The organism is Litchfieldella anticariensis FP35 = DSM 16096, from assembly GCF_000409775.1.
Classification (GTDB): domain Bacteria; phylum Pseudomonadota; class Gammaproteobacteria; order Pseudomonadales; family Halomonadaceae; genus Litchfieldella; species Litchfieldella anticariensis.
In genome coordinates, this window is sequence record NZ_KE332377.1 from 964073 (window position 1) to 1021470 (window position 57398).

A 57398-nucleotide genomic window follows, 5' to 3' on the forward strand; every position below is an offset into this window, starting at 1 on the left:
GGCATGCACGCCGACGAGCAGGTCGGGCAGCCCGGCGCGGGCCAGGCGCACCACCGGGGGAAAGAGCGTCAGCGCCGTGGTCTGGTCCACGACCCCGTTCAGCATCAGCGTCGCCTGTTGGCCCAGCTTGCCCAGTACCGTATCGACGGCTCCGGCCCAGCGCTTGAGATCGGGGACGACGGGCAGGCCCTCGGGGCCCACCAGCATGGCAAGCTGAGGCGTGTCGATGAGTTGCAGGTCGTCGGCGTCGGTGGGCAGCTCCAACTCGGCCTGCCGGGCCATGGCCTTGAGGCGCAGGCGCCCGTCACCGGGGTTGCTCTCTTCCTCCTCGGGCAGTGTCAACGGTGCGGCGAGCGGCGTGGCCTCGTCGCTGGGAAACAACATGGCGTGCAGCGGATGGCCGCTGCCATCGCTCAAACAACGCACCAACAGGCGCTGGGCTGGCGTAGGGCGATCCTGACGCTCGGTGGCGAGCTGGTCGAGCTGTGTGCCAGACTTGCCAAGGGCGGCGAGCAGGTCCGCCGCCAGGGAGAACGCTCCCAGGTAGTCATGGCCTTCGAGGCTGAACAGGTCGGCCAGAACAGCCTGGACCTCGCGATCACTAAGCAAGTCGGACAAGCGCTGCTGGTAGGCGGCATGCTGGTCGTGCGCCACCTCACGCTGGGCCTGGCACAACACGAAGGCCAGGTCGCCCGAGTCATTGAGGTCCAGGTTGTCGTCGTCGACGAAGCGGTGCAGAGGGTTGGCCTCCCCCGCCGTGTCGTGGCTGGCCAATAGCGTGCGGTTGACCAGCGCCGCACTCTCGAAGCGCGAGTCGCGCGCGGCCCGGCGTGGGATGCCAAGCAGGTAGCGCTCACTGGCCTGACAGCCGCTCAAGGCATGACGCAGGTCGAACAGGGGATCATCGAGCAGCAGCGCGGGAATCTCGCGCGCTCGGGCATCGGCCAGGCAGTCCTGGGCGGCGTCGAGCCCTTGCCAGAGGTCGTGGGGCTGTCCGGCCTGCTCCTCGCTCGCCAGACGCTCGTCCAGTATCTGGGCGCGCACCATGGCCTGCCGATAAAACGACGACTCGTCCCCCTCGTCGGTGAGCGCTTGTAAGGCCGTGTTGGCAGCAGCACGCGCACTGCCACCATCCGCCTCGAAGCGCTCGAGTTCCTGGGTGGCTTGACTATAGAGCTGGGTGAGGTGCTGGCCGGCCAGGTCGCGTGTGATGGCGGCGGGATTGGCCACCTCCAGCTCAGCAAACCATTCGCGCAGACGCTGCGGTTCGTCAGCCAGGGGGTATAACTGCCCCGAGGTGGCAATGTGGTTGGCACCGAGCAAATGGAGACGCTGGCAGCGTGTCTGACGGGCCCATGCATCGGCTTGCAGATAGTTCAGGCGCGCCGCCGACCACTGCACCTCGGAATAGGCCATGCAGGGGTTGTGGCCAACCCGGGAATTGACGCCCCGGTCGCTACCGGGACGCGGAATCCACACCTCTTGCAACGCTACACTGACGGCGGGGCGTCGATCGTCGCGGTAGCACCCGTCGCCGTCGCGGTGAGCGGCCAGGTCGATATCACGGAACTCGAGCTGGCCAGTATCGGCATTGGCGCGCACCTCGATCTCGCGCCACAGCCTGTCGCGGTAGAACAGGTACAGATAGCCTGGGCGCAGGGGCAGTGTGTGGGCCCGGCCGTCGGTGTCCCAGGTCGACTGCGGCGCCAGCGACCGCCATAGTGCCATGGGCATGACAGGCTGGATGACATAGTGCTGGTAGCGCTGCTGACGCGGGGTTTCCCAGAGGTTCTCGAACAACGGCAGGCGGATCGGTTCGCCCTGTTCGGTGGCGATCTCGAGCTGGATGTCGGCAGGCCGCGTGCCTTTCCAGCGCCATTTGTGCAGCACGCTCGTGGGATTCGAGAAGTCTTCCAACGCTTCCTTGGCCGGTTCGTCGAGCTCGGTGCCGCGATAGCCATCGAGCAGGACGAACTCATGCCCCGCCGGGTGCTGCTTGCCCAGCACCTGCACGAACAGCATCTTGGGTTCGCAGGCCGGCCCCATCTCGCTCAGCGGTCCGTGGCGTATTTCGTGACTCATGCATTGTCCCTTGCGTCATCGTTTTGTTTTTTTGCTGTGGGGATGGTTGCGCTGCCATACCATGCACTAGCCCGCTGACATTGGGTAATGCGGATGCAGGTAGCTTGACGCGACTGGCCAACACCCAACGGTGAGCACCATCCCTGGAGACGACATGACGACTTCCCTGTCGTCATGCTCGGAGCGCTAAGCTACGAGAATAGGCACGGGAAGGGAACTGCAAAACAGCAATTGTCTAATATGTCTTACAGAGTTTGTCGGCAATTTCTTACAAAATCCTTTGTTCAATGGCCTTCAATAATCTGCTTTGGGTGACTCATATCCCTATGCATTACGGAATATGCTTCCATATACCTCAGGGCTTGATCCGATAGCCGGTCTTGAAAATCCAACTAACCACCGCCAGGCTCAACGCCAGAAACAGCAGAATCATGGTCAAGCTGGCCCCCAGGCTCACGTCACTGATGCCGTAGAAGCTCCAGCGGAAACCGCTGACCAGATATACCACCGGATTGAACAGCGTCACGCCTTGCCAGAATGGCGGCAGCATGTCGATGGCATAGAAGCTGCCACCCAGAAAGGTCAGAGGCGTAATGATCAGTAACGGCACCAGTTGCAGCTTCTCGAAACCATCCGCCCAGATGCCGATGATGAAACCCAACAGGCTGAAGGTCACTGCGGTAAGCACCAGGAACAGCAACATCCAGAACGGATGGGCGATCTGAAGTGGCACGAAGAAGCCGGCCGTCGCCAAGATGATCAGGCCCAACAGGATCGACTTGGTTGCCGCAGCACCGACATACCCCAAGACGATCTCGAATGACGACACAGGTGCCGACAACAGCTCGTAGATCGTGCCTGAGAACTTGGGGAAAAAGATGCCGAAGGAAGCATTGGACACGCTCTGAGTGAGCAGCATCAACATGATCAGCCCCGGCACGATGAAAGCCCCATAGCTGACGCCTTCGATCTCGGTGATGCGCGACCCGATTGCCGCGCCAAAGACCACGAAATACAGCGAGGTCGAAATCACCGGTGAGACGATGCTTTGCAGCAGTGTGCGCGCCGTTCGCGCCATTTCGAAGGTATAGATCGCACGGACCGAATAGAAATTCATTGGCGCCCTCTCACCAGACTGACGAAGATTTCCTCCAGCGAACTTTGCTTGGTGTGGAGGTCCTTGAAATGAATACCCGCTGCATCGAGATCCCCCAACAAGGCGGTGATCCCCGACGCATCATCGCCACTCTCACAGTCGAGGGCGAGACTGGCATCATAGTGATATATCAACTCCTTGCCATCGGCCGCCAACTCCAGATGGTAGGCTATCAGCGCTTCGGGAATCTCTCCGAGCGGATGCAGAAGGTGCAGCGTCAACTGCTTGCTGCCCAGCTTGCGCATCAGTTCCCGCTTTTCCTCCACCAGAACGATCTCGCCATTGTTGATCACCCCAATGCGGTCAGCCATCTCCTCGGCCTCTTCTATGTAGTGAGTGGTGAGTATGATGGTCACACCGCTGTCGCGTAGTCCGCGCACCACTTCCCACATCTCGCGTCGTAGCTCTACATCCACGCCAGCGGTGGGCTCGTCGAGAAACAGGATCCGAGGCTCGTGAGACAGCGCCTTGGCGATCAACACGCGCCGTTTCATACCGCCCGAGAGAGTGATCAGCTTATTGTTGCGTTTGTCCCACAGCGCCAACGACTTGAGCACACGTTCGATATGCTCGGGATTGGGCGGCTTGCCGAACAGGCCACGGCTGAAACTGACCGTGGCCCACACCGTTTCGAAGGCTTCATTGGTCAATTCCTGAGGCACCAGGCCGATACGCGAGCGCGCTTCCCGGTAGTCACGCTCGATATCGAAGCCATCCGCCAACACCCTACCCTCGCTGGCATTGACCAACCCACAGATGATGCTGATCAAGGTCGTCTTGCCCGCCCCATTGGGGCCGAGCAGTGCAAAGATCTCGCCACGCCGGATCTCCAGATCGATGTGCTTCAGTGCCTGGAAACCGGAAGCGTAGGTCTTGGAAAGGTTCTCCACCGACACGATTGGTGGTGCCACCACCCGCTCGGCATCGCGCTCGGCGCGTCGCAGGGGAGCTTCGAGATTGCTGGTCATTGCTTCTTGATCCATGAAGGTTGTTTAAGGAAGATCCTTAGCGTAAAACCTAAGGTTAACTTGAGGTCAAGAGGAGGTACGATACCATGACGAAAGTCACACCAAGTTGTCTCCATAAGGAACTCAGTGTAGGCGAAGTGGCAAAGCGTAGTGGACTCGCCGTGTCCGCCATCCACTTCTACGAGACCAAAGGGTTGATCAAGAGCCGTCGCAACGCCGGCAATCAACGCCGCTATACCCGTGACGTACTGCGTCGCGTGGCCATCATCAAGGTTGCCCAGCGCACTGGCATTCCCCTGGCGTCGATCCGCGAGGCGCTACATACGCTCCCCGATGGACGCACCCCAAACTCCGAGGATTGGCGCCACCTATCAGCTCAATGGAAAGCAGAGCTGGATGATCGGATCGAGCGATTGACCAAGCTACGCAACCAGCTCAGTGGATGCATCGGCTGTGGCTGCTTGTCGCTTGACGACTGCCCGCTACGCAACCCTTGGGATGAGCTGTCCGAAGAGGGGCCGGGGCCACGACTGCTGGATCCGGAGTGATCCCCCTTCGGCGCCCTGTGTCGAGGGGGCCAGCCGCAATCACTATTCGAGCCGGATTTCTCCTTCGAATTCGACGGTCAGATCAAGTCCACCGATTGTCAGGGTCATGGTGGCAGGGAAGGACTCCGTCCCATCGATGGCCCCTTCCTCAATGGCTCTGTCCACGGCTTGCTCGATTTCGCGCTGGGAACTGACGCCAACCTGTTTCAAGAACTTCCGAATACTGAGATTGAAGGTTTCTTCGTTCATCGTTAGCCCTCCCACGACTCACCGCAAGCATGGTCAACTCACCCTAAGCGTAGCCAAGAGCGGCGGTTGAGTGACTCTTCAGAACGTCGATAGGCCCGAGGCTTCCATGAGCCGATACTGCCAATAGCGCCAGCGGGAGTCGTCAGCGAACACTGAGTAATCGACACTAGCCTGACTCTCACCCACGTTATTCCAGCGGCGCTCGAAAAACGCCATAGCATCCTGAATGGCCGGGGTTTGCCGCTCGGCAAGCAAGCGTACCGACGTCTCCAGATTGAGATCGTCCAGATTACGCCGAGTGAAATTGGCTGAGCCGAGGATCAGCTCGGATTCTCCATCGGCGGGCATTCTCAATAGCAGCTTGCTATGGCACTGCTCGCCCTGGGTCACGCACCAGCGCACGGGGATGCCAACCTGGTGGAGTTCATGGGCAACCTGGCGATTGGGGATGCCGTTCTTTTCTAACCCAAAAGCATCCTTGTTAGGGTCAAGCAAAACCCGAATCGCCACACCACGATGGTGAGCCTCGATCAAGGCCTCGACCAGCGAGCGATGAGAAAAGTAAAAGATGGCGATATCCAGACGGTCTCCTGCTTTACTGCCATTCACCGCCGCCAGCAATGCATCGCGGATTCTGGCCTCGGTCAACACCTGCAAGCGGGCTGGTTTTCCATTGGCGACAGCTACCATTCCCGGCATGGCATCCGGCTGAGGAAACGCGATATCGGCACTGGACATGGCCGCCACGGCACGCTCGGTTCCCAGCAAGTCCAGAGCCACTGGCCCTGCGAAGCGCAGCGCCACATTACCGTGGCGACTACTGGCATCGTGAGGATTGGCTGAGGTCACCAACCCTACCCAACTGTTGCCGCTGTCCGCCACCAAGGTCTTGCGGTGGTTGGCATTGAAGTTAAGCAGGCTCAAGTAGCTGCGTAGGGTGACCTTGCCTGGTCCCAAGGCATTGGGCAGCCACCCACCGGTGTTCGAATTGCCTAGCCAACGGCAGCATAAATGCCAAAAGCCCGACCACATGGGGTTGGAGGCACGTAACTGGGTCAGGTCAGTCGATATCACGTTCACCCCTGCCTCGCGCAGGGCCTGGAAATGCGCAAGCTCAATACCACCATAAAGAGTGTTGAGAGGATCACTGATGACCACCGCGGTCAGTGACGGCCGGGCCTGCTTGCGACGAATCAGAGCCTGGGTCAACTCTGCGGAAAGCAGGCGAAAACCATCGCCATCCGCCGCTCCGGCAAAATCATTGAACAGGAACATGTCGAGCACTACCAGACGTTCGGCTTGACCGACAATCCTTAACACCTCGTCAAATATCTGCTGGTCGACCTGGGATGTCCCTGAGGACTTCCGATAGGTCATGTCGGCGAGAAAGACGATGTCATCAGCTTTGCGTAGCGGCGTAGCCGTACTCAGCCCCGGCGGCAATGGTTTGAAGGACTGATAGATCGCCATGGCCAGATAAGCGACGAAGAAAAACAGGACCAACCATGCTCCCAGCCCCATTTTCCACCTCCCGATGGTGGACGGCCTTCCGCGAAATCCTTTCACATTCCTCTCCTTGGAACTCCTGCTCTGTACGGTCAAACGCCGCTCATCAGTGAATGTACCACTCCAACACACCGGATGCGGCAACCGCTGCTCCGACGCCCGCCAGCGCCGCTTCCCAGATCCTTCACATATACCCCCAGCTCGCCGGGAAAATCGGCCTCGATAGCTTCCAGGCGCTTCTGCAATTCAGCACGCCATCCATGTGGTGTCTGAGTCGCCACGGAGGCAGTAGACAAAGCAAGACACAACATCAACGCAGAGGCCAACCGAGCGCGTCGCCAGAACATCATCATGACCTGCTCTTGACCCAAGTGGTCAGGCGTATCCTGCCCAGAGTCAATCAGGACGAGATTATGCCTAGAGGGTGTTATGGGTGCCATCGCATAACGGCGGCGTCGAGGTCTGCTTGCAGCCGCAAAAATACACAGTGGTATCCTTTTCCGCCTGGTAGACCACTGGCCTGAGGTCGGTGGTCTTATGGGTGCCATCGCAGTATGGCTGGCCCTCACTACGCCCACAGGCACACCAGGTATAGCGTTTTCCGGTTTCGACCTTGACGGCGTAGGGCCCCTTTTGGGCCACGAGCGCTTCACTCATGTGGGGCCTCCTCTTATCATCTTGGGAATTCTCATATCAGCGTAGCTGAATGCCCTTTGCCAACAGGCGCCTCCGAGGATTTCAACGCCGCAACGGGGCAAGCCCCATTTACTGGTTCTGCCTTATCATGAGGTCAATCCACGTAACGAAGGTGATGCAATGACCTCTCACGATCTGATTCAAGCCTATTACGCGGCTTTCAACGCTGGCGACATGGATACCTTTCTCGCTCTGCTGGATGACGAGGTAGTACATGACATCAACCAAGGCGAACGCCAGGTTGGCAAGGCAGCCTTCGCTGACTTCATGGCCCATATGAACCGCTGCTACCGCGAACGGCTGAGCGACATGGTGATCATGGTCAACGACGACGGCAGCCGTGGCGCCGCCGAATTCGTGGTCCACGGCGAATACCTGGTCACTGACGAGGGCCTGCCCGAAGCCGAGGGACAGACCTACGAACTGCCCGCGGGTGCTTTTTTCGAGATCCATGACGGCAAGGTGACTCGCGTCACCAACTACTACAATCTCAACGACTGGATCGCCCAAGTGACTGGCGTCAATAAACACTCAATCGTGTAAAGAAATTTTTCTGGCCCACTCTCTCTTTTGGTACTACCCGGCTACTATGAATTAAGGAAGCACTGAATAAACCGACGAGCGGCCTTAGTGGGAACACTGAAGCAAGCCTCACCGGTTTCCACTCAGTGCCTCCTTGGCAGTCATATAGCAAGACCGCGCTGGAGGGTGGGAGAAATGGGCTCATTTGAGTATCCAACGCACCAGAGTGCCGAGCTTTCAGCGCAGCAAGCAGATCGCCCTCAACCGCCTGTTCCGGCTCGTGCCAAACCCCACCGGCGGTTGAAAGCCGTTGTACCCTGGGTGCTGTTGTCACTAGCCGCTATCGTATCTTCCCTGCTAGTGGCCGAGGCACGCACGTCCCGTCTGCAAGCCAAGGAACTTTCACGCTACGCCAGCACCTTGACGTTCTCGCTCGAACCGGGCCTCAGCAACCGTATCGTATTCCCACAACACGGCCCCTTCGACACGCGCCTTGGCTATACACAACTCCCTGAGTTGCAGAGTCGGCTCACACACCGCGGCTACCTCGTTGAACATCAAGCACACTTTTCCCCGTCGCTGCTCGATTATGCTCAACGCGGCTTCTTCGTTCCCTATTCGGAAAAGACGTGGGCCGGGTTGACCATTGACGAGTGTCGCGGTGAACCGCTCTACCAATTCCGCCATCCGCAGCGTCATTATCCGCACTTCGATGCGATTCCACCCTTGGTACTGCAAACTCTGCTGTTCATCGAAAATCGCGAACTGCTCGACGATACCTACCCGTTTGCCAATCCTGCGGTGGATTGGCCACGTTTCGCCAAAGCCGCCATGTCCCAAGTCGGCAAGGCATTGGACGTACAAGAACAATCCGCCGGCGGCAGCACCCTGGCGACTCAGATGGAAAAATATCGCCACTCTCCCGATGGCTTGACGTATTCGGCGATGGAAAAACTTCGCCAAATGGTGTCGGCAAGCGTACGTAGCTACCAGCAGGGCCCGGAAACGCTGACGGCACGCCGCGACGTGGCCCTGGACTACCTCAATACCGTTCCACTTTCGGCAGCACCAGGCTATGGAGAAGTCCATGGCATCGGGGACGGACTATGGGTCTGGTACGGTGCCGACTTTGACAGCGTCAATCGCTTGCTGGTCCCCGCCTTCAACGATGGCAACGCAACAGCAGCACAAGGCTTGGCGCTAAGGCAGGTGGTATCGCTGATGATTGCCCAGCGGCGTCCATCCTATTACCTGTCGCAAGGCCGCCAGTCGCTGGAACGCCTCACCGACAGCTATCTCCGCTTGCTGAACGAGGCAGGCGTCATCAATACCCACCTACGCAACGCTGCCCTTTCACAGGCTCTCGTTTTTCGCTACTTCCCCCAGGACCCTGCACGCATTCACATCGAAAGCGACAAAGGCATCCAAGTCGCACGCAGCCGCCTCGCCAGCCTGCTAGGACTTTCTTATTACGATCTCGACCGGCTCGACCTTGCGGCCAGCACCACCCTGCATGGCGATCTGCAGCGACAAGTGACTGCCTACCTGGAGCGCCTGGCCGATCCCGAATTCGCCAGTGAAATCGGGCTGTTCGGCGAGCGTCTGCTGTCCCCCGAAAAGACCGGTGAAGTACGCTACAGCTTTACGCTATTCGAACGTGGTGACGAAGGCTTCCAGGTTCGAATACAGACCGACAATACCAACCAGCCGTTCGATATCAACGAAGGCAGTAAGCTGGAGCTAGGCTCAACCGCCAAACTACGGGTACTTTCCACTTATCTGGAAGTGATCGCCGAGTTGCACCAGCGTTATGCCGCAGAATCAACCGAGGCATTGCGCCAGATCGACATCGACAGTCATGACATCCTCAGCCGCTGGGCAGTGGATTACCTGATCAACAACCCGAGTCACGATCTGTCCACCATGCTGCAGGCCGCTATGGAGCGCCGTTACTCGGCAAGCCCCCATGAAGCCTTCTTCACTGGAGGCGGACGCCATACCTTCAGCAATTTCCGTCGTGAAGACAACGGCCGTAACCCAACACTCAACGAGGCGCTGCGCGAATCGATCAACCTGCCGTTCGTGCGCGTGCTGCGCGATCTGGTGCGCTACACGATCTACCAGAACGGCAATCGCACCCAACTGCTCGAGGATGACAAGGATCCTCGCCGTGTGGAGTACCTGCGCCGTTTCGCCGACCGTGAAGGGCGGGTCTTCTTGCTGCGCTTCTGGCGCAAGTATCAAGGCAAGGAAAACCCGGAGCGCCTCGACCTTTTCCTCGATGGTCTGAAAACCACATCGGCCCGCCTTGCTGCGGTGCACCGCTACCTGATGCCGGAAGTCGATCGCGAGACTTTCGCGGCATTCCTCCGTGAGCGCCTGCCCGGGGAGGGGCTCAGCGATAAACGCATCGACGAGCTTTACCACGGCTACGGGCCCGGCGCTTACGATCTCTCCGACCAAGGCTACATCGCCCGAGTCCACCCCCTGGAACTATGGCTGCTCGGTTACCTGCTCCAACACCCCGATGCCAACTTCCACGAAGCCGCCAGCGCCAGCCGGGAAGAGCGCCAAGAGGTTTACGGCTGGCTGTTCAGGACACGCCACCGCAGTGCACGAGACATTCGTATCCGCACCATGCTCGAAGTCGAAGCCTTTCTGGAAATCCACCAACGCTGGCAACGCCTGGGCTATCCCTTCGAGCATCTGGTGCCCTCCCTGGCCACGGCCATTGGCAGCTCCGGTGACCGCCCGGCAGCCCTCGCCGAGCTGATGGGCATCATACTCAACGATGGCGTACGCCTCCCCACACAACGCATAGATGCCTTGCACTTCGCCGCCAATACGCCTTACGAAACTCGCTTCGTCTCCGCTCCCTCACAAGGCGAACGCGTGATGGCTCCGGAGGTAGCCGCCGTACTCCGTGAAGCGCTGTCGCAGGTCGTGGATGGCGGCACCGCTCGACGACTGCAAGGTAGTTTCACCCTGGAGGACGGCACCCCCCTGACGCTGGGAGGCAAGACCGGCACCGGTGACAACCGCATCGAAACCGTCACGCGTTCCGGACATGTCATCGATTCCCGCGCGCGCAATCGCACGGCTACCTTCGTGTTCTACCTGGGTGAAAGGCATTTCGGCACGCTTACTGCCTATGTAGCTGGCAGTCAGTCGGATGACTTCCGCTTCACTTCGGCCCTGCCGGTCCAGGTGCTGAAAGGTATGGAGCCCATTCTCCGACCGTATTTGCAGCCCGAGCGTCACACTCTCTGCCGACCGCCTTCGCCCGTATTGCAGGTCGCCAATACATGAGCCACCCTCAGGCCACAATCAGGCAGCATCGACTACGCAGTCCAACTATCATTATGGATAAGCGATGGGCGCTGCCCAAGCGATGGAAAGAGCAGCAAGGACGCCTGATGCAAACCAGATCGGCCCTTATGGCCGCAGGAGGTCGAGTCATGGCCATGGCAATGACGACGCGGGAGTACCTCAGGTCGCAAGATATCGACTACGAAGAGGTCAAGCACCCCCGCGAAGTGACCGCTAATCGTATTGCCCAGCAAGCGCATATCACTGGCAACCAACTGGCCAAGGCAGTACTGCTGCATGGTGACTCCGGTTACCGGATCGCTGTACTACCCGGTAGTTGCGAAGCGGATTTGGGCATGCTGTCGAACATGCTCCACGAGCGCGTTGAACTGGCTTCGGAAGATGATATCCGGCGCAGTTTCGACGACTGTGACCCTGGCGCCTTGACGCCCGTAGGCCAGGCCTATGGTCTGCAGGTGTTCGTTGATGATGAACTACGTGATCAGTCGGATATCTACTTCGAAGCCGGCGACCACGAGACATTGGTTCACATGAGCGGACGGGAATTCGACCGTCTGATGCGCGAAGCCGGACACGGCCGCTTCAGCCGTCACATGTAAGCCGACCAGGTAGGCACACTCTTCCGTCGCCGGCCGTGCGCATTCCTTGATGGCAGGCACCGCCTGCTGGAGAGCCATTCGTGTGCCCCGCTGACAGCCCCCTCGATTGCTCATGTCGACGGGGGCTGTTATGATATTAAATCACTGTTTTCTAATGATTTTCACTTCATGAAGTATCTACTCAAACTGTTCCCTGAAATCACCATCAAGTCGCGTTCAGTACGCAAGGAGATGGTGCGCTGCCTGCGTGCCAATGTTCGCAATACCTTATCTCGATACGATGCAGGGGTACGGGTAACCGGAAACTGGGATGCCCTGGAAGTTCAGCCCAGTGCCGACGTGACTGAACAAGACCTGGCCGTGATCGAAGCGGTGATGACCCGCATCCCCGGAATTCATGAAGTGCTGACCATCGAGGACCGCGAGTTTCATTCTTTCGCGGAAACGGCCGAACAACTTCTGCCGCTGTGGGGACCGTACATCACCCACAAGCGCTTCTGCGTGCGCGTGAAACGCCGTGGCGAGCATGAGTTCCGCTCCGACGACCTGGAGCGGCATCTGGGAGCCGCCCTGCTAGCGGCAGCCCCGGGTGCCCGCGTCGATCTGGAGCGCCCTGATATCGTGGTATCGCTCGAACTCAAGGATAAACGGCTACTATTGATCACCCAACGTCGGCCAGGCCTGGGGGGCTACCCGCTAGGCACACAAGGTGCTGCCTTGGCACTGATCTCGGGTGGATTCGACTCCCCAGTAGCCGCCTATCGCATGATTCGGCGTGGCATCAAGACCCATTTCCTGTTCTTCAACCTCGGCGGTCCTGCCCATGAGGCCGGCGTGCGCGAAGTCACACATCATCTATGGCAACGCTATAGCACCTCACATCATGTGAACTTCATTTCGGTGCCTTTCGAAGGCGTGGTCAACGAAATCCTCACCAAGATCCCTGATGGTTTGATGGGAGTGGTACTCAAACGCATGATGATGCGTGCTGCGAGCAAGATAGCAGCCAAGAACCGAATTCCTGTCTTGGTCACCGGCGACGCCATCGCTCAGGTCTCGAGCCAGAGCCTGACCAACCTATGCCTGATCGATGCCTTGGTTGAACGTCCGATCCTGCGCCCCCTGGTGGCTAACGACAAGCAGGACATCATTACCGAAGCCCGCCACATCGGTACCGCGGAATTCGCTGAGCGCATGCCCGAATACTGCGGCGTGACCTCCCGCCGCCCCAATACTCGTGCCCGCCGCGACCGAGTAGAAGAGGCGGAAGCCGAATTCGACTTCGATGTGCTGGAACTCGCCATCGAGCAAGCGACCAAGACCCGGGTAGACAAGTTGATCGAGACCGCTCCTACGCTGGCCGACGTCAAGGTCGTCGACTCACAGGAAGCCTTGGCAGCGCAACGCGACTGCAGCGTCATCGACATCCGCCATCCCAGTGAACGCGATGAGGCGCCACTGCAACTCCCCAGCGAAATCCAGTTGTTGGAGATACCCTTCTACGAGCTACAGGATGAAGCCAAGGCATTGCCTACTGATCGCCATTATCTGCTCTATTGCCAACAAGGAATGATGAGCAAGATGCAAGCATTACGCCTCGCCGATCAAGGCTTGACCAATTTCGGGGTGTACCAGGGAGGATAAGCCTCCAGATCTGGAGCTACTCCCGCCCGTCCCTTCCGAGCCATAGCGGAAGTGTCACTGATGACTGTCTCGCGGGGCACCAAATGGTTGTGTTGCCCTCTCCGCTGCCCCGCGCCTCGGAATCCTCATCTTCAGACTGCCGAACCTGGTCACGAATGTCCCCACAGCGGTTCCACGGACCTCCCACAGTCCGCCATCTGGTTTCTGGATCATAAAGAATTAAAAGCGATTTTCGAGCTTACAACGGCATAAAAATAGTGAAAAACGACAAATCATCAAGCCTCTTTATCAACACTCATCATGGCAAAAAATATATATAACAACCCTTTGCATTGCCCTTATTACTCAGCTATTTTCAAGTTCGAAAAGATCCTAAGGGTAATATTTATTCCCATAACATACCCTAATTAATCACCATTTATTTTAAATATTCAAAAGGAGAACGAGCTTGCTAACAAATACAGAACTGGAAGTCGCCGAGGTCATTGTTGAGGGTCTCGACTTGGATGTAGATCCCCAAAAAATCGATAACAATGCTCCTTTATTTGGTAGCGGCTTAAACCTTGACTCCATTGATGCATTGGAGCTTGCGCTCCTTCTAACTAAATCATTTGGCGTCAAAATTACTCAGGGAGATGAAAAAAATGAAGAGACGTTCAGCTCCTTGAGTGCACTGAGCAGGTTTGTCCAGGAGAACCGACAAATCTGACTTGTCGCCTGGAAGGCTACATGAGTATCAATGGAAGATAGTGCTTAGTGAGGCCCTAATGCAACACGTAAGCTCTGGCATCATCTTGGCCGATCATCCGGCCTTGGTAGGGCATTTCCCAAAAAATCCCGTCGTCCCCGCTGTTATTATCTTGCACCATGTGGAAGAAGCACTTGGCAAATGGCGGGCAGATCTCACGATGAGTAAAATTCACCGAGCCAAGTTCGTTGCCGTGCTTAGGCCAGCAGAAGAATTCCAGATAATCTTTTCTAACACGAACGAGATCAACATCTCTTTCGAATGCTGGAAAGCAGGTGGTCTTCAATTCGCCACGGGCGAAATCGTCGCGAGATCCAACCATCATGCATAATAATTTATCAACGAAACGACCCATTCATGTCACTGCTCACACACTTTCGAGCGCGCTTGGAATTGGTAATGAAGCAACACTAAAGTCCCTTCGGGAAAAAGAAGGTGGCCTACGCCAGCATGAACTTCGTGGTGGAGGCACGACATGGCTCGGGCTCGTCCCCGACATTGGTGAAGAACCAACCCGAGGCACCTTGTCGCAGTATGACTGCCGGGCCAGTCGAGTCCTTGGCCACGCCCTAGTCCAGGATGACTTTCATATCCAAGTTGCCCGTGCACGTGCGCAATACGGCGCCGATCGCATTGGATGCTTCATCGGCACCATTGGTGCCGGACTTGGACATCTCGAAGAATGCTACCGCAACCATGACATCACTAACGGAGATCTCGGGCGGGACGTACGGATCGACCATACGGCACAGCTATTCTCGGTGACCGAGCAATGCCAACGTGTGCTCGATATCAGCGGGCCGGCCGCGACGATCTCCACTGCCTGCTCATCGAGCGCGAAGGTCTTCTGCACAGCTTATCGGTATCTGGCAGCTGGCTTGTGCGACGCTGTCGTCGTCGGCGGCATCGACTGCGCCAATGAAGGTTTCATTTACGGCTTTCGATCGTTGGGACTTCTGTCCTCATTGCCCTGCCGCCCATGGGATCGTGATCGAGATGGGCTGAGTATCGGTGAAGCTGCCGGTTTTGCACTACTGGAACGCCAACCCCGGGGGGCCAATAGCGTTGCCCTACTCGGCTATGGTGAAACCAGCGACTCCTATCACCCGACGGCACCTCATCCCGAGGGAGACGGGGCCGTAGAGGCTATGCGCCATGCCCTGGGTATCGCCGGGCTGCGACCCGAGGAGATTGATTACATCAATCTTCACGGCAGTAGCACCCCCTCCAACGATCAATCCGAAGACCACGCCATCCTTCGGGTATTCGGAGACACGGTGCCTTGCAGTTCCACCAAGAGTTGGACAGGGCACGCTCAAGGAGCTGCCGGAATTACGGAGGCGATTCTTTCCATACTCAGCCTCCAGAATGACGTCATCCCAGCGACGCTGAATACGGTCGCACTCGATCCGGCTTTGCGGACACGAATCGTGACACAGAATGTCGTGCACCGCTTGAAACACGTACTGAGCAACTCCTTTGGTTTTGGTGGCAACAACTGCACGCTCATTTTCGGAGCCGCCCAATGACGCCTTTTTTTGTCGAATCGATCGCCATGCTTGGGCCAGGCCTACCCGATTGGCAAACCAGTATCGACATGCTGCGCAACCCCGTACGTTTCGCTCCTGGAGCAGCACCGGGTATTACCACAGCACCTGCCAAAGCGAACGGCCGGCGACGCACGACTCCTGTCATACGCTTGGCACTCCAGGTGACCGACCAATTGGCTCGAGACTCATCATTGGATCTGTCGAAAGCGACGTCGATTTTTGCGAGTTCGTCCGGCGACCTCCAAGTGCTGGACAAGGTTTGCACCAGCCTCACGGAAGAGGATCCTCCCGTCTCACCGAAACAGTTCCAGAACATCGTACACAATGCTGCAGGTGGCTTCTGGTCCCTCGAAGCCGGTGCCAAAGGAACCACGACTAGCCTGAGCGCTCGAGAATCAAGCTTCACCGCTGGGCTGATCGAAGCTTATACCTGTCTCATCGATGTCGATGCACCGGTTGTCTTTGCCTGTTACGACCATCCGGCTCCCCCTCTGCTGGACCGCTATTTGCCGATACCGACCCCCTTTGCCTCGGCCATGGTGTTGACACGAGAACCGACGAGCAATAGTCGCTTCGCTCTGGCATGCGACATCCATCCGGAGCAACCCGAAACCGTCATGATCGACCATCCCGAATTGGAGAGACTGCGGACCACTCATACGGCGGCCCGTGGGCTACCACTGTTTCACACCATGGCAAACGGTGGAGGCCGCGTCTGTCTGTCCTATATCGGCCCCAGGAGTCTGGTAATCGATGTCGACCCAATTCATCAATGACAAGGCGGCGATCTACGCCCGATTACCGCATGCTGGGCCGATGCAACTGCTGGATGCCGTTCTATCCTGGAACGACGATTCGATACGTTGCCTCACCGCGTCTCATGTCGATGACGCTAATCCACTACACCAAGGCCATAGTTTCTCCAGGATGCACCTACTGGAATACGCCGCTCAAGCCATTGCCGTTCACGGCAGCTTGTTGGATCCGGACGGTCCCGGGAAGCTGGTCTATATTGCCGCCTTTCGCGATGTCGATTTGGCACCCGCCCCATTGCCTCAGATCACGGAGACTCTTCTCGATGTGCGCGCCACGCAACTCGCTGCAATGCCCGATGGCTCGCTCTACGCCTTTTCCGTGATCTCGAGTAGCACCGTAATCGCACAAGGCAAGGCGACCGTCGCTATTGCAGGAGAGCTGCCATGAGACGAGCACTAGTCACAGGTGGAAGTGGCAGTATCGGTGCTTCAATCTGTCGTGAACTGGCCAGGCAAGGTCTTCATCTGATCGTGCATAGCCACTGCAATCCGCAACAGGCCGAATCGGTCGTCCAAGAGATTCGTCGTGACGGCGGCTCTGCGGAGACCATCACATTCGACGTCACCAATCACGAAGAATGTGAAAGAAGTCTTGAAAAGCTGACGGAAGCCGGTCCAATCCAGATCCTGGTGAACAATGCCGGAGTCCACAGCGATGCGCCACTGGTGGGCATGTCGTTAGAACAATGGCGACATGTCATCGACGTCTCGCTACACGGCTTCTTCAATGTAACGCGCCCATTGCTCATGCCGATGATTCGCAGCCGCTGGGGACGCGTCATCAGTATCTCGTCGGTTAGTGGAGTGACCGGAAATCGCGGCCAAAGTAACTACGCCGCAGCAAAGGCCGGCTTGCACGGCGCTTCGAAGTCGCTTGCCACGGAACTTGCCTCGCGAGGCATCACCGTGAATGTCGTCGCTCCCGGTTTCATCGCCAGCGGCATGGCCAAGACCGTCGACGAGCACATCATTCATGCTGCCGTGCCAATGAAAAGGGCGGGAATGGCAGAAGAAGTTGCCTCCCTCGTCTCGTTTCTCGCATCGGACAGTGCCAGTTACCTCACGGGACAAGTCGTCGGGATCAATGGCGGCATGTCCTGAGCGCCAACCACACCTCATGGATTAATGGAGTAGATGATGACCGATGATGTAGTACATGACGTCAGTGGAGACCTCGGATACTACCAACTTCTCGAAAGATCCGAGAAAGCACGGTGGATCATGCACGATCTACCATGGTCGGAACTCGACCCGGACAAGGTCACACCGGAACTCGTGGAAGACGTCAAGATCGCCGCCTTCGCCGAATTGACGACATACTCGGCCACCGAAGCCTTCATGAAACTATTCACGGATGACATCGACTTCACGCAATGGCTATCCGTCTGGTTCTATGAAGAAACCAAGCACCCGCTCGTTCTGATCAAGTGGCTGGCGGCCATGGGAGTACCAACAGAGGAAGCGTTCGTCTACAGGGGGCGGGAAATCGAGCCCATGACGAACTCGAAAGTCGAGATGCTGACCTCGAATATCTGTTCGGAAATCGCCGCGAACACAGCTTACCGACTGTTTGGCAAGGCAGTCGAAGAGCCGGTACTGGTAAGTATCATGCGCTATTTGGCACGGGACGAAATGCGCCATTCCAATGGATTTCAATTCTATTGCCGCAAAACCATTGAAAGATCGGACGACCCCGAACGCGACCGCTTACGGGCGCTTCGTGTGGTGTGGTTTCTATTGCAGCCATCTAGTGACGGTGTGACGCAGCATCCAGTGTTCAAGACACTACTCAAGATGGAAGTTCTGGATGTCGAGGTCTTGCAACGAGAGTTTCGCGAGAAGATCGTGCAATGCATTTCGCGGGTACTGGATCTGGATATTCCCAGCCCGGAGGCATTCTACGACGTCTATGCAAAACTCAAGAAGGACTACCGAGCGAGAAGATCTTCTCGTGCGCTGCAATAGTGGTATTGGCATGCCTACTGCCTAGTCACTGAAAATTCTTCCCCTCTTTGGTCAGGAACCTCTTTGTCATGGAATCCTACCGCATCTGTTTTGCCGATACCGACGCCATGGGGGTCGTGTATCACGCCCGCTATTTCGAGATGGCCGAGCGCAGTCGTATCGAGACAATGCGCCGTGTCGGCGTCGATACGAACAACCTGTTTCGCGGCGGTGCGGGTATCGCGATGGTCCTACGTCGAGCCGTTGCCCGATTCGCGACACCAGCCCTCGTTGACGACCTGCTGACCACGCAGACAAGCATTCCGAGACATACCTCCATCCGTTACTGGTGGCAAACGGACATCACAAGGAGCGGAGAGTCTATTTGCACGATCGAAGCCGAATGCGTATGCATCGACCTCATCACTAAGCAACCAGCCTCTATGCCTCCCGAAATTGCCAGTGCCATCGACAATATCATCAATGAAGGTGCAGCCCTGGCAGGAGCGGAGTTGGAGGGACGGTGATGATCAAAGCAACATCGCAAAAGGGGGAGAATCCTGCCACCGGGATTCTCCGACCTGTCGCCACGGAACGCACGGACACCGAGCTACCAGTGGAAGGTGCGCTGCCTCCGGACCTTGAAGGGCTGTATGTTCGAACCAGCTTCAATCCTCACCCATCAGCCCTTGGTGGTCCGCACAGCCACCCCTTCCAGAGCGATGGCATGCTTCACGGTGTGAGAATCAGCCGCGGCCAGGTTCATTGGTATCGCAACCGCTGGGTCATGACCGATAGCCTGGCAGTAGCCACCGGACGTCAGCCACTTCCAGGACATGACCGTGCCTGGGCACCGAATACAGCCAACACACATGTCATATCGCATGCCGGGCATCTTCTTGCCCTCTGCGAAGTCGGCATGCCCTATGAGCTGTCACCCGAGTTGGAGACGATTGGGCGTTACGACTTCGATGGATCGCTTACCACCAACATGACAGCGCATCCCAAGAGCGATCCAGAAACAGGCGATCTGCATTTTTTTGCCTATCGCCCACGCTCCCCTTTCGTAACCTACTACCGCGCCAACTCGTCGGGGCGAATAACTTGTTGTGCAACTGTCGATGTCGCCGGCCCAACGATCATGCACGATTTCGCGATCACCAAGCATTTCGCCCTGTTTCTGGATCAGCCCCTGGTATTCCGCCGGTCGGGCACACCCAGCGGTGGTTTGCCGTTTCAATGGGATCCAACTTACCCGTCGCGCATCGGTCTCCTGAAAACCGACCAACCTGACAGCGGCATTCGCTGGTTCGAACTCGAGACGCCCTACATCTCCCATGTCATGAACGCTTTCGAGGATGGTGATGATGTCGTGCTACGTGCTGTTGCCAGTGACGCGTTCACGCTCACGGGAGAACTTCCTCCGCCTTCCTTGGCCATAACTCTCAGAGAATGGCGCCTCAATCTCATGACCGGACGGGTCCGACAAACTGACCTCGCCGACATTCCGGCAGAACTCCCTCGCATTGACGAGCGACGTATAGGCAGGCCGCACCGCTATGGCTATGCGATGGAAGTTCGACCTCAGGAAAGCTGGACAACCAGTGGCGGCTTGGTCAAATACGATTTCGCCGCTGGGACGGTAACCATCCATGATTTCGGCCCGCATATCAGGGCGGGTGAGCCGGTCTTCGTGCCAGCACATGAGTTGGCCGATGAAGACGAAGGCTGGGTGCTGTCCTATCTCTACGATGAGCGCGATGACTGCAGTCGGTTGGCCGTTCTCGATGCACAATCTTTCGACACAGCGCCCCTTGCGATGGTCACATTGCCACAGCGCGTGGCTTTTGGCGCCCATGGCAGTTGGATACCGGGATAAGGAGAGTCCAAGAATGCCCGTACTATCTGTAACACGGCTGCATGTGCGCAGTTGGCGGCATGTTCCTGTGGTCCTGCTGGCCACCCTTCGCTCTGCCCATCAGGCACGTCGTGCGGAAGGCAATCTGGCTGTCGCCGTACTCGGAGATGTGAAAAACACCTTTTGGGCCCGATCGGCGTGGCAAAATGAAGATGCCATGAGAGCTTATATCTGGTCCGGCGTACATCGTCGGATCATGAGCAACCTGTCAACCTGGTGCGATGAGGCCGCCGTCGCTCACTGGGAAGCGGAAAAGCCCGAGATCCAGTCATGGGAGGAGGCTCATCACTACCTCCAACGCTATGGCCGCGAACCTGTCATCGATCCGTCAAAACACGGCACTCTCGCCCATGCACCACCCCCTAGGGTCCGAGGTTGGGCACACTTACGACTGAAATAAGAAAACGGGCGCCATCAAGACGCCCGTTCTATCAACCGATCACTGGAACCTGTCATGGGCAAATACCATGTCGTCTCCCGGTGCGGTGGCGTGACAGGCAATGCAGCCCTGCTCCATTCCCTTGGCCACTCTACCGGCCAATGGCCTGCCTTCCGGGTTGGTATCAAGGCTGCCATCCGGCAGGTACTTGGCCCAGAACCAGTCATGGTTATCAGGATCATACCCCTCACGCTTGAACATCACGGTCACGGCTCCCAGGTACTGGTCGGGATCATTCCATACGGCCTCTTTGCTCAGATCTTCACCACCGTAATTGCGCTTGACGATCACCGGACCGGTCGCATCTTCCACACTGAACTCTTGCCTATCCATGGTATCGAGAAAAGCTCCATGAGGATGTCGGCCTGCGTAAGGGGCGGACATGGTGCGGTTCTCCCCCACCAGGCCGTGCTCCTGCAATGTGCCCCATAGCGCCTTGGCAAAGGCGACATCGGCTTCGTCACCAAACGGTGGTTCGGCCAATGCCGTGAAGCTAGTCGTCATGAGCCCTATCGCCAGGGATCCCAGGATGGTCTTGGTCTTCATGCGGCGCCTCCTGTTTCGCTATTATCGTGGAGGGTTTCTCACCCACTCGATTCAGTCGCGGCACCTTTCCCGAACCTTACACCCGCATGACATGGACACACGGCGACCAACCCTTATATGGGTCTGACATTGCGATTAATGCGGAACAGGTTCTGCGGGTCCCAGCGAGACTTGATTTCGCCGAGCCGTTGCAGAGCCGAGCCAAGCGCCGCCTCGACGCGCTCCGCGCCTTCGTCCTCGGTCAGGAAGTTGATGTAGGTCCCACCGGTGGAGAACGACTTCATGTCGTTCCACGCGTTGCGTGCCCATTCGATGTTCGCCTGGTCGTCGTCCGGCTGTTCCCATGAGCCCGCCACGTTGAGTACGTAGCGCGCATCGCGGTTGCCCACGGGCGAATGATCGTCATCGAGTCGGTTCAAGACATCACCGAGCTGGAACAGGATCACCGACGAATGGGGCGAGCGGACGTTTGACGCATGCTCTATCGCTTTCTCGCACAAGGAAGGTTCGATGCGCGGCAGGTACTCGCTTTTCCAGTAGTAACGCCGGCCCTTGGGTTGCGTCGCATCGAGCAGCGTCTGCATCTGTGCATAAGGGCGACGTACCAGCACATCGCCAATGGGATTGCCGAACGACTTGATCGGCGCCACCACCTCTTCACCTTCCTCCGGCTTTCCACTGTAGCAGGCCAGCAGTGCCACGATCGGCGTACCATGCCGTTCCGCCGGCAGCCAGGGAGCGGGAGGCGCCCGGCGCATGAGCGCCACCAGGGTGAGTTCGGGCGGCGCCTGCTCGGCGAGCGTCCGGTACAGCTCGAGTACGGCCGGGGCTTCGCTTGCCGGCCAGGCCACGATGCCACCAATGACCTCCGGGCCGACATCATAAAGTCGATAATCGAAACCGGTTACGACCCCAAAGTTGCCGCCACCGCCACGCAGCCCCCAAAACAGATCCGCATGCTCGTCGCGGCTCGCATGCACCAGCCGCCCATCGGCGGTTACCACATCCATCCCTGTCACGTTGTCCACGGTCCACCCCCAGCGTCGCGTCAGATAGCCAAACCCGCCACCCAGGGTGAGTCCAGCAACGCCAGTGGTCGACACGAAACCGAGAATCGCGGCAAGCCCAAACAGTTGTGTCTCACGATCCACATCGCCAAGCACACAGCCGGCCTGCGCATGGGCGATCCGGCTCTCGCGGTCGACCCACACGCCACGCATCAGCGACAGATCGAGCATCAACGCCCCATCAGCCACAGCCAGTCCGGCGATGTTATGTCCTCCGCCCTTGATGCACAGCAGCAGGTTGTGTTCACGAGCGAAGCGTACACCCGCCATTACGTCGGCCGTGCCGAGACAGCGCACGATAATGGCGGGCTTTCTGTCGATCATGGCATTCCACAAACGGCGTGATTCCTCATACCCCGCGTCGCCTGGCGTATACAACGGTCCTTGTAACTGCATTTTCAAGCGGTTGAGCACATCCGTTTGCACGTCGATCTCGAAGCCATCCAGTGTTTTTGCTCTCATGGTCAAGACTCCTCTCGAAGTAACTTCGAGGTATGCAATGGTTCCCAGGTAAGCCCCTTACCCGAGTGGCAACGAGCTCGCATATGCCTCCCTGCACCACATGACTCGCCACTCGGAAGAAGTGGTATAGTCAACGGTAGCAGCACCGTTCAATGGCCATGAATTCACCATCTGTACCGCCCTCGTGCTGCGTAGGACATACCTCTCCCATGATGCCGACGCGGCTGCGATTCCGGTCGCATATAGAGGAGGAGACACAATGGCTGACTGGGGATATGGGCAATTCTGCCCGGTGGCCATGGCCTCCGAAGTGCTGGGAACCCGCTGGACCATCCTGGTCGTGCGCGAACTCTTGTGCGGAAGTCACCGCTTCAACGACCTTCGCCGCGGTTTACCCCACATTTCGCCTGCTCTGTTGTCAAAGCGGCTGCGTGAGCTGGAAACGCTGGGGGTCGTAAGACGCCAGGTCGATCCCGATACCGGCAACCCGTTGTATAAACTCACTGAAGCCGGCGAGGAACTTCGCCCAGTCGTCATGTCGATGGGAAGCTGGGGGCAACGCTGGTTGGAAACGCAGCTTTCCATGAAGAATCTCGACCCGTCGCTGCTGATGTGGGACATGCGGCGCAACCTGAACCCCACACCACTGCCACGAGACAGGGTCACGATACAGTTTCTGTACCACGACGTGACGCACGGTCAGGCGAAATGGTGGCTGGTCGTCGACAACGGCTCCAAGGAAAGCACGATCGACCTGTGCAAGAAGGACCCCGGCCATGATGTCGATCTGTACGTGGTCAGTGACCTGCGCAGCATGACCGCGATCTGGATGGGCCTGATGACCGCTCAGGAAGCCATCGACAACGGTAAGCTCAAACTGACCGGCGACCGGAAACTGCGGGCCAGCATCCAATCCTGGTTGGGCCTGAGTGCGTTCGCTGCGGAAACCAAGCGGGTAAGCGTCTGACCTTGGCACTTACCATGCTAACCCGGCCTGGGAAAGCGCGGACCATTCGGCCGCCACGGCTTGTTCAGGAAGACCCGGTGAATGGCGCGAAATCCTTGGCTGGGGGTACGCGAACCGATGCCTTGTGGCGATGGAGGCACACTCGCTCCACGCTTGCACATCAGCTTGCCGAGCTGTTCCACACCCGAGCCGATAACCGTCAATGGCTGGCCCGAAACGGGATCGGTAATACTGATCGCCTCGCCGACCTGTACGGTCGTACTTCCTGCCACCACCGCGACCACACATCCCAGTGACTTCACTCTCTCCGCCCAGGTCGCACGCTCATGAACCTGAATGGCATGGTCAGTGGATGCCATGTGCAACCACAGAGAATTGACGTCGATCGTCGAGCCCGATGATGAATCGATTTCCCACCAGGCGGGAACGGCTTCTCGCCAATTCTCTGGCAGCGTTGTCGGCAAGACGATGATCTTTCCTGCTTCGCGCGCACTGCGCATGTAGGTGTCGAATTCAGAGCCGGCAATATATCGAGGCGGTGAGTCATCCGGCTCCCTCAACGTCACAAGCTCGATGTCTCTCTTGGCAGCGACTTCGAAGAAGCTGGCGGCCCCCGCGTCTCTTCCCGGCCGGGAGAAAACGGCACGTTCGACGACCTGATCGAGAATGCCGTTGAAAACGGCTTCGTAGAATAGATCCCCTTCGCTTGCCGCATACCCCCCACTCGGAACGATCGAATAGCGGCGATGAGTGAGGTCGACATCGATCTCCATGTGGCCGTCCGCATCCAGCTCCTTGACACGCGAGATCATGAGATTCGGGGCATCGGGAACTCGAATGAGGGGGGCATCGACGATCGAGACGGGGAGCGATTGGCGGAGTTGGAGGTAACTGAGATTATAGAGGTTCAGAATTTCGGTTATCCCTTTGGCCGTATCCGGTTCTCCGACTGCCGCCACCTGTTCCGTCACCATGTCATGCGACACATTGCCGGTGAAGAGGGTCAGCCCATGAATCGCTCCCAAATTGAGGCGTAGCATGGCGCGATAGTCATCCTCGCTTGCTTGCTCGGCTTCACCAGCAAGATCGAACAAGGTGTAGTCGACCGACCGGTCGTAGCCGGGACCGGAAAACTCCACTCTCAGGATTTCGCGGATGATCCTTTCGTCTGGCACATGGTGAGCATTGTCCTCCTCGGAGGTGCTCGGAGTTCCCGAAGGCAAACTTCCAAAGAGGTCCGTTACGCCTTCCAACTGGCTCGCGCTGCCGAATAACCCTTCCCCGGTTTCCTCCTCGAGGTCGGCAGGCGCGGGTAAAGGATCGGATGACAGACTCAGTGGGCCAAGAGTGAGTCGCCCTCGTACGCCTCCCTCGTCAATGACATGAAAGAACCCGGAAGGTAGCAATAGCCATTGCGAGTCGACGGTATGCTCGAGGAGCGTTTTCTCGCGACGTATGTCGCCGCGCTGGAGCGTCGCGATAAGGGTAAAGGTCACAGTGTGAGCCGGCTTCTCGCGATCCCCCGATACAGGTGTCGCGTCTTCGGTCAACTCATCCAGCAGCGAAGCAGGAATGGTTTCCAGCGCTCGCCATTGCCCTTCATCCTCGCGAAACTGCACCCAAACGTAGGTCTCGAAGGCCCCCGACAGGGCAAACTCGTGCGGGTTTTCCTCAGGACGAAAGCCCGATTCGAAGAGAGCGTCGCCAACCCGGATGAGATTGTGTGTCGTATCGGCGAGGAGTGACTGTACGGTCTCCGACGACTCCCTGACATCCATAGTGTCCTCGGAACGAACGAGTTTACTCAGTTCCTCTTGTGCGGCATCACTGGCATCGGCCTCGACGATCCGGGTCTCGTACCCTGCGAAGGTCAGCAATTCGGCCAATAGCACAGCACGATCATGGAGATTCCCCGCTTGCGCACGCAACGTCCCCCGGGCACCGCGTAGTACGGCCCGATAGGGTTCAAGCGAGATTTCCATCTGGACGAAGCGAGCAAGATCTTCCGGATCGTTTCCCAGACTCTGCTGTAGTTCGGCAACGAAGTGCTTCGTCTCGTCGGGCGCTACGGTATTTTCCTGGGCCACAGCCGGCAGGCTCAGCATCATGGCCACAACGACCGTGACAAGCATGATCTTCATACTTCCTCCATGACCATCCACTTCTTCCATGACCCGCGCCTCAAGGGCGCTCCATAATCGCCACGCCAATATCCTCGGCTTGCTTGTCGAGGCGAATCTCGGTAGTGGTATCCGCCACCACCTCGATGTCCTGCACCACCAGGGGGCTATCGCGAGTCTCGACCCGTACCGTGTAGCGTCCCACCGGCAGGTCGATCGCCGAGTCACCGATGAGCCCTGCCCCGACCACATCTCCGGCAACGTCGTGCACACTGAAAGGCACCGCCAAGGCACCTTCAATGGCAGCAGCCAGATCACTCGCCTGGGCCGCATTGACGAAACGCCCTTGACCCGCTTCCGCGGCCTCGGCCAACTGCGCCAGAACCTCGGGACGATCGAGTGCGAAGCCAACGATATTGAGGCTCAACTGCAAGCCGTCGTCGTCTAACGCTTCTACCACCTCGAGAAGATCGCTCCGACACTCCTCCTCACCGTCGGTCACCAACACGATCAACTGGGGGTTGCCGTCACGCGGCAGCGCCGCGCCGATACGCTCCAGTGTTTCGCTGATCGGCGTCGTCCCCAAAGCGGCCACGCCACTCAAGCTGGCGAGCAAACGCTCCCGATTCAGTGGCCCCAGAGGCACCAGTTGTTCGATATCCGTACAGTCGCCGGTCTGCCCTTCTCGCACGCGGTGTCCGAAGGTCCATAGACCAACCTCGACGGCGTCAGGCAGATCGCCGACCAACTCGGTCATCACCTCACGAGCAATCTCTATCATCGGCTGGCCGTCGATCTGCCGCCGCATCGACCCCGAACCATCGAGCACCAGCGTAAAACCCGGCGCCGCCACAATGGATGGAATCGGCTCCCCTATCTGGCGCACGGCAAGGCGACCCGTCGCCTCAACCGCGGTCGCAGCAAGAGCATAGTGCTGGATGCCGCTCAATTCCTCGGCGATTGCGGCATAGAGAGCGGGTAGATCGGCACTGCTTGGCTGTACGACATAGCGACCGCTACCAAGCTGAGCCAGGCTGCGCAACACACCATGACCAGTGGCCCCCGTTGCCATGCCCAGTTCGTCGAGATCGGGGCCGAGCCCGATAGCGATCAAGCGTGCATCGCTCGCTTGCAGGCGCTGGCGAAGCTCAGGCAGCGGCGTTTCACTTCCCGTATCCTGGCCATCGGTAAGTGCGATGATCGTCTTTTGCCCTGCGTGGCCTGCCAGGGCTTCCAGCGCCTCCGCCAACGCATCGAACCAATGCGTGCCGCCGAAAGGCCGGAAGTGCCCTTCCAGGGCCTCGAGAATGTCTGGCTGTTCACGGCTTGGTTGGTCGAGCAGACTTTCTACATCGTCACTAAAAGGAAACAACAGCAAGGATTCATGCTTGCCAAGGGACTCGACGTAGCCGCGTACCGCGCGCTCCAGTGCCTCGGCACGCCCTTCCATGCTGTCGCTGGTATCCCAGACCAAGGCAGTGATCCGCTCCGGTTCCCAGAGCGACAATCGATAATCGCCGGGGTTGAGCTGCCAGGTGAGATCGATGCGGTTGCCACTGCGCGCACTGGGCCGGAAGCGCTTGACCGTTGCGCCGGCGGCATTGTCGAGATCGAATGCCAGGCGCCATAAACCACCGGAGTGGGCATCGAGTCTCAGCATCCGCGCCTCATCGCCCGGCAACGCCAAGGCAAAGCGGTCGATATCATCGAGCGGCTCAATGGCACCCGCTACCTGACTCCCAAGCAACAGGGATTCCGGCATTTCGTCATTGGGCTCCCGCTCACCACGCCCATCCGGCAATGAGAACGTGTCATCGCTGGTGGCAATTCCGGCATTCCACCCGTCGGCGATCTCTCCGACCAATACCGATCCAGCGTCGGAAATAGCCTCGATAATGGCGATTTCACCGATGGTGGTGCGCGCCCCGCCATGGTTTTCCAGCACGCGAACGCGCAGATAGCGCGCTGGACGTCCAACTGGGATCGACTGTGCCTGCGACTGCTGCGTCAATTCGAAGCGCCCCAGCGCTTCGAAAGGACCGCTCGGACTCTCTTGAGACACGCCGATCGACACCAACCGCGGCCAGTTCTCATCGAAGTTGCCAACGGCATAACGCGAGCCGCTGGTCGGGTCGATCTCGACACGTTCGACCATGGCGACTCGGTGGCCACGAAAACCGAACACCAAATCCTGCGGCAGTCTTGCGGCATCTCCCACCGTACTCTCGGCCGAAGCCCAACCACTCTCGCGGTCGGCCCGGCCATCGACCAGTTCGATCGCCAGGTTGTCACGATCCTGGGAAGTGAAAGCAACGAGCTCGCCACCCAATGCCGGACGGGCGAGGTTACGCTCGACATCATCGAGAATCGAAGCAGCGGAGGGGGCCTCGAAAACTTTCACCTCGGCCAATCCCATCGTGGGGGCACCATAGTTTTCCAACACACGTAGCTTGAGATAGCGGATTGCCCGTGGAGCGATCTCAATCCGTTGCGGCACCGTCCGGTTCGACAGACGCACCGTCGCCACACGTTCAAACGCCTCTGGCTCGGGGCTCTCACCAGCCAGGACCTCGACGAAACGCGGCACCTCGCTTGGTGATGCGCTTCCAGCGAAGTCGATTGGCAGATGCCTTTCGGCGGCGGGCTCGAGAATCAGCGTATCCACCACTGGTGCTCGTTCGTCATGAAAACCGATCACTACCTCAGGTGGCCAATCGTCAGGCTCATTCTGCCAGCCGTCCGATACCAGGCTGCCTAGCGCATTGCGTATACGGGCGAAACCATCGATCAGCCCCTCAGCCGACCACTTGCCACTGTAGCTATAACGCTCGGACGAGACGTGTACTACCTTGGCGCCCAACGCTTCCAGCGCAACATCGAGTCGCCCGGTTTCGGCATCGTCACCCACAAGCCGGGCCACGATCTCTCCGGAAGGCAGCTCGAGGTCTGCCGATGCCTGCGCCAGGGCAGCCGATGGAGCACAGGCCATCATCAACACGACAAGGCCTATCAAGGTACTAGACATGATGTACCGGCCATAAGCAGGAAGGTAGTAAGCTGTTAGGCTGAGTATGTCTCAGCATAGCTCGCCTCATGAAGCTCGGCACACTGCAAGATCAATCGCCGGAAAAGCCTTGCTACAGCGCTCGATCAGGCCACTCCCACTCATCTGGATATTTCATGCCGGCGCATCACTACCCTGTAACACGCCGCCAGCCATACTCAGTCACTCCGTACCCGGTTTTCAGGAAGAAAACAGCGAGACACCCCCATGAAAAAGAACCTCACCGTCTTTCTCCCCCTGTGTTTGCTTTCGATGCTAGCGTTCACGATCCCGGTGTGGGCCTCGCCTCAGAACGGCGCATTGCCCACTGCCGATTCCGTGACCCTCGGACCCCGTCCGTTCTACCTGGTCCAGAACATGGACGAAGACACGCAACGCGAGCGTGAGCTCAAGGCTGACCTTCTGCACTGCGCTTCCAACAACCGTAGCTGGCGCAGAACGGATTTCTCGATCGGTCATCGCGGCGCAGCGATGCAGTTTCCCGAACACACCCGCGAGTCCTATATTGCCGGCGCCCAGATGGGGGCTGGCGTACTGGAGTGTGACGTGGCCTTTACCGCCGACCAGGAACTCGTGTGTCGGCACTCGCAGTGCGACCTGCACACCACCACCAATATCCTGGAGACGGACCTGGCGCAGAAATGCAGCGTGCCACCGGCATTCGATCCAGAGACCGGCGAGCTACTGAACGCAGCAAAGGTGCAGTGCTGCACCAGCGACATCACGCTGGCCGAGTTCCGAACCCTGGAAGGCAAGATGGATGGCGCCAATACCGAGGCACGCAGCATCGAAGCCTACATGAACGGTACCCCCGGCTGGCGTACCAACCTCTATGCCTCGCGTGGCACGCTGATGACTCATGCCGAAAGCATCGAACTGTTCCAGGCGCTGGGCGTGAAAATGACGCCGGAACTCAAGGAGCCCAGCGTAGAGATGCCCTTCAACGGCATGAGTCAGGAAGACTACGCCCAGAAGATGATCGACGAGTACAAGGCTGCAGGCGTATCACCCAGCAACGTCTATCCCCAGTCGTTCAATCTGGACGACGTGCTCTATTGGATAAACAACACGCCCGAATTCGGCGAACAAGCCGTCTTCCTGGATGACCGCTACGACGATGAAGGCTTCGATCACACCAACCCGGACACCTGGTCACCGAGCATGGAAGAATTGGCAGCACAAGGCGTGAACATCGTGGCGCCGCCGATGTGGATGCTGCTCGCCTCCAACCCGGAAGCCGGCGAATCAGACAACAGGATCGTACCGTCGGTCTACGCCGAACGGGCCAGGCAGGCCGGGCTAGATATCATCGCCTGGACCTTCGAGCGTTCAGGGCCGCTGAGCCAGGACGGCGCGTGGTATCACCAGACCACCGACGACGTGATCGACAACGATAGCGACAAGCTGCTCTCGCTCGACGTGTTGGCACGTGATGTCGGTATCATCGGCATGTTCTCCGACTGGCCGGCCACCGTGACCTTCTACGATAACTGCATGCAGCCAGGGGCATGATGCTCGGCTCGACAACCCAACGGGCCGCGCAAGTGCGCGGCCCGTTTTCGTCTCGTCGGCATGACGATCGCTCAAGCGGCATAAACACGTTCGAGCTCGGTGATATCGATCTTCTTCATACCCAGCATCGCCTGAAATACCCGTTGTGACTTTTCCGCGTCGGGGCCACTCAGCATCTCAATCAGTGCCCTGGGCACCACTTGCCATGACAGGCCATATTTATCCTTCAGCCAGCCACACTGCTGGGCGTTTTCATCGCCACCTTCGGAGAGCTTGTCCCAGAAGTGGTCGACCTCTGCCTGATTCTCGCAATCGATTTGCAGTGAGATCGCCTCATTGAACTGGAACAGTGGCCCGCCATTGAGCGCAGTAAATGCCTGCCCATCGAGCTCGAACGCCACGACCATGACGCTGCCGGGTGGCTTGCCATGGATCTCCTGCCCCGCCTCACTGTAACGAGTGACGTTGCTGATCCCGGAATTGTCGAAGATGGACGTGTAAAACTCCGCTGCTTCCTCGGCTTGATCGTCAAACCACAGGCAAGGGGTGATCCTCTGAATGATGGCCATGCCGCGTCTCCTCGTCCGGGTCGATGTCGTTGAAAGATGGCTCTCACTCATCTTAGTCGTCAAAAGGATGTCCTGAATCGACATCGCCACACTGCGCTTGTAGGCGGAAATACTTCATGGCGGCCTCAGCCCGTGGCAAGCGTCATATATTGTCCCGCCGTACCGTCTCATTCCAGGTACGAGAGAAAACGCGCACATCCCCCTCGTAGGCATCGACCGTGGCATCCAGATGGAAGTGCGTCGGTGTCGAGGTCAACTTCGTGCGAGTGGTTGCTATCACGTGCCAGTCCCCTCTCTCGAAGCTGCGGCTGTTGATCACCTCGCCTCTCAGCGTGGCGTAATCGTCATTGACATAGGTATACCGTTCGGAGACGTCATAGCCGATGGTGAGCCCCAGTTCATCGAGCCGCCACATGCCATCGTTATCGATGACCTGTAGGGTGGCCTCGTTGGTAGCCAGGTTGAACAGTACCGTCCATTCACGATGCGCCGGCACCAGCAGTGTCGTCGCCGGCCCCGGTGCCGCACGGGGCACCCCGAGATCGTGCAGGTCGGTATCCGCTTCGCGACTCGGCCGCTCGGGGAGCAATAACCGACCGCCCGGATGAATCGTCAAGGTCACTGGAGCCGGCGATGGCCAGGCCAAAGGCCAATAGGACGACGAGATGGCCACCCGGATGCGGTTGCCGACCGGAAACCGCTGGGCGACATGATTCAACCGCACCGAAACCCGATACCGCTCACTGGGGCGAATGGGTTCGGGTCGAGTGTGGCCCCCGCGATGGCTCAGGTTCAACAGGCCGTAGGTAATCAACGTCACTGTGCCGTCGGAGCCGATATCGGACAGCCGAACGGCAACCATCGCCTGCGGTTGGTCCGTCGACAGTTCGAGTTCTACCACCGGCTGTCCCAGGATCTCGATGTCTTCCTCCAGCGGCGGCGTATCGAAGCATAACGAGCCACCATCCTCCAGGCGCTGGTCGCTAGGCAGGTCGGTGCTTTCCGAGTAGCTGCACCACTTGCCGGCGAACATCCCCACGCTGAGCGGGCTGCGAATCTCCCGCGGCGCATGGGAGTCGGCTCCGTCAGCACCCGGTTCGAGCCGCCCCGCTGCCAAAGCAAAGGCTCGCGTGTGAAGACGCCGGCTCGGCCACTGCTCCTCCGCCACCCAGCGCCCAGGGCGATCGTCACTGATGGGCGACACAGTGTCCTGCATCCACGCCCGCAGCATCGGCTCGGCGTCGACACCGTTATCGATGTCCTTCAACCAGCGGTCCCACCAACGCACGCACTCGCCGAGGAAATCGATGGACGGGCCAGGACCGCCCATGTGCGGATATTTGTGGCCCCAAGGCCCCACCAGCCCCTTGCGTGGCACGTCAAGATGCTGGATCAGCCGGAACACGGTATTGCAGTAACCGTCGGCCCAGCCGCTGACCGCGAACACCGGGCAACGAATCGCCGCGAAGTCCTCGCAGACGGACGCATGCCGCCAGAACGCATCGCGCCGCTGGTGCTCCAACCAGGTCTTGAGCCACAGCCCGCTCTCCTCGAGGCGCTTGAACCATAGCTCGCGCCAGCGTTCGCCGACGATGGCCGGATCCGGTGGGCAGGCGTTATAGGACAGCATCACCGATGCCCACGACAGGTTATCCGTCAGCAAGCAGCCGCCCATGTAATGCACATCGTCGGTATAGCGGTCATCGGACGAGCAGACAGTGATCACAGCGTGCAGCTCGGGTGGTTGCAAGGCAGCGATCTGCAGGCCATTGAAACCGCCCCACGAAATACCGATCATGCCGACTCGGCCATTGCACCACGGTTGAGCCGCGATCCAACGAATCACCTCGATGCCGTCATCGAGTTCCTGCTGCAGGTATTCATCCTGTAGCACGCCATCGGAATCGCCGCTGCCGCGCAGGTCCACGCGCACGGCGGCATAACCATGGCGAGCGAAGAAGCCATGGACTTCGCTGTCTCGCACGGCCTTGAAATCGCGCTTGCGATAGGGAATGTATTCGAGAATCGCGGGAACCGGATGCTCCGCGGCATCCACGGGAAGCCATAGTTTAGCGGCCAGCCGACAACCGTCGGACATGGGGATCCAGCTATTCTCGATGACCGTCACGTTAGCCGCTTGCCCATCGTCCATTCCGCGTTCCTCCAGCGGTGGAAGCCCTTTCATCGTATATCATTAAAGCAAACATCGCTGTTGCGGTGCTCTCTCCCCCACAGGGTCCACAGGCCCCCAGAGGGTGCCATGAAAATCGTCCATGACTTTCCGCGCGAAGTCCGGGTCATCGAAAACGCCTGGATTCCCATGACCGATGGCATCCGGCTAGCGGCGCGTATCTGGCTACCCAGCGACGCCGAGATCGATCCCGTGCCGGCCATCCTGGAGTACATGCCCTATCGCAAGCGCGACTTCACGCGTCTGCGCGACGAGCCGCTGCACCGCTATTTCGCGGGGCACGGATACGCCTGTATTCGTCTCGACCTGCGTGGCAGCGGCGATTCCGACGGGCTGTTGCTCGACGAGTACCTGCAGCAGGAACTCGATGACGCCGTCGATGCCATCGAGTGGCTGGTTGCCCAGCCGTGGTGCAACGGCGAGGTCGGCATGATGGGCATCTCCTGGGGTGGCTTCAACGCGCTCCAGGTCGCCGCCATGCGGCCCGCGCCGCTCAAGGCCATCATCACCATGTGCTCCACCGACGACCGCTACAGCGACGATGTGCACTATCAGGGCGGTTGCCTGCTCAACGAGAATCTGGGCTGGGGTTCGGTGCTGCTGTCGTGCGCCACCACGCCGCCCGACCCCGACATCGTGGGTGGTGACTGGCGTGCGAAGTGGCGACACCGGATCGACAATGCGCCGTTCTATCCGCTGGTATGGATGCGCCACCCCCACCGTGACGAATATTGGAAACATGGCTCGATCTGCGAGGATTTCGACGCCATCGCCTGTCCCGTCTACGCGGTGGGCGGCTGGGCCGATGGCTACGTGGACGCCATTCCGCGCCTCATGGCCGGCCTGAAGGTGCCGCGCAAGGCCTTGATCGGACCATGGTCGCACGCCTTTCCCCACGCGGCCCTGCCCGGCCCGGCCATCGGCTTCTTCCAGGAGGCGCTGCGCTGGTGGGATCACTGGCTGAAGGGAATCGACAGCGGACTCATGGACGAACCCATGCTGCGGGTATGGATGGAGGAATACGTGCCTCCCGCACCGATGCACGCGGAACGCCCCGGGCGCTGGGTGGCGGAGGAGACCTGGCCATCAGGACGCCTGCAACCACGCACCTTCTACCTCAATGTGCTGTCGCTGGGCGAGCGCCCCGACAGCGAAGACCGGATGCGCATCGCCTCGCCGCAGACTACCGGGCTGGCAGCCGGGGACTGGTACGGCTTCGGGGCGGAAGGTGAGTCGCCCACGGACCAGCGCGAAGACGACGGCAAATCGCTGGTCTTCGATTCCGATCCTTTGCAGGAAAGACTGGAAATTCTCGGCGCCCCAATCGTGTCGCTGGAATTGACGTCCGACCGGCCCGTCGCCTATGTCGTCGTGCGCCTCAATGATGTCGCTCCCGATGGTGCCTCGGCCCGGGTCAGCTACGGCATCCTCAACCTGACCCAGCGCAACGACCGCGAACACCCTGAACCACTGGCGCCTGGGCATCGCTATCGCGTCATGGTGAAGCTGAACGATATCGCCTATGCCTTCAGCCTCGAACACACCATCCGCCTGGCGGTCTCGACCAGCTACTGGCCAGTGATCTGTCCGGCCCCGGAGCCCGTCAACCTGACCCTCTACACCGGTACCAGTCAACTGCAGCTACCGGTGCGCCCACCACGTTCGGAAGATGCCGACCTGCGCGCCTTCGAACCGCCCGAGCGTGCCCCCATGCCGGAAATGACCACGCTCACCGCCGCCCCTTTGCGCCGTCAAGTAGAGCGGGATCTGACTACCGGGATAACGGAGTACCGGATTTCGACCACCGGCGGCGACTTCGGCGACGCCGCACTCGCCCGAATCGAGGATATCGACCTGACCGTCGGCTACACCATCACCAAGACCTACCGCATCCACGACTATGACCCGAACCAGGCCGAATCGACGGTCGAGCAGACCACTACGCATCGTCGAGGCGACTGGTCCACGCGGCTGGAATGTCGTACGCAGCTCACTGCGACACCACGCTGTTTCCGCATCCGGGGAATACTGAAGGCCTACGAGGGCGGCACGCTGTTCGCTCGCCGTGATTGGGACGAGGAAGTCACACGCGATCTGCTGTGAGAGGCGCTATTCTTTGTCTGAAAACTTAGCGTTGTCTAAAAACTTAGCTTGCGGAGTCGCTGGCTCAAGATGCCTTGCCAAGCCCGTAGCGGGCCGTCGCCGTCTCGAGGATCAGGCGCAACAACTCGTGATAGGGATAGCCGGCCCATTCGGCCATCAGGGCCAGCTTGCCGTCCCAATACCAGGTCGGATTGGTGTTGGCATCGAGTAGCCGCGGCTGACCGTCCTCGCCCTCGCGGAAGTCGAAGCGGGCGTAATCGCGCAACCCCAGCCGACGGAACAGCTTCACGGAGTGATCGACCAGTTGGCTCCATTTGATGTCGTCGATCTCGGCTCGGCGGAAATGCAACTTCTCCCAATACGGCGAATCGGGGTTGGCCTTCGAACCGTAGGTAAGAATCGGCGGTAGGTCGGGGGCAAGGGCGCTATAGTCGATTTCCAACGGCGGCAACACCGTGAAGCCACTATGTAGGTTACCGACCAGCCCCACGGTATATTCCGGGCCGGTCAGGAAATCCTGGATCAGCGCATCCACGACCGAAAGTTCCTCAGCCAACCAGCGCAGGTAAGTTTCCGCCTCGCTTGCGTCGTGCACCACGCAATCTCGCGTGATGCCAAAGCTGCCACCGCTGCTGTTCGGCTTGATCAGGCAAGGATAGATGCTTGGCAATACCAATGGATCGGCAGAAAGCTCCACGTAAGTCTCGTTGGGCACAGGAATGCCCTGCCCGGTCGCCAACGCTCGAACCAGCGCCTTGTCGGTGGTGAGGCTGATACCCATCGGATCGGCGCCGGTATAGGGGATATCCAGGATTTCCAGCAACGCGGGAATATTGCGCTCTAGCACCCAGTCGTTGCGGAATCCAGTATCGCAGAAGTTCAGCGCCAGATCGGGAGGATGAGTGCGCAGCTCGTCGATCAACCCGGCATGATCATCGAGATAAACAAACCGATACCCCGACAGGCGCCCCAAGGCGCTGCTCAATTCTTCGACCGCCTTCAACTCCTCGGCACCGAACACCCCATCGAGGGCATAGGCATACGGTAGATGGGGGTCGCCGAGCAGCACGCTAACGTTCAGGCGTTGCATCCGATGTCCTACCCTTTCGCCAACTCACGCAGGGTAAGGAAAGTATACGCCAATCAACAGGGCTACCTTCAGCTGAACGGCTCTCTATACGAGCGTCCTATACGAACGCCGCCCCTTCAGACATGCCGGGGCGTGCCAGTTCATCGATCCGGTGTAGCGTCGTGATATCCAGCGCGATGTCCGCTGCCTTGGCGTTCTCATCAATCCTCTCTGGCCGGCGGGTACCCGGGACCGGGATGATATCGTCGCCTTGATGCAGCACCCACGCCAAGGCCAGCTGCGCCGGTGTAATGCCAAGCTCCTTGGCAATCCCCATGAACGGTTCGAAACGGTCGCGATTCGTCTTGGCGAAGTCACTACCCAACGGCGACCACGCCACCAGCGAAATACCGAGTTCTCGCAGCGTCGGTAACAGGTCTTCCTCGGCCTCACGCCGCCACAGCGAATATTCGTAATGAACGGCGGTAATAGGATGGATGGCATGGGCCCGCCTGACTTCCTCAGCGGTCACATTGCTCAAGCCCAGGTAACGCACCTTTCCAGCCCTGACGGCGTCCTCCATCGCCCCTACGGTCTCTTCGATCGGCGTACCAGGATCTGTGTAGTGCATGTACCACAGATCGATTTCCTCGACGTCCAGGCGCCGGAGGCTGATATCCAGCGCCTTGCGAACATACTCGGACCTGCCATTGATCTTGAGGGGCAAGTTCCAGCCCGTCAGGAAGTCCGTACCGGATTCCTCTTCATCAAAGACAATCCCGAACTTGGTCGCGATAAAGGCCTCGTCGCGCCGCCCCCTTAACGCTTTCCCTACCAAGGCTTCATTGTGGCCATTGCCATAGGCATCGGCGGTATCGATCATGGTCATGCCGGCATCCAGGGCACGGTGAACCACGTCTATTGCTCGCTCGATACCGGAACCACCATAGCAACCTTCCAGCACCATCGCATCGTATCCGAGGTATCCGATCTCGGGGCCATTCCACGCCAATTTCCTTTTCGCCATCATGACGTCATCCTTCGTCTCTGTGCGTATCGACATAATCCATTACCGGGCATGCAGAGTGGGCTCAGCCAACGTCGTTGTCAGTCTGATTCCCTACCAAGTGGCTCGCTCACAAATACCTAGCTTATAGACCGCTGGGCCGCCTTAGCAGCTCAATATAGCAGGCCTATCGGTAACGAGCGGCGGTAATGAACTGGGCAAACGATTCGCACCATACGATGACGGTGTCATAGTTCGCCGGATCTATCGGTTCAGGTACGTAAACGATGAAATTCTCAAAGGTTTTGACATCGCCGACCCGCACCATCTGCTCCTTCAGGCGTTCGAAATCCTCCTCGGTTTCGACGAACTCAGGTGACAAGTACAGCTTGTAATCCGGCCCCGGCGCCAGCTTGCCAACAAAGGCGATGCTTTGCCGTCCAACCGACACGCTGCCCTCACCCCAGTGGAGGAAGTCGCTTCCTTCGAGATCACGTCGGAATTCACCCATGAACACGGCCTGTTGGCTGTGCCTCTCCATCGCCTCTTCCGGCGGGGCTGGTGGCGCGGTCAGTATGGGCAAGGTATAGATACCGATGGAGAAACCCACCACCCCCACCAGCACATGCGAAACAACGAGGAACAACATTCTTTTCATTGGTCATGCCCTCTATCAACGTTTCGCGTTTTTTTCTTATGGGCTGCGTTCCGACTACCGCTCATCGTTCATCGATGTTCCAAAGCACAGGTTTGATATCGACGATCGGCGTTCCGTCGATTGCCTCCATGGCGGCAACCTTCAAGCACTGCCCATCGATCTCCAGCACTAAAACCCGATGCAGCCCCACAGGATTAGGACGATCCGGCGAGCGAGTCGCGAACACGCCGACCAACGATGACTCGCCCCTGCTGCGCGGATGTACCTTGAGCACATCGCGGTACGCATGATGAAGCCAGGTCAACACGATCAGTTCGTCACCCACCTCGATACCCTCGAGCCCTTCCGCCACCGGGTCGAAAATCTCCAGCCACGCCTGCGGCGCGCCCTCATCCGCCTGACGGGGCGCCTCCTTGCGACTGGTCAGTGGCGAATGCACTACCCCAATGGGCTCAAGCGTGTAGTCGGTTTCGTTCATATTATCTAGACCTTGACGCTTCAAACACTCACACCAAACCAGATACTGGCCAAGTGACCGGTCAGGAAGGCCAGCCCAGCGGCGGTTCCCCCCATCAACAGGGTACGCAACCCCGATTGAAACACCGGGCGATGGTAAACGACGCTTTTCATCATACCGATCAGGAAGAACATCAGCGCCGCGATCAACAGACTCGCCAGAAACTGGCGTGTGGTATCGAGGAACGGAACGGCATAGGGCAATAGCGGCATCGCGCCGACGATCAGGAAGGCAACGAATGTCGTCAGTGCGGAACGCATGGGGCTCAACCCCATCTTTTGCAGGCCGTGTTCTTCGGTGAGCATGGTATCCACCCACACCTCTCGATCCTGGCTAATGACCTCCACCACACGCTCCAGCGTCTCGCCGTCGAACCCCTTACGCTGGAAGATCTGGCGGATCTCGTCACGTTCGCCTTCCGGAACCATATCGATATGATGACGCTCGCTTTCACGAATATCGTCGATGTATTCGCGCTGCGCCTGGATCGACTCGTAATTGCTGATCGCCATGCTGAAGCCATCGGCCAACAGGTTGGCGAAGCCGAGCACCAGCGCGACCGTGGCCGAGAAGCCGGCACCGAACGCGCCCGACACCACGGCAAAGGTGGTAACGCAGCCATCGATGCCGCCCAGGATGGCATCGGGGAGCGTCTGCACCTTGGGCGGCTTGTCCAGGCGACGGCTGATCTCCTCCGGACGATGCTCACGCTCCAACGACTCACGAGCGGGCTTCTTCATGACAGTTTCCTGCGGCGCGTCTCCTGATAGGAGAGCACGATCAGGGTGAGCGCAGTGATTGGCAGCACGAAATACAGCATGGCCGTACTGAAGCCCGACAACGCGTCATGCTGTGAAGCGGCCAGAATCAGATAGAGCGTGTAGGCGACGTAATAGCCGAACAGCACGCCACCTTCCCAGCGACTGATCGTGCCGTTGGTGAAGCAGATCGGCAGGCAGGCCAGCGCTACCGCGATCATCACCGGAATGTCGAATCCGACCATCGCCTCGGATACCGCGACGCCCGAAGGAGCCAGCAAACCGGTCAGCCCCAACACGCCCATGATGTTGAAGATGTTGCTGCCCACCACGTTGCCCACGGCGATATCGCGCTCGCCACGCAGAGCCGCGATGATCGAGGTCACCACCTCGGGAAGCGACGTGCCAGCAGCGACTATCGTCAACCCGATGATCTGGTCGCTTACGCCAAGATAAGCCGCGAAGGCCACGGCACCATCGACGAACCAGCGCGATCCCAGCACCAACAGCGCCAGGCCACCGACCACCAGCCCCAGATTCAGCACCAAACTCCCCCCAGTGGCTGACGCCGCCAGACTGTCGGCTGGAGCGTCGTTCTTCATCCGGCGGTTCTGGAAAAGCAGGAAAACGGTGTAGGCAACGAGCCCGATGACGAGTAACAGGCCATCGAGACGCCCGATCTGCCGATCCAGTGCCAACAGCAATACCACCACCGACAGCAGGATCATCAGGGGAATATCGAAACGCACCAGTTGCTGCGCCACCACCAGCGGCACGATCAACGCTGAAACCCCGAGAATGAATAGCACATTGAAAAGATTACTGCCGACGACGTTGCCGATGGCGATGCCCGCCTGATCGGCAAACGCCGACTTGAGGCTCACCGCCAGCTCCGGCGAGCTCGTACCGAACGCGACGACTGTCAAGCCGATGATCAAGGATGAAATGCCCAACCTGGCCGCCAGGCGAGAAGCGCCACGCACCAGCCCCTCTGCCCCAACGATCAGCAGCACTAAACCCGCCACGAAAGCGATGATGGTCATATCGTCCTCGATGTGAACTCAGGCCTTGGCAACCTTTACGGCAGTCCCGGTGGCCACCAGGAACAGCATGGATTTACCACCACCCGAAATCTCGCTGTAATCGAGGTCGACGGCTACCACCGCATTGGCCCCCATCGACTCCGCCTCCCGGCGCAGTTCGTTCAAGCAAGCGACTCGAGCCTCGCGCAGGGCATCCTGCGATGACTTGTTCCGTCCCCCGAAGAAGTCGCGAAAGCTTGAAAACATATCTTTCAACACGTTCATCCCGAACACGCATTCCGCCGAGACGATGTCGATATGTTCGGTAACGCGATAGCCCTCAAGATGCGAGGAGGTGGTGAGAATGACACGATCAGACATTGGAAGCTCCCTGTGTTTGGCTCGTTGTTAGCGTGACAGTAATGGATTGGGATGCTTGGCTTCGAGACCACCGCTGCCATAGGGCCGCGTAATGATCTCCAGGCGGTGGCCGTTTGGATCATCGAAGTAGAGGCCCCGCCCGTCATCCCAGTGATTGATTTGGCCGGGCTCCTTATGGAAAGGATCCGCCCAGTAGGTAAGCCCGCGTTGGCGCAGACGATCGAAGATCTCATCGAACTCGTCTTCACTGACTAGAAATGCAAAATGACGTGAAGAAATGGGGTCACCGCCGCGTATCAGGTCCAAGGATGTGTCGCCGACTTGCACGACGGTGAAATACCCCAGTTGGCGCGGTGGCGCTAAACCGAGAATCTCCGTCAGAAACGCTGCCGTCGCCTCAGGGTCTTTCGCATGCACGATAGTGTGATTCAGCGTTATCGCCATATGCCCTCCCTACACAAGCCGAGTTGAGACATAGTAAGCGTAGATATCGTCAATCAGGGTGCGGCATCTCGATTCCAGGAATATCACCAATCCGCTCAGTGAGAAAGTCGATGAGCAGCCGAACTCTCTTGATCGGACACCTCATGCCTCAACAGCATCCGCCGCCTGCCATTGGCGGCGGTGCTGCAACGGCGACATTCCGAAGCAACGTTTATAGTCACGACTGAATTGCGGCACGCTGTGATAGCCGACGGCAGAGGCCGCCTGATTGACGTTGCACGTATCCTGGGCGAGTAGCTGTTGCGCCTTGATCAAACGCAGCCGCTTGATGTACTGGACAGGAGAGGTCCGGGTGATCTGCTTGAAGTACTGATGAAAGGTCGACAGGCTCATGTTCGCCTGGCGCGCCAATGCCTCCACCGAGTGTTCGGTAGCGAAATCGGCATGTAGCCGGGACAACACCTGAACGATACGCGAATAATGCCCTTGACCAAGCACCAGCGCCCGCAGTGCCGGGCCTTGCTCGCCCTTTAGCGCCTCGAAGATCACGTCGCGTACCCGAAAAGTGCCCATCGCCGCCGTTTCGCGCGGGTCGTGAAGTGTCCTCAGCAACCGCACCACTGCCTCATGTATGCCTTGTGTCATGGCCACCGACGCCATCGGCAAGGGGTCGCGGTGGGCATCCAAGCGAGGATCGGCCCCCATGGCGGTCACTATTTCACTAAGTAGCGCTGGATCGATACGCACCGATATTGCCATCAACGGTGCGTGTTCGGAGGCATAGGTCTCGCACTCGAACGGCAGCGGCAATGTCTGGACCAGATACTGGCCAGGGTCGTAGTGGATGACCCGATCGCCGAGATAGCCCACTTTGCGCCCCTGGGCAACGATGATCAGGCACGGCTCGTAAATCAGCGGAGTGCGCTCTTGCTGCTGAAGAGAAAACAGCGATACCGCCGGCACCTCGGTAGCGGTAATACCGTCCCTGGCGACCAGTGGCGCGATCAGTTCCTTCAGTTCGGTGGCAAGCACGTTCGAGGCAGGCATCATCGGTGACCGTTTGGTTGGCTGCGTTGGATAATGCCGATTTTCTCGGCAATTCCGTTGTCTGAAAAGGTGCTCTCGGAGGAATGAGCAAAAATTCCGCAGGATCGTCAATCGTCGCCCCGATCTGGAGCCACCACAATGAATAGGCCCCAGTACCGGGGAGAAACCGATCAAGAGGAGATCGTTACCATGAGCCAAGCCAGCGCTTATGCTGCTTACTCCACCGATACACCGCTGGCCCCATTCACCTTTCAGCGCCGCGAGCCGCGACCTGACGATGTGGCCATCGACATCCTCTACTGTGGCGTGTGCCACAGCGACCTGCACTTCGCCCGCAACGATTGGGGCATGACCCGCTACCCGATCGTTCCTGGGCATGAAATCGTCGGACGGGTGACTGCCGTGGGTTCGGAGGTGACACGCTTCCAGGCCGGCGACCTGATCGGGGTCGGCTGTATGGTCGACTCTTGCCGCGAATGCCAGGCCTGTAAAGACGGCGTCGAGCAGTTCTGCCTCGAAGGCTTCACCATGACCTATGGCAGCGACGACCGACAAGACGGCACCTTTACCCAGGGCGGCTATTCCGACTCGATCGTGGTCAGCGAACACTTCGTGCTGCGCATGCCCGAGGGTATCGACCTCGCCTCTGCCGGCCCGATCCTATGTGCCGGCATCACCACCTATTCGCCCCTGAAACATTACGGCGTGAAAGCAGGCCACAAGATCGGCGTGATCGGCATGGGGGGCCTCGGCCATATGGGCGTCAAGCTGGCCAAGGCGCTCGGTGCCGAGGTCACTGTCTTCACCCGCTCTGCGTCCAAGGTAGACGAAGCCAAGCGCAACGGCGCCGACCATGTGGTGGTCTCCACCGACGCGGCACAGATGGAAGCCGTCGCCGAGACCTTCGACTTCATGCTCGATACCGTGCCGGTGCAGCACGACCTCAACCCATACCTGGCGTCACTGAAGTATGACGGCACCCACATCCTGGTCGGCTTGCTCGACCCCATCGAGCCAGCCATCGAAGCCTTCAACCTGGTGTTCAAGCGCCGCGTGCTGGCCGGCTCGCTGATCGGCGGCATCGAGGAAACCCAGGAACTGCTCGACTTCTGTGCCGAGCATGGCATTACCTGCGACGTCGAGATGCTCGACATCAAGAACATCAACGAGGCTTACGAGCGTATGGAAAAAGGCGATGTACGTTACCGCTTCGTCATCGACATGGCCACGTTGAAGGAAAACGGCGCAAGCTGATCACTTAGGTTCACACGACAAGTGGCAGGGCGCCCCCCCCGCAATAATACGGCCCCGAACGAGAGTCAGCCGCAACATCCTGTCGCCCTCCCCCCAAATTAGTGGTTCATCACCCTGCCAGACCACCTCTGCCCGGGCTGTCAGGTACACGGCATGCCCCTGCTGGAAATCCAGAAACAACAGGCCGGCTCGAGGGTCAAGCACCAGGTTGCCAAGGGTGTTGAAGAAATTGTTGCCGCGATAGTCAGGTACCAACAGGCGGTGCTGGTCGTCGAAACCGAGGAATCCGGGCGGCCCGCCACGGTGAGAAACGTCAACACCGCGATTGGCCCCTGGCGTACCATCGTCAAAGGCACTGGCGATAAAGAAGGTGTCGGCGCCAAGAATCAACCGGGACACAGGCTCACTCCAATCCGTGAACGTTGCCTGGACGAAGTCGCCGTAACGTTCGTTCGGGACGGGATAGCGCTGTTGGATGTATTTCGGGCAGTTGCCAAAACTCTGCTCAACTGACAGGCTGACTCGCCCCTCCTGGTGCCCGGTAACGATTCCGTTGGCGCGGTTGCGACGCTTGGTTTCCAACTGGATGCCCAACAATCCGACCCTGGCGCCAGGGTGCAAGCTGGAGGCCAACGGATCATGGGAAGGCAACCGGGCATCAATTGTCAGTAGCCGCTCGCTGGGAGACTGGATAAAGCCCGGCTTGCCGAACAGGGCCGTTGCCCAAAGTTCACCAGCCACATCCTGCGCACCAAGGATCACCATCGGTAACTGCGTGAAAAGTTCCCGGTGCTGGTCCGGCATGTAGTCACGAATCACCCGCGCTCCCACCGTCGCCATCTTCTCTTGCACACCCGCGCGGGACTGTACCGCGAGTTCGCCCCGGTGCCAGACAGCATGCGCCTCAGGATCGCTTGCCATCGCCCTGTCCTCCGCCATCACGCTGCAATGAACTCGACCCTGAGGCCACCCGGGATCAAACACATCATGTGTCTGGCGCCTGACTGCCCCAGGGGCTGGGGCTCAAACTCGATGTCCACCCCATTGACTCCCGACAGCTGGTGAAACAACGCCTCCAAGGCACCTTCATTGGCAACACGCAAGGCAAAATGGTGCAACCCGATATTAGAGTGGCGATCGAAGGGTGTCGCTACATCAGGCTCCCTTGCCTGCCACAGGGTAAGCATAATGTGACCGTCACTAACGAATATGGCCGGGTAGTCCGGCACCTCGCCCACCACATTGAAGTTCAGTCGTTCCCCAAAGAAGGCGGCAACTTCGTTGACGTCCCTTACCGTCAATCCCAGATGGTGGATACCTTGGGTGGCCGGCGCCAACGGCTGCACTTCTCTTTCAATGCCAAATACTTGATCCATGGTAGAGGTTCCTATGGATGACAGGCATACGCCACATGATAGGCACGTACCCGATGACAGGCATGCACCGGAAGCAAACAGATCTGTTCACCCCTGGAAACGAGCCTAGGTGAACAGATCTGTTCATGTCAAGTACGACCTAGTGGTATCATTCCGTCACAGAACTTCCTGACAAGGTTTGCCCCGTGCCCCAACCGCGTAAGCAACACCTGATCGACACCGCCTACCGACTGTTCAACGAACACGGTTACCACGCCACCGGGATCGACTTGGTATTGGCCGAATCCGGTGTCTCGAAAGCAACCCTGTATAAATATTTCCGCAGCAAGGAGGAACTGATCCTCGCGGTGCTGCAGCAGCGCCACGAACAACAGATCGCGCTGATCCAGCGCACCATGGAACAGGCCAGGGAAAACGCTGAACCGCCTGCCCTGGCGATTTTCGATGCGCTGGATAACTGGTTCCGGTCAGAGGCGTTCTTTGGCTGTAACTTCATCAACGCCAGCGCGGAATACGCCCAGGACGACGATGCCATTCACCAGCTTGCCGCAAGGCATAAGGCCCGTGTCCAGCAGTTAATCGAGGACAATCTTGGCGCCCTGGGAGAAGACAAGGCGCCATTGGCTGCGCAGTTATCGTTGCTGGTCGATGGGGCAATTGTCTATGCGCACACACGAGGGGATAAAAACGCCGCCAAGTTGGCAAAGAAAATGGCGGCACGGTTGCTGGTTGGCTGAAGACATGGTGAGTCGCTGGTTTGCCACGACTTACCGTGTTACATGAAACCAATATCCTGGATAAGGTTGATGTCCGCTGTGCCGCCATGTTCGGCAGCCGCTGCGTTCATGGCGTCGACAGCTTCGCGACTATCGCACGACACGGCAAGCATCACCTCGCTAGAGGGACTCCTACACTGATCCTTAGATAAGGAGCATATTCCCGGAGGACCCGATGCAACCGCTAGCGAATGCCATGGCCCTGATCGGCAACACGCCGATGGTGCGGGTCGCCAATCTGGATACCGGCCCCTGCGAACTCTATCTGAAGCTGGAGAATATGAACCCGACCGGTTCGGTCAAGGACCGCATCGGGCTGTCGATGATCGAGGCCGCCGAGGCCTCGGGCGAGCTCACACCGGGCGGCACTATCGTCGAAGGCACCGCCGGTAATACCGGACTCGCCCTGGCGCTGGTAGCGCAGCAGAAAGGCTACCGCATGATCCTGGTGATCCCAGACAAGATGAGCCGCGAGAAGATCTTCCATCTCAAGGCGATGGGGGCCGAGGTGGTGATGACGCGCTCGGACGTGGCCAAGGGCCACCCCGAGTACTACCAGGACAAGGCGGCGGCCATCGCCCAGGACATCCCCGGCGCGGTGTTCATCAACCAATTCGGCAACCCCGCCAACCCCCTGGCCCATGAGCGCGGCACCGGCCCGGAGATCCTGCGCCAGATGGATGGGCGCCTCGACGCCGTGGTCTGTGGTGTGGGCTCGAGCGGCACTATGACCGGCCTGTCGCGGTATTTCGCCCAGGCTGCACCCGCGGTAGAACTGGTGCTCGCCGACCCCGAGGGCTCCGTACTGGCCGAGTACGTACGCAGCGGTCACCTCGGCACCAAGAGCGGTAGCTGGCTGGTCGAAGGTATCGGTGAGGACTTCATCCCGTCCATCGCCGACCTTTCCCGGGTCAGCCAGGCGATTACCATCTCCGACAAGGAGAGCCTGCTGTGCGGCCGCGAGCTGTTGCGTTGCGAGGGGATTCTGGGCGGCACCTCCACCGGCACCTGCGTGGCGGCGGCCCTGCACTACTGCCGCGCCCAGAGCCAGCCCAAGCGGGTGGTGAGTTTCGTCTGCGATACCGGCAACAAGTACCTGTCCAAGATGTACAACAATCACTGGCTGGAAGATCAGGGCTTTATCGAGCGGCGCCAATACGGCGACCTGCGCGACCTGATTCGGCATCCCTATGCCGAGCACGACACCGTGGTGGTAACGCCCGACGAGCCACTAACCACGGCCTATGCACGCATGAAGCTCTACGATGTCTCCCAGTTGCCGGTCATGCAGGACGACCGGCTGGTCGGCATCATCGACGAATCGGACGTGCTGATGGCAGTGTATGGCCACGAAGACCATTTCAAGGCACCGGTTCGCGAGGCAATGATCACCCAACTGCAGGAGCTAACCCCTAGCGACAACCTGGACGCACTGGTAGCAGTGTTCCAGGAGGACCACGTCGCCATCGTTACCGAGGGCGACAGCTTCCATGGCCTGATCACGCGAATCGATTTGCTTAATTATCTGCGGCGCAGAATTGATTGAAGGTTTGTCTGAAAATCGCGCGGCGACTTTTCGGATAAAACCTTAAAGGAGAGATGCGATGAAGGACGACAAGCGAGACGGACGCTATCGTTTAGCAACCCGAGCCATCCATGCCGGGCAGGCGCCGGACCCGAGCACCGGGGCCATCATGACGCCGATCTATGCCACCTCCACCTACGTGCAGGAAAGCCCCGGCCGGCACCAAGGCTTCGAATATTCACGCACCGGCAACCCCACCCGCCTGGCATACGAGCGCTGTGTAGCGGATCTGGAAGGTGGAACGGCGGGCCTCGCCTTCGCCTCGGGCATGGCAGCAACGGCCAGCGTGCTGGAACTGCTCGATCATGGCAGCCATGTGATCGCCATGGATGACCTCTACGGCGGCTCCTACCGACTGTTCGAGAACGTTCGCCGGCGCTCCGCCGGGCTCGATTTCAGCTTCGTCGACCTGAGCCGTGAAGATACCCTCGAATCCGCCCTGCGCGACGACACCCGCATGATCTGGGTGGAGTCGCCCACCAACCCGCTACTCAAGCTCGTCGACCTACAGCGTGTCGCCGACTTCGCGCGAGACCATGGCCTGATCAGCGTCATGGATAACACCTTCGCCACACCGGTGCTGCAGCGGCCGTTGGAGTTCGGCTTCGACATCGTGGTGCACTCCGCCACCAAGTACCTGGGGGGCCACTCCGATATCGTCGGCGGGGTTGCCGTGGTCGCCGATGATGAACTGGCGGAACGCTTGGCCTTCATCCACAACGCCGTGGGCAGCATCGCCGGACCATTCGACAGCTTTCTCGCCCTGCGCGGGCTGAAGACCCTGGCCCTGCGCATGCACCAACATTGCGAGAATGCCCGAACCCTGGCCACCTGGCTGGACGCCCACCCAGCGGTGGAGCGGGTCATCTACCCCGGCCTGGCCCACCACCCCCAGCACGACCTGGCGAGCCGCCAGATGAGCGACTTCGGCGGCATGCTCTCTCTCGTGGTGCGTGGCGGAGAACCGGAGGCACGGCGCGTGCTGGAACGCTGTCGAATCTTCTCCCTAGCCGAAAGCCTGGGCGGAGTGGAAAGCTTGATCGAGCATCCCGGCATCATGACCCACGCCTCCATACCCGCCGAGACCCGCGAACGGCTGGGTATCGAAGGGGGATTGATCCGGCTCTCGGTAGGCATCGAAGCGGCCGACGACCTGATCGCCGACCTGGATCAGGCATTGCAGGCCAGTAGCAAGGGTGGCTGAGACACAGCCTATGGGATGAGAAAGCAGGAACGAAGCCCCTATTGTAGCTGCTGTAGCTGCGATTGGGAGGTAGGAATGGCGATGAGTGGCAAGTTATTTCAGGTGGGTAAAGGGGACATACAAGTTAATCAGTAAGCTGCTGGAAGACAGCAGCCATGAGCGAACGTAAAGACCATACTGATATAACGCCTCGAGCAGCTGCCGGAGGTGTTGCAGAAGAATCCTTGATACCGGTTTCGTAAAGATAGCCCGTGAACCCTTCAGTGTGGGTTTTAGGCACTCGGCATTTCCATTCCCTGGCGATCCTTACTACGCACTCTCCCTGCTTTGTAACAGGTATTAGACAGCACGCCATTTTCTCCCTAGCCAACTGAAAAACTGCAATATTAAGTATTGCTCGGCAGTATAACGTCAATCATTGTGCCGGCTGCATAACCGCCCTGGTGTTTTGCTTTTGAAAAATCAATCACGAGGCAGTCGATCATCACGATTGAGATTCTGACGCCACTCTTCAAAAGCTGCAGTCATAAGTCAGTATGGCTCATAGCGCGAAATGTCGGGCATTGTTTGAGCAACGCTCCTCATAATCCTTTCCGTGAACAACTTCATGGGCTTACACAGTTAGGCGCTGATCTCGGGGCTGACCAACGCGCACGTGGAGAGCATGAGCGGCTTGTTCCAGGCAGCCCGGTCACCTGCACGCGGCTACCGTAATGAGACCAACTTCATCGCCATGATCTACCAGATCATATCAAGATGCTCAGGCGGGGAAATCATGAAGAGGATTCCACTAAGAAGAGGCTGGCGCACATTCGCCCAGCCGCTTAATTATTGTGATAAAAGGGGCTGTTTGTTGATATAACCAAGCTTGAATCATAGACCTCATGGTGTATGACCGATACCAGATAATGACTCAAGGAAGGTTTGTGGAGAATAACGATGACCACACTGATCGTGGCGGATAACTTGGAAATGGATCGGCAGGGATTAGTATCATTACTGGGGGAGTGTTCCAATACCACCGTAGTAGCTACCACCAACAATGCCCACGAAGCCTACCGACTGATTAACAGTCTCCGACCTGATGTTGCCATCCTGTCTAGTACGATTAACTATGGTGTCATGCTGCAAAAAATCGTTGATGCTGCGTCGGTACCAATCGAAAGCAAGCTCATATGGATGACCATCCATAATTCTCCAGATGAGTCTCAGAATGCTAGAAGCCTGGGCATACCAGCCATCTTGGCCAAGGAAAATCGTTTCGAGGATCTTTTGTCAGCCATTACCGTCGTTATGCATGGTGGAGAATTCATGTCGCCTTCACTGAAAGAGAAACTATGTGCCAAGCAAGAAACAGCTGCGGGTCCGTTGCTTTCGTTGCGAGAGAAGGAAGTCTTGAGGGAAATCTCAAGAGGGCTAACCACCAAGGAAATTGCACGAAAGCTCGATCTTAGCCCCAAGACCATAGAGACCTACAAATCCAGAATTATGTGGAAACTTGATATTCGAGGAGTCACTAGATTGGTTCGCTATGCCCTTGAGAATGGCATCTAGAGACTGATACGGCAGTACTTCCCCAAAAGAACAGTCTTCCGACAGGTCACCGATGCCGAATTGCGCAAGGTGGTGCAAGTGCTCCTAGGGCAGGCAGTGGCCCCGTGTAGAGGTCAAATAGCACAGCTGTGCACATGAAGAGATAAAGCTCCGCATAGATCATTTCAGCCTAAAGTAAAGCCTGCCCCCTGTCAGTAAATTTACTGACAGAGTCGTAAGTAGTCCCAGCCACATACAGGCTAGAAATCTAGTTATAAGTTAAAATGGCACGCAATATAAAGGTGATTGTCGACGATGAAGTGTCTCGGAAAACGACATGAGACCTGCTGAGGTTTATATCTTTAACGAGTCTTTCGACAAAGTGTCGCATCCCTTGTAGAGACGAAAATGCGTGCAGGAGTAGTAAGGATCTGGAAATTCACTCACTAAATAGTCTGGATAGGAAGCACCAAATGAGCATTTGACGATTTTCCTTTCGTTAATTGCTTTAAGACAAAAATCAGGAGTAGAATCATGAGCGCTAAGAATGTTCAATATGCTGAAAACACCTCTGAGAAACATACTCCATTTAGCGTGTATTCTCACGCAGGGCCACAGGCAGAGAGTATCCCCCAGACCGCCGAAGATGTTGAGAAGCTAACTTCGACGCTTCAAGCGAAGTGGTATAACTCCATTGTTGCTGCATTAGGGCTGAGCTCCCAGTCATTCCAACTTCTCCAGCCCTCAACTCCGCTCGGAAATACGTCAGAATTGCTCTGGGCATACTTCAATAATCTCCCTCCGGAGACGCTTGATTCTAACTTCAGCATTTCTGGCGGCAACCGTTTCTATGACGACTACCGTGCCGTCGTTTCACAGTTGATTAGCCAGACGATGAAGTCCTTTAAACAGGATCTCGGTGATGCGCTTCCCGCTTGGGAATCCTACATCAAGACGGTCACTCCGATCCCGACACCCGAGCAGCTGCCGGACGTCTTCAGATCCTGGGCACTGATCAACGCGCCGGAAGTCGCGTCGAAAGGTGCTACGGATCTAGCCGCAGCGGTCAACGACCCGATTTTTCAGGCAAACGTGGCCGTTGCCAACCAGACGAACTTCATGAACGGCGTGCCTAACTTTAGCCAGACCATCTCCGATCTGCGCGGGCTCGTCCCACAAGGTGAGTCGCGGACGATCGATTTCGACAGTAGCACCGCGAGTTCGGAAGTCACCAACACATGGGCGAAGGGCGAAATCAGCGGTTTCTACGACATCTTCTCTGGCAAGGCGTCGGGGAACTATTCGAAACTGACAGCTCGAGCCGCGTCGTCGCAGTTCACAGTCAAGGGCACGCTCAAGCACGTCCTGACCTTTTCGGCAGGACCGGGAAGCTGGTACAACTCTTCAGCTCTTGGATCGGCGTACGCTACGCCTGACAACACTATGTGGCAGCACGGTACCCCGAACTGGAACAGTACATTCGGCCCTAACGGGAACATGCGCTTCTTCACTTCAGCGCTCATCGTGGTGGATGGCATCGACCTGGAGATCACTTCCGCCGCCTCTTACAGTACCGAGGAGCAAGAGGAGATTCGAGCGAACTTAAGCATGGGGTTATGGCCATTCCTTTCGATCGGCACGTCAGGTGGCTATACGCACGAGGCTAGCTTCGATGCGAAAGGAAAGATGACGGTGCACATTACTAACCCAGAGGGTAATCCCGTCGTATTCGGCGCCCACGTGCTGCCGGCGAGCAGCTTCGTGGCAGGCGGGGGCCAGGCCGCGCTTGCACATGTGCCCGAGATGTCGGGCGCAAGTAACGTAAGCCCGATAGGCGGTGATGTGAAACCCAACGTACAGATGGCAACGGTAAGCGTGCCGCCTCAATCGGAGATGAACTTTGGCCCCCGCCCTCAGGGCTACGTGTTCCGAATTAGTAAGCAGTTCTGGAAGCATCCGGTGACGTATATCGTACGTGATGCGACCGGAGCCACGATTGCGGCAGGTCGAGTCAGGCCCGGAGAACCTGACTCGGGCGATATCCTCGTGCATCGGAATACGGCGTTCCAGGTAATCAATGTGGGGGTGTGGCCACTGACCGTGACCTATCCGTAAGCCCCCATCGCGATGAGTCCAGTTGGACTGGAATCAAGATGGTGAGTGGTTCCCTCTCGTAGCTTGGAAGTTTCCATAAAGACTACGAATCAAGAGGACCACTCACCACCTAGATACCATCTTATTGTCTTTTCGAATCATCCTACCGAGCAGTAACGGGGTTTTTCTACAGCCTCAACGTTGAAGCTCAGCCGCGTATTGGGCCACTTCTCCATCAACTGGGTGGCCTGCAGGCACTGCGGTTGAGGCTCGGGCCGGGTAAAGCCAACCTAGTCACCTGAGGGAATCGCTGTGGGGTCCATCCACATGGCCTCCCAGACATGGCCATCGGGGTCCGCCAAGTTTCGGTTATACATGAAACCCAGATCCTGAATGGGATTGATATCGGCTGTGCCGCCATGTTCGGCAGCCGCCTCGTTCATGGCGTCGACAGCTTCACGACTATCGCACGATACGGCAAGCATCACTTCACTAGAGGTGGCGGGAGGAATGGGGCGGTCGGTGAAAGTGCGCCACTTGGGATGCGTGAGCAGCATGACGTTGATCGCCTCGCTCCATACCATGCAGGCGGCCGTATCGTCAGTGAAGTGTGGGTTGTTCTCGAAGCCGAGGGCCTTGTAGAACGCCATCGACGCAGCGAGGTCAGTAACGGGTAGGTTCACGAAGATCATCCGGGGCATTGTTCGCTTTCTCCCTATGGTTATTGAATCGTCAAACCCTGCTACCAGAACGCAGCCCACGCCCAGCAGCATGGCCTGGGAGGTGGACGTTTTGCGCCAACGATGCTGCGCCGATTTCTCAAGCAATTCACCGATGACTCAGATTCCGTTGTTTCCAGTACAGGTAAGTTGAAAATCGTGCACTGACTCCTTATGCAATAGTGACATATCCGGGCTAGGGTGAGGCTGCCGGTGTGGCACTTTCCGCCCTACCCGGGCAACAGGAACTACCCTCAACCTCAGGGAGGATGGAACCGATGAGCATGAGTGGCAACTGGTGGCTATGGGGGATCTTCGCCCTCATCGTGACAGCCATGTTGGCTGTGGACCTGCTGATGCGGGGCGACACCCACAAGGTGTCGATGAAAGAAGCCGCCCTCTGGTCAATGCTGTGGGTGCTGGTGTCGTTGCTTTTCGGCGCCGGGCTGTGGGCCTACCTATACACCACACAGGACCTCGCCGTGGCCAATAACAAGGCCACCGAGTTTCTCACTGGCTACCTGATCGAGAAATCGCTGTCGGTGGACAACGTCTTCGTCTGGCTGACGCTATTCGGCTTTTTCGGAATCCCGCCGGAACTACAACGCCGGGTATTGATTTACGGCGTGCTGGGTGCCGTGGTACTACGCGTGATCATCATCCTGATCGGAGCCTGGCTGGTGAAGAACTTCGAATGGATCCTGTACGTCTTCGGGGCCTTTCTGGTGTTCACCGGAGGAAAGATGGCCTGGAGCGCCAACAAGCAGTCCAACGTGGAAGACAATCGCCTGCTGCGCTGGCTGCGTGGTCACCTGCGCATCACCCAGTCGCTGCATGGCAACCGATTCACCATACGTGAACAGGGCATACTCTGGGCCACCCCATTACTGGTGGTACTGATCATGGTGGAGGTGTCCGATATCATCTTCGCCGTCGACAGCATTCCCGCGATCTTTGCCATCACCCGCGACACCTTCATCGTGCTGACGTCCAACATCTTCGCCATCCTCGGGCTACGCGCCATGTATTTCCTGTTCGCCGGGCTGGCCGAGCGCTTCTCCTTGCTCGATTATGGGCTAGCGGTAGTACTGGTGTTCATCGGCACCAAGCTACTGATCGAACCCTGGGTCCACATTCCCATCGGCTGGTCGCTGGCAGTGGTCGCAGTGGTGATTTCAGCCACCATGGCATTCAGTTGGTACTGGACCGACCGCCATGCCACCTCGTCATAGGGAAACGCTGGACACAGAGGGAAGCGAGCTTTGGTGTCTACGAGGATCCGGCGGATCTGCTGCACCATATCGACGAGGTCGGCGGTAGCAGATAGCCATCTCTTTAACGGTGTCGACCGTCATTCAAGGAACGACAACAACTGCTCGGTGAAGAAGTCGGGGTTTTCCTCGGGCATCCAATGGCCGGAGCGCGGTACGACGACAGTTTTAACATTCGCGGCAATCTGCTTGAGCGGTTCGTCGAATACGTCTTGCAGTGTCATTTCACTGCCAAGGAACAACAAGGGTGTGGTCATCTTCCCATGAGCCGCGGCCTTCACCTGTGCAGCGGAACGATCGATAGCTCGACTGAAAGCGAATCCCGAACTGAGGCCGCCGGGCGAGGCGTAGGTACGCACATACTCGTCGATATCCTCCGGACCAATGGCTGTGGGATCATAAGCAGATGAGAAAAACCAACTCAAGTACAGTCGCTCTCGCCCTGTGATCAACGCTTCTGGCAAGTAGGGCACCTGATGAAAGCGTTGGTGCCAGAGCCGCTTCTCGATCTCGGACCACTCCGGTACCTCAAGGTCGTAGAGCGGCAGAGGCGTATCGGCCAGCGCCAGCCTTTCAACCCGGTCAGAATGAAACCGGGTAAATGCATACGCGACCAAGCCACCGAGGTCGTGACCGACCAAGTTCACTGAGCGGAGATCCAAGCGATCAAGAAGTGCCAGAAGATCTGCACAGAGATTGGCGGCGTCGTAGCCGCTCTCAGGCGGCACCTTTTCCGAATCGCCAAAACCACGTAGGTCGAGTGCGAAGACGGTAAAATTCTCCGCAAGGGCGGGCATGATATGTCGCCACTCCCACCAAGTCTGTGGCCAACCGTGGAGCAGAAGCACCGGAGGCCCTATACCTCCCGTGACATAGTGTAATTGAATGCCGTTCACCGTGGTCTTGTGATGGCTGAACCGTCTGCTGAGATTGGTCTCATGAGCGCTCATCTTAGCGATGCCCTTTCGTCCGTAACCATCCTCATTCGTCAAGCAAATGATTCGGTACTGGATTCATTTCACCGTACAGGTGTAGTGCCCCCAAACCCTACAACAAATTCTGGGCGAGAGGTCAAGGGTGACCTGAGGCGTCGACTAGGCTGATACCTCCTTGCCTCCTCAGGGTGAGCTTATGGGTCCGATAAGGGGTGACCGATTACTGGGCAACAAGCGGCCGAGGCTGTGTAGTAAAAGTCCCTCTCCAATGACCTGTTGGGCGGGTTGCTCCCGTGGGCTATCTTCTTGATAGAACTACTCAAGGTCAAACTGAGTCCTAGCTTCGCCGCATTTTGACTCGATATCCTCTAACGACAATTGGTGGCCAGAATTTCGAATCCAAGTTACGATCTCTCTATATTCCTGTTCGACTACCTTTGACATGAATACGATTTTCTCATTGTTCCATGCTGCGCCTCCAAATATACGCACGGCCGCATACATAACGTACGCAGTAATTAATTCGGTATTATCCGCTCTCATAGCTTTATAAAAAGCTCGATCGATACCGGCGCGATCTTTTTCGAACCTTGCGATATATAAAGAGTCGTGTAACGCGGCGGCACGCCGATATTCGCCGACAAAAGGTGAGCCAGGGATTATACTCCAAAATATTTGCGGGATACTCGCTCCATTGATCCGGTGATGGCGCTGAGCTGGCCATATTTTCCCATTATCATCTTGGAATTTGAATGGCTCGACCAACTCCATTTCTCTATCGAACCCTTCATTTATAACCCACTTCGTTACAACGTCACCGATGAATATTCCCCAACGACTCATATACCCTCCCGTTAGCTCAGTTAGGTCCGACGGCATACTGCGCTCCTAACGCAGAGCTAACGTGCTGGGTGGCGTGGAGCGGGACCTAGTCACGTTGAGCGTCGTGTTATGCCTGGGATTCATTAATCTCAACCTTGATTCCATCCGGGTCCATGAGAACTGCACCGAGCCGACCAAACGCCGCATTGGGTTTCACAACTACTGACTCAGGTGCCATATTAGCTTCAACTATTGCGTGCACATCATGTACGTAGAATCCCAACCGTATGCCTGACGACACGGGATTGGGGGTCAATTGCGGATAGAGTTCAAACACAAAACCTGACTGCACCGCTGCATAGTGGACTGGCCCATCACCGTGCTGTTCTTCATAGAACTCGAATCCGATCCTCTCATACCAACGCCGCGACGCCTCGAGGTCCGAAACCCTAATGACGACAAGACCTAGCTCCGGCATCTATCTTCACCCCAAGACATAATAGTGATTAGGCGGCTCATCTAATAATTGAATGAACGTGCCTGCGCGTTCATTCAGGTTATACCGTAAGTCATTCACAGGCCAACCCCCTGAAATTCTGAGAAATCAGGTATAGCTCGGCAGCATGACAATGATAATTGTGCCGGCTGCAGAAGACGGATGAACGGGCCTGCAATGACCTGATCACCGAAGATCTCGCCCCAGTCCATGAACGACTTGTTCGAGGTCAGGATGGTGCTGGCAGTGGTCGCGGTGGTGATTGCCGCCACCATGATGTTCAGTTGGTACTGGACCGACCGCCATGCCACCTCGTCATAAGGAAACGCTGGAGGCAGAGGGAAGCGAGCTTTGCGTCTGGCGTATCCAGCGCAAGATAGTCCCCCAGCCCCTGCAACAGATCCTGGACCAGACACGTAGCGGAAAATTTGTCCGACAGTAGCGTATTGTTAGGCTTACTGCCATCCATCCACGTGCGCATCAGGGTTTTTGTCCGCTACAAGATTCAATTTGATGCCATGCTCAAGGAAAGCTTTGAGGCCGGCAAGCGTCCAGGTAAATCCTTGTGTCGACTCGCCAACATACTTGACGAGTTCGTCTCCATCACCTGTCCAGCCAGACTCTGTAATGGCAACATATGTCGTTAAATCTTCGCGCGCAACGAATCTCCACTCAACCGTGGTGCGACCGCTATATCCGTCCCACTCAATTAGAATGCGCTTATTGGGTTCAATGGCTTTTACGAGCACCAAGGTGGACGCTCCGTACATTTCCCAATCCCACTTAATTTCCTGATCAACTTCAAGTCGACCACTGCTTTTCGTAAACCAGAAATTAGTTGTGATATCAGGGTCGATGAAAGCCTCAAATACCTCTGCGACGGGTTTGCGAATGAGCATTTCCGTCTCTGCAACAGGTGCCTTTGTAATCTCCGATTTCATAGCAGCCTCCGCATAAGCCTAACAGGTATTAGACTGCGTGCTCGCATATCCACTTGAACGCGCCGGCACATTCATTCGTGTTATACCGCACGCCACTCACAGCCAACCATCTAAAATTAAAGGAAATTAAGTATAGCTCGGGAGCATAACGCCGAACATTGCGACAGCTGCATAA

General features: G+C 58.0%; 54 protein-coding genes. 25 read left to right on the forward strand and 29 right to left on the reverse strand.

What is annotated here, in order from left to right:
- The 3 genes from L861_RS04550 to L861_RS04560 all read right to left on the reverse strand — a co-directional run.
- The coding region (locus tag L861_RS04550) for a toxin VasX (RefSeq protein WP_016415385.1) at positions 1–2082 on the reverse strand (2082 nt) is incomplete at its 3' end.
- Positions 2083–2437: 355 nt separating this feature from the next.
- A complete protein-coding gene (locus L861_RS04555) occupies positions 2438–3199 on the reverse strand; it encodes an ABC transporter permease (RefSeq protein ID WP_016415386.1) in 762 nt (253 codons plus the stop codon).
- Complete coding sequence (locus L861_RS04560) at positions 3196–4206, reverse strand: ABC transporter ATP-binding protein (protein WP_081645792.1); 1011 nt, start codon at positions 4204–4206, stop codon at positions 3196–3198. Before L861_RS04560 ends, L861_RS04555 begins: the two co-directional genes overlap by 4 nt.
- 86 nt (positions 4207–4292) lie before the next feature.
- On the opposite strand from L861_RS04560, the gene soxR reads away from it, so the two are divergent.
- The gene (gene soxR, locus L861_RS04565; protein ID WP_016415388.1) at positions 4293–4754 is read left to right on the forward strand and encodes a redox-sensitive transcriptional activator SoxR; all 462 of its coding nucleotides are present in this window, start codon (positions 4293–4295) and stop codon (positions 4752–4754) included.
- A 42-nt stretch (positions 4755–4796) separates the two neighbouring features.
- Here the strand turns inward: soxR and L861_RS04570 are convergent, their stop codons facing one another.
- From L861_RS04570 to L861_RS04585, 4 genes are all read right to left on the reverse strand, one after another.
- A complete protein-coding gene (locus tag L861_RS04570) occupies positions 4797–5003 on the reverse strand; it encodes a DUF6494 family protein (RefSeq protein WP_016415389.1) in 207 nt (68 codons plus the stop codon).
- A gap of 78 nt (positions 5004–5081) precedes the next feature.
- A complete protein-coding gene (locus L861_RS04575; RefSeq protein ID WP_016415390.1) occupies positions 5082–6524 on the reverse strand; it encodes a phospholipase D family protein in 1443 nt (480 codons plus the stop codon).
- A gap of 77 nt (positions 6525–6601) precedes the next feature.
- Complete coding sequence (locus L861_RS04580; protein ID WP_016415391.1) at positions 6602–6862, reverse strand: hypothetical protein; 261 nt, start codon at positions 6860–6862, stop codon at positions 6602–6604.
- Positions 6863–6926: 64 nt separating this feature from the next.
- On the reverse strand, positions 6927–7166 hold the full coding sequence (locus tag L861_RS04585; protein ID WP_016415392.1) for a CDGSH iron-sulfur domain-containing protein: 240 nt from the start codon (positions 7164–7166) through the stop codon (positions 6927–6929).
- A 159-nt stretch (positions 7167–7325) separates the two neighbouring features.
- Here L861_RS04585 and L861_RS04590 point away from each other — a divergent pair, with 159 nt between their 5' ends.
- From L861_RS04590 to L861_RS04655, 14 genes are all read left to right on the forward strand, one after another.
- A complete protein-coding gene (locus L861_RS04590; RefSeq protein ID WP_016415393.1) occupies positions 7326–7748 on the forward strand; it encodes a nuclear transport factor 2 family protein in 423 nt (140 codons plus the stop codon).
- Between the two features lie 174 nt (positions 7749–7922).
- Entirely contained in the window at positions 7923–11036 is a 3114-nt protein-coding gene (locus tag L861_RS04595; RefSeq protein WP_016415394.1) for a transglycosylase domain-containing protein, read from the forward strand.
- Between the two features lie 149 nt (positions 11037–11185).
- Positions 11186–11656 carry an aminoacyl-tRNA deacylase gene (locus L861_RS04600; RefSeq protein ID WP_016415395.1) on the forward strand — a complete coding sequence of 157 codons (471 nt, stop codon included), beginning with the start codon at positions 11186–11188 and terminating at the stop codon, positions 11654–11656.
- A 168-nt stretch (positions 11657–11824) separates the two neighbouring features.
- Complete coding sequence (gene thiI, locus L861_RS04605) at positions 11825–13300, forward strand: tRNA uracil 4-sulfurtransferase ThiI (RefSeq protein ID WP_016415396.1); 1476 nt, start codon at positions 11825–11827, stop codon at positions 13298–13300.
- A gap of 448 nt (positions 13301–13748) precedes the next feature.
- Complete coding sequence (locus L861_RS04610; RefSeq protein WP_016415397.1) at positions 13749–14009, forward strand: phosphopantetheine-binding protein; 261 nt, start codon at positions 13749–13751, stop codon at positions 14007–14009.
- A gap of 58 nt (positions 14010–14067) precedes the next feature.
- The gene (locus L861_RS25370; RefSeq protein ID WP_016415398.1) at positions 14068–14379 is read left to right on the forward strand and encodes an ApeI family dehydratase; all 312 of its coding nucleotides are present in this window, start codon (positions 14068–14070) and stop codon (positions 14377–14379) included.
- Entirely contained in the window at positions 14372–15577 is a 1206-nt protein-coding gene (locus tag L861_RS04620) for a beta-ketoacyl-ACP synthase (RefSeq protein ID WP_021029105.1), read from the forward strand. The genes L861_RS25370 and L861_RS04620 overlap by 8 nt, the downstream gene beginning before the upstream one ends.
- Positions 15574–16374 (forward strand): beta-ketoacyl synthase chain length factor, encoded by an 801-nt coding sequence (locus tag L861_RS04625; RefSeq protein ID WP_016415402.1) that lies wholly within the window; start codon positions 15574–15576, stop codon positions 16372–16374. Before L861_RS04620 ends, L861_RS04625 begins: the two co-directional genes overlap by 4 nt.
- Positions 16352–16801, forward strand: coding sequence for a hotdog family protein (locus L861_RS04630; protein WP_016415403.1), 450 nt, complete (start codon positions 16352–16354; stop codon positions 16799–16801). Before L861_RS04625 ends, L861_RS04630 begins: the two co-directional genes overlap by 23 nt.
- Positions 16798–17514: a 3-oxoacyl-ACP reductase FabG gene (fabG, locus tag L861_RS04635; RefSeq protein WP_016415404.1), complete on the forward strand. Its 717-nt coding sequence runs from the start codon at positions 16798–16800 to the stop codon at positions 17512–17514. The genes L861_RS04630 and fabG overlap by 4 nt, the downstream gene beginning before the upstream one ends.
- Positions 17515–17547: 33 nt before the next feature.
- Positions 17548–18378: a ferritin-like domain-containing protein gene (locus L861_RS04640; protein ID WP_144062952.1), complete on the forward strand. Its 831-nt coding sequence runs from the start codon at positions 17548–17550 to the stop codon at positions 18376–18378.
- Positions 18379–18446: 68 nt separating this feature from the next.
- Positions 18447–18884, forward strand: a complete 438-nt coding sequence (locus tag L861_RS23515; protein ID WP_016415406.1) for a thioesterase family protein — start codon at positions 18447–18449, stop codon at positions 18882–18884.
- A complete protein-coding gene (locus L861_RS04650) occupies positions 18884–20236 on the forward strand; it encodes a carotenoid oxygenase family protein (protein WP_016415407.1) in 1353 nt (450 codons plus the stop codon). Before L861_RS23515 ends, L861_RS04650 begins: the two co-directional genes overlap by 1 nt.
- Positions 20237–20249: 13 nt before the next feature.
- Positions 20250–20675, forward strand: a complete 426-nt coding sequence (locus L861_RS04655) for a hypothetical protein (RefSeq protein WP_016415408.1) — start codon at positions 20250–20252, stop codon at positions 20673–20675.
- A 39-nt stretch (positions 20676–20714) separates the two neighbouring features.
- On the opposite strand, the gene L861_RS04660 is transcribed toward L861_RS04655, so the two are convergent.
- On the reverse strand, positions 20715–21260 hold the full coding sequence (locus L861_RS04660; RefSeq protein ID WP_016415409.1) for a cytochrome P460 family protein: 546 nt from the start codon (positions 21258–21260) through the stop codon (positions 20715–20717).
- 113 nt (positions 21261–21373) lie between these two features.
- Positions 21374–22789, reverse strand: coding sequence for an FAD-binding oxidoreductase (locus L861_RS04665; protein ID WP_016415410.1), 1416 nt, complete (start codon positions 22787–22789; stop codon positions 21374–21376).
- Positions 22790–23048: 259 nt separating this feature from the next.
- On the opposite strand from L861_RS04665, the gene L861_RS04670 reads away from it, so the two are divergent.
- Complete coding sequence (locus L861_RS04670) at positions 23049–23756, forward strand: winged helix-turn-helix transcriptional regulator (protein WP_016415411.1); 708 nt, start codon at positions 23049–23051, stop codon at positions 23754–23756.
- Between the two features lie 17 nt (positions 23757–23773).
- Here L861_RS04670 and L861_RS04675 read toward each other — a convergent pair whose 3' ends face one another.
- Entirely contained in the window at positions 23774–25897 is a 2124-nt protein-coding gene (locus L861_RS04675) for a hypothetical protein (protein ID WP_144062953.1), read from the reverse strand.
- A 40-nt stretch (positions 25898–25937) separates the two neighbouring features.
- Positions 25938–28901 (reverse strand): vWA domain-containing protein, encoded by a 2964-nt coding sequence (locus L861_RS04680; protein WP_081645765.1) that lies wholly within the window; start codon positions 28899–28901, stop codon positions 25938–25940.
- A 246-nt stretch (positions 28902–29147) separates the two neighbouring features.
- Here L861_RS04680 and L861_RS04685 point away from each other — a divergent pair, with 246 nt between their 5' ends.
- On the forward strand, positions 29148–30452 hold the full coding sequence (locus L861_RS04685) for a glycerophosphodiester phosphodiesterase family protein (RefSeq protein WP_016415414.1): 1305 nt from the start codon (positions 29148–29150) through the stop codon (positions 30450–30452).
- A gap of 71 nt (positions 30453–30523) precedes the next feature.
- On the opposite strand, the gene L861_RS04690 is transcribed toward L861_RS04685, so the two are convergent.
- Positions 30524–31021: a VOC family protein gene (locus tag L861_RS04690; protein WP_016415415.1), complete on the reverse strand. Its 498-nt coding sequence runs from the start codon at positions 31019–31021 to the stop codon at positions 30524–30526.
- Positions 31022–31163: 142 nt separating this feature from the next.
- Entirely contained in the window at positions 31164–33173 is a 2010-nt protein-coding gene (locus L861_RS04695; RefSeq protein WP_027947419.1) for a CocE/NonD family hydrolase, read from the reverse strand.
- Positions 33174–33281: 108 nt separating this feature from the next.
- Here L861_RS04695 and L861_RS04700 point away from each other — a divergent pair, with 108 nt between their 5' ends.
- Entirely contained in the window at positions 33282–35315 is a 2034-nt protein-coding gene (locus tag L861_RS04700; protein ID WP_016415417.1) for a CocE/NonD family hydrolase, read from the forward strand.
- A 64-nt stretch (positions 35316–35379) separates the two neighbouring features.
- Here L861_RS04700 and L861_RS04705 read toward each other — a convergent pair whose 3' ends face one another.
- The 9 genes from L861_RS04705 to L861_RS04745 all read right to left on the reverse strand — a co-directional run bounded on the left by L861_RS04705 (position 35380) and on the right by L861_RS04745 (position 42217).
- Positions 35380–36405, reverse strand: coding sequence for a D-alanine--D-alanine ligase family protein (locus tag L861_RS04705; RefSeq protein ID WP_016415418.1), 1026 nt, complete (start codon positions 36403–36405; stop codon positions 35380–35382).
- 97 nt (positions 36406–36502) lie between these two features.
- Complete coding sequence (locus L861_RS04710; protein ID WP_016415419.1) at positions 36503–37414, reverse strand: aldo/keto reductase; 912 nt, start codon at positions 37412–37414, stop codon at positions 36503–36505.
- Between the two features lie 163 nt (positions 37415–37577).
- Positions 37578–38048 (reverse strand): DM13 domain-containing protein, encoded by a 471-nt coding sequence (locus L861_RS04715; RefSeq protein WP_021029106.1) that lies wholly within the window; start codon positions 38046–38048, stop codon positions 37578–37580.
- A 61-nt stretch (positions 38049–38109) separates the two neighbouring features.
- The gene (gene tsaA, locus L861_RS04720) at positions 38110–38526 is read right to left on the reverse strand and encodes a tRNA (N6-threonylcarbamoyladenosine(37)-N6)-methyltransferase TrmO (RefSeq protein ID WP_016415421.1); all 417 of its coding nucleotides are present in this window, start codon (positions 38524–38526) and stop codon (positions 38110–38112) included.
- 20 nt (positions 38527–38546) lie between these two features.
- Entirely contained in the window at positions 38547–39305 is a 759-nt protein-coding gene (locus tag L861_RS04725) for a VIT1/CCC1 transporter family protein (protein ID WP_016415422.1), read from the reverse strand.
- Positions 39302–40366 carry a calcium/sodium antiporter gene (locus tag L861_RS04730; RefSeq protein WP_016415423.1) on the reverse strand — a complete coding sequence of 355 codons (1065 nt, stop codon included), beginning with the start codon at positions 40364–40366 and terminating at the stop codon, positions 39302–39304. Before L861_RS04730 ends, L861_RS04725 begins: the two co-directional genes overlap by 4 nt.
- A gap of 18 nt (positions 40367–40384) precedes the next feature.
- Positions 40385–40726, reverse strand: coding sequence for a YbjQ family protein (locus L861_RS04735; RefSeq protein ID WP_016415424.1), 342 nt, complete (start codon positions 40724–40726; stop codon positions 40385–40387).
- Between the two features lie 27 nt (positions 40727–40753).
- Positions 40754–41170, reverse strand: coding sequence for a VOC family protein (locus L861_RS04740; protein WP_016415425.1), 417 nt, complete (start codon positions 41168–41170; stop codon positions 40754–40756).
- A 141-nt stretch (positions 41171–41311) separates the two neighbouring features.
- On the reverse strand, positions 41312–42217 hold the full coding sequence (locus tag L861_RS04745; protein WP_027947417.1) for an AraC family transcriptional regulator: 906 nt from the start codon (positions 42215–42217) through the stop codon (positions 41312–41314).
- 189 nt (positions 42218–42406) lie between these two features.
- On the opposite strand from L861_RS04745, the gene L861_RS04750 reads away from it, so the two are divergent.
- Complete coding sequence (locus L861_RS04750; protein ID WP_016415427.1) at positions 42407–43471, forward strand: NAD(P)-dependent alcohol dehydrogenase; 1065 nt, start codon at positions 42407–42409, stop codon at positions 43469–43471.
- Here L861_RS04750 and L861_RS04755 read toward each other — a convergent pair whose 3' ends face one another.
- Both L861_RS04755 and L861_RS04760 read right to left on the reverse strand, forming a co-directional pair.
- Positions 43472–44392, reverse strand: coding sequence for a pyridoxamine 5'-phosphate oxidase family protein (locus tag L861_RS04755; protein WP_035567809.1), 921 nt, complete (start codon positions 44390–44392; stop codon positions 43472–43474).
- Between the two features lie 17 nt (positions 44393–44409).
- Positions 44410–44847 carry a VOC family protein gene (locus L861_RS04760; protein ID WP_016415429.1) on the reverse strand — a complete coding sequence of 146 codons (438 nt, stop codon included), beginning with the start codon at positions 44845–44847 and terminating at the stop codon, positions 44410–44412.
- A 185-nt stretch (positions 44848–45032) separates the two neighbouring features.
- Here L861_RS04760 and L861_RS04765 point away from each other — a divergent pair, with 185 nt between their 5' ends.
- The 5 genes from L861_RS04765 to L861_RS04790 all read left to right on the forward strand — a co-directional run bounded on the left by L861_RS04765 (position 45033) and on the right by L861_RS04790 (position 52060).
- Positions 45033–45584, forward strand: coding sequence for a TetR/AcrR family transcriptional regulator (locus tag L861_RS04765; RefSeq protein ID WP_016415430.1), 552 nt, complete (start codon positions 45033–45035; stop codon positions 45582–45584).
- 214 nt (positions 45585–45798) lie between these two features.
- Positions 45799–47169: a pyridoxal-phosphate dependent enzyme gene (locus tag L861_RS04775; RefSeq protein WP_016415432.1), complete on the forward strand. Its 1371-nt coding sequence runs from the start codon at positions 45799–45801 to the stop codon at positions 47167–47169.
- Between the two features lie 58 nt (positions 47170–47227).
- Positions 47228–48412: a trans-sulfuration enzyme family protein gene (locus L861_RS04780; RefSeq protein ID WP_016415433.1), complete on the forward strand. Its 1185-nt coding sequence runs from the start codon at positions 47228–47230 to the stop codon at positions 48410–48412.
- Between the two features lie 939 nt (positions 48413–49351).
- Positions 49352–49966, forward strand: coding sequence for a response regulator transcription factor (locus L861_RS04785; protein ID WP_016415434.1), 615 nt, complete (start codon positions 49352–49354; stop codon positions 49964–49966).
- 513 nt (positions 49967–50479) lie between these two features.
- On the forward strand, positions 50480–52060 hold the full coding sequence (locus tag L861_RS04790; protein WP_016415435.1) for a hypothetical protein: 1581 nt from the start codon (positions 50480–50482) through the stop codon (positions 52058–52060).
- 269 nt (positions 52061–52329) lie between these two features.
- Here the strand turns inward: L861_RS04790 and L861_RS04795 are convergent, their stop codons facing one another.
- Positions 52330–52740, reverse strand: coding sequence for a VOC family protein (locus L861_RS04795; protein ID WP_016415436.1), 411 nt, complete (start codon positions 52738–52740; stop codon positions 52330–52332).
- Between the two features lie 296 nt (positions 52741–53036).
- On the opposite strand from L861_RS04795, the gene L861_RS04800 reads away from it, so the two are divergent.
- Positions 53037–53990: a TerC family protein gene (locus L861_RS04800; RefSeq protein ID WP_016415437.1), complete on the forward strand. Its 954-nt coding sequence runs from the start codon at positions 53037–53039 to the stop codon at positions 53988–53990.
- Positions 53991–54109: 119 nt separating this feature from the next.
- On the opposite strand, the gene L861_RS04805 is transcribed toward L861_RS04800, so the two are convergent.
- From L861_RS04805 to L861_RS04825, 4 genes are all read right to left on the reverse strand, one after another.
- The gene (locus tag L861_RS04805; protein WP_016415438.1) at positions 54110–54979 is read right to left on the reverse strand and encodes an alpha/beta fold hydrolase; all 870 of its coding nucleotides are present in this window, start codon (positions 54977–54979) and stop codon (positions 54110–54112) included.
- Between the two features lie 300 nt (positions 54980–55279).
- Positions 55280–55807 carry a DUF1353 domain-containing protein gene (locus tag L861_RS23520; protein ID WP_201766404.1) on the reverse strand — a complete coding sequence of 176 codons (528 nt, stop codon included), beginning with the start codon at positions 55805–55807 and terminating at the stop codon, positions 55280–55282.
- Positions 55808–55913: 106 nt separating this feature from the next.
- Complete coding sequence (locus L861_RS25265) at positions 55914–56264, reverse strand: VOC family protein (protein ID WP_016415440.1); 351 nt, start codon at positions 56262–56264, stop codon at positions 55914–55916.
- Between the two features lie 473 nt (positions 56265–56737).
- Positions 56738–57223, reverse strand: coding sequence for an SRPBCC family protein (locus L861_RS04825; RefSeq protein WP_016415442.1), 486 nt, complete (start codon positions 57221–57223; stop codon positions 56738–56740).
- Positions 57224–57398: the final 175 nt, after the last annotated feature.

What these genes read in the sequence shown, in the direction of transcription:
- L861_RS04775 (WP_016415432.1), top strand. Translation starts at nt 45,799, where the DNA reads ATGCAACCGCTAGCGAATGCCATGGCCCTGATCGGCAACACGCCGATG.
- L861_RS04800 (WP_016415437.1), top strand. Translation starts at nt 53,037, where the DNA reads ATGAGCATGAGTGGCAACTGGTGGCTATGGGGGATCTTCGCCCTCATC.
- L861_RS04600 (WP_016415395.1), top strand. Translation starts at nt 11,186, where the DNA reads ATGGCCATGGCAATGACGACGCGGGAGTACCTCAGGTCGCAAGATATC.
- L861_RS04745 (WP_027947417.1), bottom strand. Translation starts at nt 42,217, where the DNA reads ATGCCTGCCTCGAACGTGCTTGCCACCGAACTGAAGGAACTGATCGCG.
- L861_RS04685 (WP_016415414.1), top strand. Translation starts at nt 29,148, where the DNA reads ATGAAAAAGAACCTCACCGTCTTTCTCCCCCTGTGTTTGCTTTCGATG.
- L861_RS04795 (WP_016415436.1), bottom strand. Translation starts at nt 52,740, where the DNA reads ATGCCCCGGATGATCTTCGTGAACCTACCCGTTACTGACCTCGCTGCG.
- L861_RS04585 (WP_016415392.1), bottom strand. Translation starts at nt 7,166, where the DNA reads ATGAGTGAAGCGCTCGTGGCCCAAAAGGGGCCCTACGCCGTCAAGGTC.
- L861_RS04825 (WP_016415442.1), bottom strand. Translation starts at nt 57,223, where the DNA reads ATGAAATCGGAGATTACAAAGGCACCTGTTGCAGAGACGGAAATGCTC.
- L861_RS04570 (WP_016415389.1), bottom strand. Translation starts at nt 5,003, where the DNA reads ATGAACGAAGAAACCTTCAATCTCAGTATTCGGAAGTTCTTGAAACAG.
- L861_RS25265 (WP_016415440.1), bottom strand. Translation starts at nt 56,264, where the DNA reads ATGCCGGAGCTAGGTCTTGTCGTCATTAGGGTTTCGGACCTCGAGGCG.
- L861_RS04680 (WP_081645765.1), bottom strand. Translation starts at nt 28,901, where the DNA reads ATGTCTAGTACCTTGATAGGCCTTGTCGTGTTGATGATGGCCTGTGCT.
- L861_RS04700 (WP_016415417.1), top strand. Translation starts at nt 33,282, where the DNA reads ATGAAAATCGTCCATGACTTTCCGCGCGAAGTCCGGGTCATCGAAAAC.
- L861_RS04725 (WP_016415422.1), bottom strand. Translation starts at nt 39,305, where the DNA reads ATGAAGAAGCCCGCTCGTGAGTCGTTGGAGCGTGAGCATCGTCCGGAG.
- L861_RS04785 (WP_016415434.1), top strand. Translation starts at nt 49,352, where the DNA reads ATGACCACACTGATCGTGGCGGATAACTTGGAAATGGATCGGCAGGGA.
- L861_RS04625 (WP_016415402.1), top strand. Translation starts at nt 15,574, where the DNA reads ATGACGCCTTTTTTTGTCGAATCGATCGCCATGCTTGGGCCAGGCCTA.
- L861_RS04715 (WP_021029106.1), bottom strand. Translation starts at nt 38,048, where the DNA reads ATGAAAAGAATGTTGTTCCTCGTTGTTTCGCATGTGCTGGTGGGGGTG.
- L861_RS04560 (WP_081645792.1), bottom strand. Translation starts at nt 4,206, where the DNA reads ATGACCAGCAATCTCGAAGCTCCCCTGCGACGCGCCGAGCGCGATGCC.
- L861_RS04740 (WP_016415425.1), bottom strand. Translation starts at nt 41,170, where the DNA reads ATGGCGATAACGCTGAATCACACTATCGTGCATGCGAAAGACCCTGAG.
- L861_RS04790 (WP_016415435.1), top strand. Translation starts at nt 50,480, where the DNA reads ATGAGCGCTAAGAATGTTCAATATGCTGAAAACACCTCTGAGAAACAT.
- L861_RS25370 (WP_016415398.1), top strand. Translation starts at nt 14,068, where the DNA reads ATGCAACACGTAAGCTCTGGCATCATCTTGGCCGATCATCCGGCCTTG.
- L861_RS04665 (WP_016415410.1), bottom strand. Translation starts at nt 22,789, where the DNA reads ATGAGAGCAAAAACACTGGATGGCTTCGAGATCGACGTGCAAACGGAT.
- L861_RS04650 (WP_016415407.1), top strand. Translation starts at nt 18,884, where the DNA reads ATGATCAAAGCAACATCGCAAAAGGGGGAGAATCCTGCCACCGGGATT.
- L861_RS04750 (WP_016415427.1), top strand. Translation starts at nt 42,407, where the DNA reads ATGAGCCAAGCCAGCGCTTATGCTGCTTACTCCACCGATACACCGCTG.
- L861_RS04705 (WP_016415418.1), bottom strand. Translation starts at nt 36,405, where the DNA reads ATGCAACGCCTGAACGTTAGCGTGCTGCTCGGCGACCCCCATCTACCG.
- L861_RS04675 (WP_144062953.1), bottom strand. Translation starts at nt 25,897, where the DNA reads ATGAAGATCATGCTTGTCACGGTCGTTGTGGCCATGATGCTGAGCCTG.
- fabG (WP_016415404.1), top strand. Translation starts at nt 16,798, where the DNA reads ATGAGACGAGCACTAGTCACAGGTGGAAGTGGCAGTATCGGTGCTTCA.
- L861_RS04755 (WP_035567809.1), bottom strand. Translation starts at nt 44,392, where the DNA reads ATGGCAAGCGATCCTGAGGCGCATGCTGTCTGGCACCGGGGCGAACTC.
- L861_RS04580 (WP_016415391.1), bottom strand. Translation starts at nt 6,862, where the DNA reads ATGATGATGTTCTGGCGACGCGCTCGGTTGGCCTCTGCGTTGATGTTG.
- soxR (WP_016415388.1), top strand. Translation starts at nt 4,293, where the DNA reads ATGACGAAAGTCACACCAAGTTGTCTCCATAAGGAACTCAGTGTAGGC.
- L861_RS04760 (WP_016415429.1), bottom strand. Translation starts at nt 44,847, where the DNA reads ATGGATCAAGTATTTGGCATTGAAAGAGAAGTGCAGCCGTTGGCGCCG.
- L861_RS04575 (WP_016415390.1), bottom strand. Translation starts at nt 6,524, where the DNA reads ATGGGGCTGGGAGCATGGTTGGTCCTGTTTTTCTTCGTCGCTTATCTG.
- thiI (WP_016415396.1), top strand. Translation starts at nt 11,825, where the DNA reads ATGAAGTATCTACTCAAACTGTTCCCTGAAATCACCATCAAGTCGCGT.
- L861_RS04555 (WP_016415386.1), bottom strand. Translation starts at nt 3,199, where the DNA reads ATGAATTTCTATTCGGTCCGTGCGATCTATACCTTCGAAATGGCGCGA.
- tsaA (WP_016415421.1), bottom strand. Translation starts at nt 38,526, where the DNA reads ATGAACGAAACCGACTACACGCTTGAGCCCATTGGGGTAGTGCATTCG.
- L861_RS04670 (WP_016415411.1), top strand. Translation starts at nt 23,049, where the DNA reads ATGGCTGACTGGGGATATGGGCAATTCTGCCCGGTGGCCATGGCCTCC.
- L861_RS04730 (WP_016415423.1), bottom strand. Translation starts at nt 40,366, where the DNA reads ATGACCATCATCGCTTTCGTGGCGGGTTTAGTGCTGCTGATCGTTGGG.
- L861_RS23520 (WP_201766404.1), bottom strand. Translation starts at nt 55,807, where the DNA reads ATGAGTCGTTGGGGAATATTCATCGGTGACGTTGTAACGAAGTGGGTT.
- L861_RS04590 (WP_016415393.1), top strand. Translation starts at nt 7,326, where the DNA reads ATGACCTCTCACGATCTGATTCAAGCCTATTACGCGGCTTTCAACGCT.
- L861_RS04780 (WP_016415433.1), top strand. Translation starts at nt 47,228, where the DNA reads ATGAAGGACGACAAGCGAGACGGACGCTATCGTTTAGCAACCCGAGCC.
- L861_RS23515 (WP_016415406.1), top strand. Translation starts at nt 18,447, where the DNA reads ATGGAATCCTACCGCATCTGTTTTGCCGATACCGACGCCATGGGGGTC.
- L861_RS04690 (WP_016415415.1), bottom strand. Translation starts at nt 31,021, where the DNA reads ATGGCCATCATTCAGAGGATCACCCCTTGCCTGTGGTTTGACGATCAA.
- L861_RS04640 (WP_144062952.1), top strand. Translation starts at nt 17,548, where the DNA reads ATGATGACCGATGATGTAGTACATGACGTCAGTGGAGACCTCGGATAC.
- L861_RS04630 (WP_016415403.1), top strand. Translation starts at nt 16,352, where the DNA reads ATGTCGACCCAATTCATCAATGACAAGGCGGCGATCTACGCCCGATTA.
- L861_RS04655 (WP_016415408.1), top strand. Translation starts at nt 20,250, where the DNA reads ATGCCCGTACTATCTGTAACACGGCTGCATGTGCGCAGTTGGCGGCAT.
- L861_RS04710 (WP_016415419.1), bottom strand. Translation starts at nt 37,414, where the DNA reads ATGATGGCGAAAAGGAAATTGGCGTGGAATGGCCCCGAGATCGGATAC.
- L861_RS04695 (WP_027947419.1), bottom strand. Translation starts at nt 33,173, where the DNA reads ATGGACGATGGGCAAGCGGCTAACGTGACGGTCATCGAGAATAGCTGG.
- L861_RS04660 (WP_016415409.1), bottom strand. Translation starts at nt 21,260, where the DNA reads ATGAAGACCAAGACCATCCTGGGATCCCTGGCGATAGGGCTCATGACG.
- L861_RS04735 (WP_016415424.1), bottom strand. Translation starts at nt 40,726, where the DNA reads ATGTCTGATCGTGTCATTCTCACCACCTCCTCGCATCTTGAGGGCTAT.
- L861_RS04620 (WP_021029105.1), top strand. Translation starts at nt 14,372, where the DNA reads ATGCATAATAATTTATCAACGAAACGACCCATTCATGTCACTGCTCAC.
- L861_RS04595 (WP_016415394.1), top strand. Translation starts at nt 7,923, where the DNA reads ATGGGCTCATTTGAGTATCCAACGCACCAGAGTGCCGAGCTTTCAGCG.
- L861_RS04805 (WP_016415438.1), bottom strand. Translation starts at nt 54,979, where the DNA reads ATGAGCGCTCATGAGACCAATCTCAGCAGACGGTTCAGCCATCACAAG.